Origin of the sequence: Microbulbifer halophilus, assembly GCF_026183675.1 — a bacterium.
In the GTDB taxonomy this organism is placed as follows: domain Bacteria; phylum Pseudomonadota; class Gammaproteobacteria; order Pseudomonadales; family Cellvibrionaceae; genus Microbulbifer; species Microbulbifer halophilus.
Window position 1 is genome coordinate 1 of sequence record NZ_JAPIVK010000024.1, and the last position, 56620, is coordinate 56620.

The following is a 56620-nucleotide window of genomic DNA, read 5'->3' on the forward strand; positions in this document are numbered from 1 at the left end:
CAGCGCCTGCGCCGCGGCGGAGCCCGGCGACAGCTGGTCCAGCGCGCGCTGCCAGTAATCCCGTGCGGCGCGGTGCTCGCCGCGCTCGAAGGCGGCGATGCCGGCCAGGCCCAGTGCCGTGCCGTTCTCCGGCTGCGCCTGCAGCACCCGATCCACCAGGCCGCTGATTTCGGCGTCCATCTTCGAACCGCGGGCGAAGAACATCGCCTGCGCCAGTTCCGCCCGGACGCCGGCGGCCTCGGGTTCGCGCTCCGCCACATAGCGGTAGGCATCCACGGCGCCCTGCATATCGCCGCTGACCATCAGGCGCTGGGCCAGCGCGTAGCGGCTGGTGAGATCGTCGGGATGATTTTCACTGTGCTTTTTCAGCGCGCGGGTAATCCGCGTTTCGGTAGCCGCATCGGTGACGCCCTGCCGGCTGGCGGCGATATCCCGGTAGAGCGCCAGGTCGTCGTAGTGGCCGGTGCCAAAATAGAGCCCCAGTGCCGCCAGCGGCAGCAGCAGCGCCACGGCCAGCAGCAGTCCGCGACCGCGCCGCGCCGGCGCGGCGGTTTCGCCCGAGGCCTCGGCGGCCAGCAGGTTGCGCGCCATTTCCGCCTCCAGTTCGGCGTACTGGCTATCGTCCAGTGCGCCGCTCTCCCGCGCGGCCTTCAGTTCTGACTGCTGTTCGCGGTAGAGATTCGCCAGCACATCGCGCTTGCTACCGGCGGTCGCGGCGCTGTCGGCGCCGGCACCGCGCAGCGTCGGCCACAGGAGTACGAATACCAGCGTCAGTATCAGCAGGGCCAGCCCCATCCAGAGTTCAGTCATGGTGTTATTTCTCTATATTCTTGTCACTGCCGCCGAGGCCATCCGCGTCACCGCCCAACAGGCGCTCGAGCCTTCGGCGCTCGTCGTCGGTCAATTCCGTGCTCACATCGCTCTGGCTGGCGCCGGTTCCGCTGCGCGATCGCATCACGATCACGATCAGCGCCAGCAGACCAATGGCAGCGAACACCCCGGGCGCCACCCAGAGTGCGAAGGTATTGCGCTGCAGCGGCGGGCGGTAGAGCACGAAATCCCCGTAGCGGGCCACCATATAGTCGGTGATTTCCACATCGGTGAAGCCCTCCTCCAGCAGCCGCCGGATCTCCCGGCGCAGGTCGCCGGCCACCGGTGAGTCGGAGCCGGCCAGGTTCTGGTTCTGGCACTTGGGGCAGCGCATCTCCTCAATCAACACCCGATAGCGCGCCTCCAGCTCCGGCGTGGACAACGCCTCCACCTCCACAGCCGCTCGCGCCGCCAGGGAGAAGCACAGGACACACAGTGCCGCCGCGGCCAGCGCCGGCCAGTGCGACTGTTTCACAGGGTCTCTCACGATCGTTCTTCCGCCGGAAATTTGCGCGATTATAGCAGCGCCAGGGTTCCCGGACACACCCGGGGTTGCGGACCGACGCACCCGATAACTTGTTGAAAGACAAAAAATTTTTCCCGAAGGCGTTGACGGGGCAAATTTTTTCATTAAGATACGCAGCTCCTGACACGGGGTGGTTAGCTCAGTTGGGAGAGCGACGGCCTTACAAGCCGTAGGTCACAGGTTCGACCCCTGTACCACCCACCACTTCTCCTCACCTGCCCAGCGGGTTGCAACAGGGAAGCGAGGAATGCGGACCGGTAGTTCAGCTGGTTAGAATGCCGGCCTGTCACGCCGGAGGTCGCGGGTTCGAGTCCCGTCCGGTCCGCCATATACGAAGAAGGCCCACACGAAAGTGTGGGCCTTTTTTTGTTCTGGACGGGGCCGAAAAATTGCCGGCAGCCTGCGCAAAATATTTTGCGCTCCCGCTATTACATGCCTGAAAAAACGGCCCGGCGCCAATCGCCCCGGGGCCGCCCGCGGTTTACACAGCATCGCTCATTCAAAGCGCATCGAGAAACGCCCGGTGTTCGCTGGAAAACTCGTAGTTATTGAACTCATCCCAGTTGATCGACCAGGTCATCAGGCCACCGAGCCCGGTCCAGCCGGTATCGGTGTGCGGCGTATAGGTAGTACAGCCCTGCAGCTTCACCAGGCAATTGAGCGCCGCGTGCACATCGCCGACAGGCGTAAAGCCACCACCGGCATTTACATTGGCCGGCAGGCCGATCAGCACCTGGTCCTGCCGCAGCGGCGGGAAGTGGTAGTCGGGGTTGCCGCCGACGTTAAAGCCGGTCAGTACCATATCCGCCATGGCGATATGGAAATCCGCCACGCCCATGGTGTGATACTGGTCGTCCAGCCCGATAATCGCGCCGGAGTTGTAGTGCTGCACCTGCAGCCAATCGAGCTCGTCGCGCATTGCATGGATGACGGGGAGATAGGCACCGGCGCGCCGGTCACAGCCGGAACAGGAGCCGCCGTAAAAACTGTAACCCAGCTGAACGAAGAAGGTCTCCGGGGCCATGGTCAGCATGAAGTCATCGCCGTAGTGTGATGTCAGCGCCTGCAGCGCCTCGATCAGGTGGACGATCACCGGCGTGGTCGGGTTGCGGTAATCCACATCGCCGGCGTCCAGTTCCAGCGAGTGCCCCTCGAAATCCACATCCAGGCCGTCGAAACCGTAGCGGTCGATAATTTCCATCATTGAGCTGACAAAATTATCGCGCGCCGCGGCGGACTCCAGCCGCACCTGTCCGTTGGCACCGCCGATACTGATGATCACCTTCTTGCCGGCGGCCTGCTTTGCCCGGATACCGTCGATAAACGCCTGTTCGTCGAACAGCGGATCGAGGGTAAAGCCGATTTCACCCGGTGCCGCACCGGTCGGCTCGGCGAAAGACACATTGATCGCATCGAAGGCATCCGAAACCTCGGCGATCGGGATAACGCCGGCACCGTTGTCGAAGTTGTGCCAGTAGCCGGAAATGATGCGCTCGCCGTTGCCGCCACTGGAACCGCCGCTCGAGGAACTGCCACTGCTGGAGGAACCGGAACTGCTCGACGAACTGGACGAACTTCCGCAACTGCCCGTGTGCGTCCAGGCCTCCTGCCAGTGATCGCCCTCCCCCGGCGCGTAGGCCCAGGCGGAAGTCGACGAGCACCAGCCGGCGATATCGCAGCGATATTCTTCGCCGAGATTCCGCACCAGGTCGCCGACACCGTAGGCCGTTCCCGCCACATACTGCGGGGCGCTGCAGGACCCGCCCCCGGAGGAACCCGAGGAAGAGCTGGACGAACTGCTGGAGGAGGAACTGCTGGAGGACGACGAATTGCTCGAAGACGAGCTGGACGAAGAGCCACTGTCGTCGCAGGCCCCGAGCTCGGCCCACTCCTGCCACTCCCCCGAGTGCGCTTCGGGGTTCGCGCCCCGGTTCCACCAGTTGGCCGAATAGGCGACTGCGCTGTACCGGACTTCTGCGCCGCCGGAGTAGGCTTCGGCACTGCTCCATTCGGGCAGGCCGGCGCAGTCATAGGCAGCGGCTCCACTGCCTCCCAGGGACAGGAATAGCGCGAACAGAATCCCGCTGTAATCGCGGGCTGTTGAGGCTGAGAACATGGTCGAGTCTCCATTATTGTTTTGGCGAACCTGCACCCGCATCAATTTCCGCTGGCACAGAGCCGATGGCACTCTGGTTGTGACCTGTAGGCAGATTGCGGACGCTCACCCGGAACGGCGAATACGGCTCTGTATCGACAACGCTGTCATCTTTGGCCTGCACTGACAGCGCTGTCAACCCGAAGGTGGATCGATGCGCCAATCGAAACGAACTTTGTCTTCCAGTTCACTTCGTCAAGTCAGTCTTCTCGCCAGCACCAGCAACGAGATCCCGCTTCCCAGGACGATCAGCACACCGGGCAAACCGGCGAGATTCGCCAGCATCTTGATGCCATCGGTCCCCAGGTAGGTGGCACTGCACCAGCCGATAACCCCGATGACGGCCGCCCAGAGCAGCTTGATCACAAACGGCGACCCCATCCGTTCGGCCGTTACCGCTTTCATACAGAGGCCACCGATAGCATCGGTATTCGAATCGGTGGCAGTGATAAAGGAAACAAGACAGGCAAACACAAAAAATACACTGAGTGTCGCGCTGCCGGGCAGGTAACTGAATAACTGGTAGGCCATGGCCGCCAGGCCCTCGCTCTGGTAGGCGGCGAACATACTGCCGTCGCCAACGCTGTCAAAATACAGCGTCGCACCGCCGAAGACCGAAAACCACAACACGCTGAACAATGAGGGCAACAACAGGTTGACCAGGATAAATTGCCGCACCGTATAGCCCCGCGCAATTTTGCCAAGGAAGAGGCACGACAAGGGCGCCCAGGCAAACCAGCTGGCATAGAATGCCGTCGTCCACCAGCCGGACCATCGGCTGCCTTCCGGCTCACTCCACAGCAACTGGCGGGGAAAGAAATCGATCAGGAAGTCGAACAGCGACAGGGCACCGATGCGTACAATAAATGCAGTGGGCCCGACAAGCAGCAGGTAGAACAGCAACAGTACGAACACCATCGTATTGATGCGGGCCAGTAACTGTATCCCCTGGCGCAGGCCACTGGCGGCCGACAGTAACGCCACGGCGACAATAAAGCCTGCAATCGCGGCGTAGATGCCGGGGGATTTCGGCAGCGCAAACAGGAATTGAACACCGTCGCCGATCAATAGCAGTCCCGCACTCAATACGGCGGACATTCCGACAACCACTGCAAAGAGCACCAGCCCATCGATCACCTGCGCCACCGGCTCAGCCAGCCCCCGGCCCAGCAGCGGTCGAAAAAGCGATCCCACGGAAAACTCGCAACCCAGGTTGTAGAACGCCAGCGCAAAAGTCAGGCCGGCGACGGTGTAAATGGCGTAAGGAGCCAGTGTCCAGTGTACGAATACCGTGGACATGGAGAATATCATCGCCGCATCGGTGCCCGGCTCCACACCGCTGAAGTCCGGCGGTTCGCGGAAATGCACCACCGGTTCGGCCACCGCCCAGAACAGGATGCCCATGGCGATCACCGTGGTCAGGGACACCGCAAACCAGCGAAACGGGGAATAGATCCTGGCCGCCTGCCCACCGCCGATACGCATCCTCCCCAGCGGCGAACAGTAGATATAGAGACACAGCCCCAGCAGCGCCACGGCCGAGTATAGAAACAGAGCGGAAAAATGATCGATGATGGCGGCGTTGACGGATGTGGTAATGGCGACAAATCGCTGCTCATCCGCCACCGTCAAGGCCAGCACCAGCAGGATTCCGGCCAGGGCCGGCCAGAAAGTGATATGTTTAAGGTTGGCTAATACGCTGCGAAAAGGAATCTGGGTTACTCTCTTTTCTTCGACTGTTCGGCGGCAACCCGCTCCAGTACCTCCAGCTCTCCCTCTTCAACTCTCGACTGCGCACTGGTCCGGCTGCAAATGCTTGTACTATAGAAGCCCTCATCGTCGGGGCCGTAGAGATACAACAGGTAGGTGTCCCCCTCGTCGAACGACCTGCCGCACATACAACAGGCCGTCGTTATCCTTGTGTAGAACTGCTTACCGTGGCTGCCCTTCCAGGAACGGATTTCACTGAAGTGTGTGATTTCACCCGGGTACCCCTCGGATTCCGGGCGCCCGAAGCGAGAGGGGAGCTGCGCCTCCGATATGGATTCCGCCCGGGCCAGGACCACCGCGGCGGCGCTTTCGACGGAGCTCCGTACCTTTTCCTCCAGTGTTCCCTCCGGAAAGGCACAGGAGCAGGCCAGTACTCCATTGGCAAGCGCCATCAACAGCACCGCCATTACCAGTCTCATCATTCCCCATTTCCCCGAATCAAGGTCCGACAGCACTCCTGTGCGCCGATAACCCCCAATACTACGGTGAAAACACCATCTGCCGCCACAACCGAAGGCATTCTTGCAACAACCCCGACGGGGAAGTTTCGCAGCCTCCTTTTGCAGGCCCGCCGAGCCGGGGCCCGGCGTTTCCGGATAGGGAGGTCAAGGGCTAATCGCCCTGCGCCCGGATTTCGAAACCCTCCGCCGACAACTGTTCTTTCAGCTCCGGCCACTGGTCCCGGGGCAGCTCCAGGCCGATGCTGACCCGGTCGCTGTAGTCGGCATTGCCGCAGGCGCCGCCATACCGACCTGCCAGATAGCGCAGGCGGGACTCCCCGGCGAAGTCGCAGCGGATCTCGACCCGCACCAGGGGTACAAAAGGATTCAGCTCGGCAGACTGCAACGCCGCACCCACGGCGCCGCGGTAGGCGCGCATCAGGCCACCGACACCCAGCTTGGTACCGCCGAAATAGCGGCTGACGACGGCGCCGACATTGCCGACTTCCTGTTTCAACAACAGCTCCAGCATCGGCCGGCCGGCACTGCCGCCGGGTTCGCCGTCGTCATCGGATTGCATGGTGTCGGGGTTGGCGGGATTGCCGATGACCAGCGCGGTGCAGTGGTGGCTGGCGTCCGGGTAGCGGGCGCGCATCGCCTCCAGCGCGCGCTGGAAAGTCGCCTTGTCCTGCACCGGCCCCAGCCAGCAGATAAAGCGGCTTTTCTTTTCCTCGATCTCACTGACAACGGGAAATGAGGGAATCCGATAGCTCACCGGCAAACTCGTCCCAGGGTTGTTGTTGCAGTTTCCGATAGAGTGGCTGCAGCTTGGTCTGCCAGATCCGATCGTCCACCACCCCCACATGCTTGCAGCGGATGGTGCCGTCGGCATCGACGAGGAAGGTTTCCGGCGCACCGAAAACCCCCAGGTCCAGTGCCAGCTTGCCCTCTCTATCGGCAATGCTGAACAGATAGGGGTTGTGGAATTTCTCCAGCCATTGCCGCGCCTCGGTGTCGTCGTCCTTCAGGTTGACGCCGACAATGGGCACGCCCGTTTCCGCCAGCTTGTTCAGGTAGGGATGCTCCACGCGGCAGGCGATGCACCAGGTGGCCCAGACATTCAGCAACAGCGGCTTGTCCGGCAGGTCCGCGCGGCTCAACACACCGCCGCCGTCGGCCACGTCCGGCAGGGAAAATTCCGGCACCGGCTTGTTCAGCAGCGCGGACGGCATCTCCTGCGGATCCAGTGACAGGCCCCGCCAGAAAAGCAGCGCCAGCGCAGCGAAGATGATCAGCGGCAAAAACAGTTTCAGTCTGGCCATTGCGAAAACTCCCTAGTGGTTCGTGCGGTAAATTCGGTGACTCTAGCTCACAGCCACAGGTTCCAGGGCAAGGCGAAAAAGCGCAGGACTAGCAGCGCTAATTCAAGCTTTTTCAACGCAGCACTGGGACCTGTGGCGAAGAGATAGTGTTACAGAATTTACCGCATGGACCACTAGTCTCAGACACCCGCCGGAACCGCGTCCGCCCCGGCGCCGCGCGCGGCCCGGGCCCTGCGGTAGCGCTTGTCCGCCACGGCGATACCGCCGCCGATGGCCATCAGCAGTGCACCCAGCCAGATCCAGACCACAAACGCCTTGTACTGCAGGCGCACGGCCCAGTCGCCGTCGGGATTCGACTCGTCCAGCGGCTCGCCCAGGGCCACGTAGATGTCCCTAAACAGGCCGGAGTCGATGGCCGCCTCGGTCATGGTATTGCCGCCGGAGAAATAATTCCGCTTCTGTGGGTACAGTTCGGCCACCGGGCTGCCGTCGCGGCTGACATGGAGCACGCCCTCGGAGGCGCGGAAATTCGGCCCACGGGCGATGCGCACACCGTCGAAGCGGAAATCGTAGCCGGCCACCGAATGGGTGCTGCCCGGAGACATGCGCACGTCTTCGTCCACGCTGTAGACAGTGGTCAGCGCCACACCCAGCACGGATACCGCCAGGCCGATATGGGCCAGGTGCATGCCGTAGTAACTGGCCCGCTGGCGCCCGAGACCGGCGGCGAAGGATTTGGCGTTGCGCGTCCTGGCGACGATATCGGCCACACTGGACGCCACGACCCAGAGCCCCGCGAACAGGCCCAGTGCGGCCCCCCAATGGAATCCGCCCAGCGCAAACGGCAGCGCCAGGGCGCCGATGACGGCAATGGCCAGCGGCAGGCGCCAGGCGCCGAGCAGTTTATCCCAGTGGCTGTCTTTCCAGTTGGCGTGAATACCCAGCCCCAGCAGCAGGGCCAGTGCCGTCATCAGCGGCACGAAGAACAGATTGAAAAACGGCGGGCCCACGCTGAGCTTGCCCCAGTTCAACGCGTCCGCCAGCAGTGGGTAGAGGGTGCCGGTCAGCACCACCGCCATCATCAATATCAACAGGACATTGTTGCCCAGCAGGAAGGTCTCGCGCGAGCGGAAGGAAAAGACACTGCCGGCACTGACCGACGGTGCGCGCAGCGCGAACAGCAACAGCGACAGGCCGATCACCACCGCCAGGAACGCCAGGATGAAACTCCCGCGCAGCGGATCCGTGGCGAAAGCGTGCACCGAAGTCAGTACCCCGGAACGGACCAGGAAGGTACCCAGCAGGCTGAGGCTGAAGGAGAAGATCGCCAGCAGGATGGTCCAGCTCTTGAACAGGCCCCGCTTTTCGGTGACCGCCAGCGAGTGCAACAGCGCCGTGCCCACCAGCCAGGGCATAAAGGAAGCGTTTTCCACCGGATCCCAGAACCACCAGCCACCCCAGCCCAGTTCGTAGTAGGCCCACCAACTGCCCAGCGCGATACCCAGCCCCAGGAAAGACCAGGCCACCGCAGTCCAGGGGCGCGCCCAACGGGCCCAGGCGCTGTCGAGCTGCCCACCCAGCAGCGCCGCAATCGCGAAGGCGAAAGCCACGGAAAATCCCACATACCCCATGTACAACAGCGGCGGGTGAATGATCATACCCGGATCCTGCAACAGCGGATTCAGGTCGTTGCCGTCCATGGGCGGGAACGGCAGGGTTCGGTCGAACGGATTGGAGGTGAGCAGGATAAACAGGAAAAAGCCCACCAGCACCATACCCAGCACCGACAGTACCCTGGCCATAAGCTCGTCCGGCAGTTGCCGGCTGAAAAGCGCCACCGCGGCCGCCCAGCCCGCCTGTATCAGCAGCCACAGCAAAATCGAGCCCTCGTGGCCACCCCAGACGGCGGTGAGCTTGTAGTGCAGCGGCAGGATGCTGTTGGAATTCTGCGCTACATAGTTGACGCTGAAGTCGCTCTGCGCGAAGGCTACTGCCAGGCAGGCGAAGGCGACAGCGGTAAACACCATCACCCCCAACGCCAGCGGCCGCCCGGCGGCCATCCACAGCGGTCGCGCCGTGTAACTGCCGACCATGGGGATCGACGCCAGCGCAATGGACAACAACAGGCCCACGATCAGGGCAAAGTGGCCGAATTCCGGTGTCATATCCCAGCTCCGTCCCCGCAGTTCGCATTGGCGCCCATTGACTCGGCGACTTCCGGCGGCGTGTAGTTTTCATCGTGCTTGGCCAGCACCTGGTCGGCGTGCAGGGTGCCGTCGCGCTGCAGGGTACCGGTGACCACCGCGGCCTCCCCTTCCGCAAACAGGTCCGGCAGTATCCTGTCGAACACCACCTTCACATCCGCCTCGCCGTCGGTGATTGCAAAGCGCACATCCAGGGTGTCGTCGGCGCGCACCACACTGTCCGGTACTACACAGCCGCCGGCGCGAATACGCTGCCCGAAGGGCACATCACCGGCGGCGAAAGCGCTGGGCGCATAGAAATAATTCATATTGTTGCGCATCGCATAGGTGACGAAACCCGCCGCCGCGCTGGACAGCGCGACCAGGACGATCACCAGGATCAGGCGTTGCTTGCGTACTGGGTGCATTGTTTTCGTTGTGCTCCGGATAATTCCATCGGTCACCTCTCCCGGTGGGAGAGGGGGTGTTGTTTTCAAGCTTACGCAGGTTCGGCCACCCGCTTCCTTTTTTCCGCGGACCGGCGGCGCTGCTGAATACGCTGCTGGCGTTTCAGCGCCGCCTGCAACCGGCGCCGGCGCAATACCGGCTGGATCACCAGGCCCGCCAGGGCCAGCAACGTCACGCCGTAGGCGATCCAGACATAGGGACCGTGGCCGTTCATGGCGAGAAAATCGGCGAGGCCGGCAAACTGGAATTCCATCGACTCGCCTCCTATCTGTCCGCCGCCGGCGTCCTATCCGCCAGCGCCTGCTGCGCCCAGTTTGTGCGCCACTCGCGCTGCAACACCAGGTTGCGCGTATGCAGCAGCAGCGCCCAGGCGTAGAAACAGTAAAAACCGATAATCATCGTCAGCAACGGATAAAACATACTCGGATCGATGCTGCTGGATTCGGTCAGTTTGATGGTGGCCGGCTGGTGCAGCGTGAACCACCAATCCACGGATTTGTAGATGATGGGGATATTCACCGTGCCCACCAGGGCCAGGATCGCACAGGCCTTGTCCGCCACCTGCTCGCGGGCAAAGGCGCGGGACAGCGCGATAACGCCAATATACAGGAACAGCAGAATCAGCATGGAAGTGATGCGCGCATCCCAGACCCAGTAGGTCCCCCAGGTGGGCTTGCCCCAGACGGCGCCGGTAAACAGGGAGATGAAGGTCAGCACCGCGCCGATGAGCGCCGCCGCGCGCATCACCAGGTAGGAGAGCTTCATTTTCCAGATCAGGCCGATGGCGCCGCTGATGGCCATGATGTAGTAGCCCGCCAGGGCGAGAAACGCGGCCGGCACGTGGATATAGATGATGCGGTAGCTGTCGCCCTGCTTGGCGTCCTGCGGTGCAAAGCCCAGCCCCCAGAGGGAACCCGCCGATAGCAACAGCCCGCTTGCAATCGCCAGCCACGGCAGCCAGGCGCCGGTTTTCCAGTAAAACCAGCGCGGCGAACCCAAGCGGTGAAACCATTGCCAGGCCAAGGGAAACCTCCGTCAAGAATCGGTGCTGATGCGGATTGCGCCCGCAGCAGCGAGCGGCGCCAGTGCCGCGGCGACCGCCAGCAGCGCGGCGAGCACCGCCAGTTGTACGTTGTAGGCGTAGCCGTCGAGGGCCGCCTGGACTGCGCCGGTGCCGAAGATTAACACGGGCACATACAGCGGCATAACGATCAGCGCCAGCAACAGGCCGGCGCGGCGCAGGGAAACCGTCAGAGCCGCGCCCACGGCGCCGATCAGGCTCAGGCAGGCGGTGCCCAGCAACAGGGAAACAAACAGGCAGAAATAGCCCGCGGCGGGCAGGTTCAGCATCAACCCCAGCAGCGGCGACAGCAGCGCCAACGGCAGGCCGGTCACCAGCCAGTGCACCGCCACCTTGGCCAGCACGGCAAAATACAGCGGCCGGGGCGACAGCGTCAGCTGCTCCAGGGAGCCGTCCTCGAAATCGCTGCGGAACAGGCTCTCCTGGGACAACATGCTCGCCAGCAGCGCCACCACCCAGATCATGCCCGGCGCCATGCGGGCCAGCAGCGCCGGCTCCGGTCCCACCCCCAGCGGCAACAGAGCCAGCACGGTGACAAAAAACAGCAGCGGATTGGCGATATCCGCGCCGCGGCGCAGGGCCAGCAACAGCTCCACCCGCAGCAGTGCGGAGAGCCCCGGGCCGGCGGCGAGACGATCAACTGAAGACACTGTCACCTCCCGCACCGATTTCCCCGGGGATCGCTGCGCAATCCGACAGGTTCAGCCGCTGCAGTTGTGCCAGCGCCAACGGCTGGTGGGAAGTAAAAAGGATACTGCCACCGCGATCGATGTGATCGGCCATGCGCGCTTCCAGGCCGGCGACGCCGGCCACATCCAGCGCCGCCAGCGGCTCGTCGAGAATCCACAGCGGCGCCGCATCCGGCAGGTAGAGACGCGCCAACGCCACGCGGCGGTTCTGGCCCGCGGACAACTGCTGGCAGAGACTGTCTTCAAAGCCGAACAGGTCCACCTGCTCCAGAGCCCACAGGGCATCGTCTTCCGCCGCGCCGTACCAGGACAGGTTCTCCAGCGGCGTCAGGCCGCGGCGCACACCCGCCTGGTGGCCGATATAGAGCAGCGATTCGCGCAGCGCCGGCAGCGCCCGGGGCAGCGGCCTGCCATTCCACAGGATCTCGCCGCCGAAGTCGCCGGCGCTGCCGATCAGGGTCCGCAGCAGCGTCGTCTTGCCGGCGCCGTTGGCGCCGGCGAGCTGCAGGGCGCCGCCGGCGGCCAGCTCGAAAGACAGGCCCGCAAACAGGCGCCGCCCGTCCCGCTCGCAGGACAGGTCGCGCACGGACAGCCGGTGTCGGGATGTCGGGAATTCGGGCATGGCGCGCCGCTGCTGATGAAAAACTGACCGGCATTATACCGGGACTGGCGGGAATTGCATTGGATTCGGCGTGGCGCCGGCGACCGTTCGTCCTCACCGGAAGCGGACCCGCCGCCTTGGCCACCCCACCCGCCTCTGCTATCTTGCCCCCCCCATCGATGCGCGGGGCGCCGGTATTGCCCCGCTCCCGGCGATTCGCCGCATCGATGGGCTTTTCCCGATTTTCCCCGGATACGAAGACAAGGGTCACGCAACAATGACAACCGCCACTGCCGATGCCTCCAGCTGGCTGCAAACCGACTCACCGGCCTATCGCGACGCGCTGGTCCGCTCGGAACCGTTTTCTTTCATGGTCGCCAGGGACATGCTGCCCCGGGACATCATGCCGGCACTGCTGGATGACTTCCCCCGGCTCAGGGGCGCCGGCTACCTGCCCTACGAAGCGGACCAGTGCGGCAACAGTGTCAACGCCCTGATCGATCGACTGGTGGCCCCTGATTTTGCCAATGCCCTGGGGGAAAACCTCGGTATCGACAACATGGGCCAGTACCCCACCTACGTCTCCATTTCCCGCTCGCTGAAAAAGCGCCACGGCAATATCCACACCGACGGCAAATCCAAGATCGCCACCGCGCTGCTCTATCTGAACGGCGACTGGGCCGAGACCGGCAGCGGCTGCCTGCGGTTCCTGAACCGCATCGACGATTACGAAGATACCGTGATACCGGAAATCCCGCCGGTGTACGGCACCCTGGTGGCTTTCAGGCGCGCGGACAACTCCTTTCACGGCCACCTGCCGTTCCAGGGCGAACGCCGGGTGATCCAGGTGGCCTGGCTGGTCAGCGCCGAGGACAAGGCGCGCAAATCCAGGCGCGGCCGCCTGTCCTACAAGCTCAAGAAACTGCAGAACTGGCTGAAGGGCAAAACCGGCGATCGGCCCGGCAGTGCCGCAACGGGCCAGTGATCCCCACCTGAAGCCGGCTCAAATCGCCAGCTTGCGCAATCGGCGCGAGCGACTGGCCACCTGCCCCCAGTCGAGCACCGCGCGCACGCGGCTGCTGCCGGGCTTCACCTGCAGCCTGCGGCAGATGGCCCGCAACAACCGCAGGCCGCGGCCGGAGTAGCTATTGCCGCGTCCCGCATTCCCCTCCGGCAGGCCTGGGCCACTGTCCTCGACGATCACTTCCAGCAGGCCCCTGCCACTGCGATCGCGGCAGCGCAGGGCGATGCGGATCCAGCCCCCGCTCAGGCGTCGCCGGCCACTGTCGAGCTGCCGGTAGTATTCGGCAAAGCCGCGATCCGTCCGCTTGAGAGCGCTGTCCAGACGCAACAGTCCGTGCTCCAGCGCGTTGCGGAACAGCTCCCCGAGCACAATGGCGAGCGAATCCTGGAAGTTGGCGGCGCCCGGCACCTGGGCCAGCACACTGTGCAGCAGCGGCAGCGGATCGGCGTCGCGCAGCTCTTCCGGGCCCAGGGTGAAATTGATCGACCAGTTGCCCAGCCGGCCGATCTCCAGATCCGGCTCGGAGCCCATCTCGGATCCCGTTGTCGACCGCGGCACCACGTCCGCCAGGGCCACCTCCACCAGCGACAGGTCGTCGTGCTGCTCCGCACCGAAATGGTTGACCGCCGCCAGGATATGCTCAAAGCGCCGCCCTTCCACCATGGGTGCAGACACCGCATCCAGCAGGCGCTGCTCACCGAACATCTCGCCCTTCAGGTTGCGCGCTTCGTGAATGCCATCGCTCCACAGGTACAGGTAGTCGCCGGTCTCCAGGGGAAAGTGGATCACCGCCTCGTCCACCTCTGTCTCCGCCAGCACCCCCAGGGGCAGATGCCGGGATTCCAGCATGCGCAGATTGCCGGATCCGCAGCGCAGGCAAGCGCTGGGCATACCGCCGTTGAACAGGCGCCCGTACTGCTTGTGCGGATCCAGTTCCAGCATCACCGCGCAGCAGAACATATTGCCCGGCAGCACCCGGTGCAGCTTGGCGTTGAGTTCGCGCAGGATATGGCAGAGGGAAAAGCCCTTGGGCACCATGGAATAGAAAATGGAAGTCAGCGGCACCGCCCCCACCGCCGCCGCCAGGCCGTGCCCGGTAAAGTCGCCCAGCAGCATCATCAGCTTGCCGCCCGGCGCGTAGGCCGCCGCCAGCACGTCGCCGTTCAGCACCGCGCGCGGCGACAGGTGGTAGCGGATGGCCCGGGTCTGGTCGAGGCAGCTCTCCCGTCCCATATTGCTGAAAATCTGCCGCGCGCTGGCCTGTTCCTGGAGGAGATCCGCATGGTGCTGGCGCATGCGATTGCGCTGCGCCAGCAGCGAGCGGTTGAAATCGCAGAACCGCTGTAGCGCGGCGAGCTTCAACTGCACCAGGTTGGGGTTGTAGGGCCGCACCAGGATATCGTCGCAGCCGGTCTGCAGGCAGGCGGAACCGAGGGTTTCCCGCTCGGATTTCACAAACAGGATCGGGACCGGCTCGGGGCCGGCCCGGGTGCGCAGCAACTGCAGGTCTTCCGGCGTGGCCCGCGGCGCTGCGGCGGGGCCGTAGATCACCAGATCGGGCCGGAATTGCGGGCAGTTGTCCAGGGCACTGTGGCTGTCGGCGAGCACACTGGTTTCGATCGCGCCAATGCCCCGGGCGCAGCCGTCCAGCAATTCCCGCAACCGCACCGCCTCGTCGCGGTCCGCTTCAATGACCAGTATCCGGAAGGCATCTGCGACCATCAGCGCAGCGTGAAGATCTTGTCAAAGTTGGAGACCAGCAGAATCTTCTCCACATGGTCGTTGGCGTTCAGCAATTCCACCCTGCACTGCCCCTCGTCTTCTTCGCCGCCGAGGCAGTGATCGCGCAGCAGCAACAGCATGCCCAGCGCGGCGCTGTCGAGGTGCTGGGTTTCGGAGAGATCGATTCGGTATCGCTTGGGAGCCGGGGAGAGATTCTGGTAGGCGCGCTGGAATTCGCGGTGCATGTTGAAATCAAAATTTCCACACACGCGAATAGTCAGCGCTTCACCTCCTTTCGATAGCTCGGAGCTGACCCTGGCTCCCGACCGTGCTGAGACCACCATTGCGAAATTCCTTTTCCTTTCCCGGGTATCTCCGGCCCGGATATTACACCGGGCTTCAGGCAAACCATAAAAGGTTTGCCCCACCGGGTAAAGGCCGGCCATCCGGGACCACCCAGAACGCAGAAAGGCGCCGCTTGCGGCGCCTTTCCAGCTACAGGTCGAAGTCGTAATCCATCAGCTCGCGGCGCAGCCGCATTTCCTCCAGCTTGTCCTCCACCATCCGGCGGGCATCGCGGGGCGGTTGCGACGTGGCTTGTTTGAGCACCTCTGTGGCTACCTGGGGGATGTCTTCATTTTCGAAATCATTGATGTTGACGTTGCCGCTCATACGAAACTCCAGAATCTCGATCTGCGAGCGCAGAAACACCTTGTTTTTGTTTTGCAATCGCAGATTAGCCAGCTCGACAGATCCCGGTCAAGCGGAAATTTTCCGCCGGAAACAAGATTTTTTTGCGCCGTTGCCCGGGCCGCTGCAGGCGGGAAAAACTTGCTCCCGATACCGGGAAAGTGGCGCCAAAATAACGACAGTTCGTGACGAAATTGCGACAGATTCTCGACAGTCAGATGAAGGGGAGAACGCGTAGCGGAGGGTAACGATCGGGGCCATTCTGTTACCCCCAGTGACATCGGGCCGGAGCAGCCGGGGAGAGGGCCGAGGGGAGCGAGATTTCACTGCCCCATGACAGCGGCGCAGACAGCCGTTAGAATAGCCGCCTTCGCGACCGGCACCCCGCGCCGGTGCGGCTTCCGTCCCCGTCGGTTAACAGGATAAACCACGGACCTCCTAAGTCCGGACTGCAGGTTCGAGTCCTGCCGGGGGCGCCAATTCCCGGAGGCAGTATTGAGCCCGAGTGACCACCGCCCGGTCCGCTGCCGCCCCATAGACGCAGGACTATTCCGGCCCATCAGCAAGCTGATGGGCGCCGGTGCGACCGCAAAGCTCCGCTTTGCAAGCGGTCGCCCCGGCCCTGCCGGGGGCGCCAATTCCTGGAGGCAGCATTGAGCCCGAGTGACCACCGCCCGGTCCGCTGTCGCCCCATAAACGCAGGACTGTTCCGGCCCATCAGCAAGCTGATGGGCGCCGGTGCGACCGCAAAGCTCCGCTTTGCAAATGGCCGCCCCGGCCCTGCCGGGGGGGCCAATTCCTGGAGGCAGCATTGAGCCCGAGTGACCCCCGCCCGGACCGCTGTCGCCCCATAGACGCAGGACTATTCCGACTGCGGCAAGCTGATGGGCACCGGTTTGTCGCCGAACAGATTCAGGCTGCCCATAAAATGCTCGATCGAACTCTGCGCCGCCAGCGCTACGGCCACGCCGCCGACACCGAAGCCGACAATCAGGCTGAACAGCGGCGCCCCCAGGCGGCTGCTGAGCAGGAAGACGATGGTGATGATGCCCACCACGCCGACGGTGCGGGCGACGAAGCGCAGCAAGTGCGCATTCAGGCTCTCACTTTGCACCCGGGACGAGTGGATGTAGCTCTCGGCCAGCGCCTGTGGCACCAGCCATACCAACTAGTGTGGTGTAAGGGTCAGGCCCTGGACCACCCGGCCGGTGATGGTCAGTTGCTGATCGATAAAGTTCGCCAGCGGCGAGGCGAACAGCAGCAACACCGGGACCGCGAAACGCGCCAGCTGGCTTGGAATGCCACCGCGCACCCGCCTGGCCCGCCGATGGACGGCCACCACCAACGCGGCAGTTGCCAGCAGCGTGGCGATCATCATCAGCCACTTCCACACCGCCTGTTTCAGCAGCTGTCGCTTCAGCCAGCCCGGCAGCGACTGCACCAGGTCCGACGACACCAGCCAACCGCCCTTGCTCAGGTACCGTCGCATCTCAGCGTAGTGCTTCAACGGTACATCGTGCCGATACGGCAAATGCTGCACCCGCTGGTAGAACTCCCCCGCGCGCGCCACGGTGTCGGCGGAAAAGATGAACTGTCCCGCCTGCGGGCCTTCCGCCACGCGCTCCAGGGTGATTTCGGTATGGGGAATGGTCCAACTGATCGAGCGGACCGGCTCCGGTTTCTCGGGCACCGGCACCTGCGGCAGAACTTTCGGGCGCTTCCGGTCTGTCTTCCCGTCTGGAACCGCCACTCCCACCGTCAACTGGTCGACAGCCTCAGCGCCGGGAATCTCCTCCTCCGGCGGCAACTCTATGCGCGCGAGCACCTCGTACAGATGGACCAGCGCGTCTGTGCCGGAATCGGCGCGGGATGCGGGGGAACCTCACTGAGGTCGAGCATCCGCAGCAGCACTGCCTCCCGCTGCCGAATCTGCTCGGCCAGCTCCTGCTGGAATCGTGCCAGTACTCGCCACCGAGCATGGCGGCGATACCGTCCGCCCTCTGCATAAACGATTGCAGTGTCGCGCGCGGGCTGGAGAGATCCGCCGGACTGAGCGGATGCTTTTCCTCTGGCGACACATCGGCCACTACCGGCGCCACCAGCAGGCACAGGCAGAACATCCATTTTCCCGGCGTCGAGCTCCACATATCGACCTCTGACACAGACTTCCCGTAGCCAATAAAATAGCTGAAGCTGTATACAGAGGGGCTGTGCTACGGCGGGGAGGATCGCCGGAGAGGAGCTTGGAGCGGGTAATTAAGCCAGTGCGATGTACATCAACAGCACTGCCATCAACCCCACCAGCAGTACACCACCCCAGAAATACCGCACTTCACGTTCTATCTGGCGCTGATTCTTTCTCTTTTTCTTTGCCATAACTTTCGATACCGACTTTCCGACAACGGGTCAATCAGTACAGAAATTAGCACAGGCGGCGCCGGGCGCAAACCGCGCCCGGCCGCGGCTCCTACTCTTCCTTGAAAATGGCGATTTCCGCCGGCTGCACACTGCTGCGGCTGGCCCGGTACATGCCCCTGGTATTGAACGGCATGGCGATATTGCCGGCGGGGTCCAGGGCAATCACGCCGCCGGTGCCACCCGCCGGCAACAGCACCTGGTTAATCACTTCTCCGGCCGCCTCGGCCAGCGTCTCCCCCCTGTACCGCACCCGCGCACAGATATCCGCGGCCACGGTGTAACGGATAAAGTACTCGCCGTGTCCGGTCGCGGAAACGGCGCAGGAATTATTGTCGGCAAAAGTGCCGGAACCGATCACCGGCGAATCGCCGATACGGCCATAGCGCTTGGCTGTCATGCCACCGGTAGAGGTACCGGCGGCAATATTGCCCCGCTTATCGAGCGCTACGGCACCGACGGTACCCATCCTGTACGGTGTCGGCAGCGCCTCTACGGCCGCTTGATGATTCCCTCCCTCGCGGCTCTCCCGCTCCAGCTTCTCCTTAGCCTTCTGCAGCTGTTTCAGGCGGTGCTCCGTATCGAACAGGGCGTTGTCCACCAGCGGCATACCCTGCGATCGGGCAAAGGTTTCGGCGCCCTCCCCCGACAGCATCACGAAGGGGGACTTCTCCATCACCATCCGCGCCAGCGCGATGGGGCTCTCTATCCGGCGCACCCCGGCCACGGCACCGGCCTGGCGGGTCTCGCCGTCCATAATCGAGGCGTCCAGTTCGTGGCGGCCCTCGTAGGTGTAGACGGCCCCCCTGCCGGCATTGAACAGCGGCGAGCTCTCGAGCACCCGGATCGCCGCGATCACCGCATCGGTGCTGGCACCGCCCTTTTCCAGCACCGCATAGCCGGTGTCCAGTGCCTCGCCGAGCTTGCCGCGATAGGCCTTTTCCCGCTCCGGGGTCATTTTGCTCTTCTCGATGGTGCCGGCACCGCCGTGTATGGCGATGGCAATGGGCGCTTCATCGGCCCGCAGCGAGGGGCTGGCGACAACGGCCAGCAGTGCGATCAGGGGTAGCATTTTTTTCATCGGTATTGACTGCCGCTTTGTTGCTTTCTCGATTCGGGATTGAAACACGCTGCCCCTGTTGGGGAAAGGGTCCGGACAAGGGACATCCGTATCACGCAGAGGTGGATCGGTCCGGATATTTCCCATCGCCTACGCCGGCGAAATACGGCTCAACGACGGCAACCTCAAGAGTTTTTCTCCCCCCCCTGCATCCAAACTACGATCCCACCCGGTCATAAACAGCGTTGGCACAACACGGTCCGCCGACGGCGTCTCTTCGGGCCCGGATGCCGACTTCAGGAATCGCAACCCTGCAGGCCCCGCCGCTGGCGGATTTCGCAACCCAGGCAAGATGAGATCGATGAATAACAAATATTTGAAAACTGCCGCGCCGCTGGCGGTGCTGGCAGTGGCTTTCGGGGCGGTACAGATCATGTCCGCCGCCAAACCGGCGCCCGAGAAAAAGGAGGAGGAGCAGCGCCCGGTGTCACTGGTCTACTCCGAGGCCCGGGAAGAGGCGGTCCACCTCGCCGTGCGCACCCAGGGGGAAGTCCGCCCCCATACCGAAATCGACCTCACCCCGGAAGTGTCCGGGCGCATCGTCTCCATCTCGGAAAACTTCGCGGAAGGCGCCGGGTTCGGGCCCGGCGAGGTACTGATCCAGTTGGATGACGCCGACTACAGGCTCGCCCTGGCCCGCGCCGAAGCCGGTGTGGCGCAGGCGGAAGTCCTGCTACTGCAGGCAGAGGCCGCCGCTTCCATCAAGCGCGAACAATGGCTCGCACTCAGCCCGAACAAAGAACCCACGCCGCTGCAGGTCAACCGGCCCCAGGTCGCGGAAGCCGAAGCCAACCTGCGCTCCGCCCGCGCGGAACTGGCCGACGCCAGACAGGATCTGGCGCGCACGCAAATCGAACTGCCGTTCCGCGGCCGCGTCGCCAGCCGCGATGTGGGTGTGGGCCAGTATGTCACCGCCAGCACAACGCTGGGTCGCGTATTTGCCACCGACCGCGTGGAGGTGCGGCTGCCGCTCACGGACGCGCAACTGCAGCAACTCGACCTGCCCATGGGCTTCGTCGCCACCGACAAAAAACCCGGCCCACCGGTAACCCTCTCCACCCGCATCGGCGCACAGCGGCACCGGTGGCAAGGGCAAATTGTGCGCACCCAGGCCGCAGTGGATCGGCAGACCCGGCTGATCTACGCCGTGGCGGAAGTGAACGATCCCTACGGCATCGGCGCCAGCGGCGGCGCGCCACTGGCCGTGGGACTCTTCGTCACCGCCGAGGCGGAAAGCACACGGGAACGCCGCGCGGTAGTGCTGCCGCGGGAAGCGCTGCGCAGCGCCGACAGAGTCTATGTGGTGGATGGAGACAACCGCCTGGACATCCGCACCGTGGACACTCTATCCAGCTCCGAAGACCGGGTCGTGGTCGCCTCCGGAATCGCGGGCGGCGAGCGGGTGGTGACTTCCACCGTGGCCAACGCGGTGGACGGCATGCCGGTGCAACCCATCACCCACCTGGCCAGCAAATAACGGAGCGCTCAGATGAACCAGTTGATTGCATGGTGGGCCCGCAACAGCGTCGCCGCCAACCTCGCCATGGTGGGTATTTTCGTCGCCGGCCTGATCGGTTTTTCCAGCATGGAGCGGGAAATGGATCCGCAGGTGCGCTTCCCGGGGCTGGAGATCCGCGTCGCCTGGCCGGGCGCCGCGCCGCAGGAAGTGGAAGAGCAGATCGTCGCCCGTATCGAGGAGGCGGTCAGCGACCTGGACAATATCGACTGGGTGCGCTCCACCTCGTCCGAGGGGGTGGGGGGAGTCTATATCCTGGCGGAGACCACGGTGGAATTCTCCCGCTTTATGAACGACGTCAAGATCCGCGTCGACGGCATCTCCTCGTTTCCGCGGGACATAGAACCGCCGCAGGTACACCAGTGGGTGAACCGCGAAGAGTTTATCCGCGTGGCCGTGCACGGCGACCTGGGCGAGCGCGAACTGAAGCGGTTGGCGGAACAGTTGCGGCGAGAGGCCGCCACCCTGCCGGCCATCTCTATCGTGGAACTGTTCGGCACCCGCCGGGAGGAGGTTTCCATCGAGGTCAGCGAGCGCGCGCTGCGCCGCTACGGCACGACATTCCAGGACGTGGCCGATGCGATCCGCAACAGCTCCATCAACCAGTCCGCGGGCACCGTGCGCACCGAGGTGGGCGCCTACCAGTTGAAAGTGCGCAACCAGGCGGACAGTGAGCAGGAATTTGCCGATATCACAGTGCGCCAGACCGCAGACGGCGGCACCATCCGCGTGGGCGATGTGGCCACGGTGGTGGACGGCTTCGAGGACAACGAGATCCTCGCCACCCTGAACGGCGAGCCGGCGGTGCTGCTACAGGTGATGACCACCGAGACCATGGATATCGTCACTGCCTCACAATCGATCCGCCAGTGGATCGACGAGCGCCGCGAAACCCTGCCCGCCGGCGCCAAACTCACCCTCTGGACCGACAACGCCGAAACCTTCGAGAGCCGGCTGGATACCATCGGCAGCTCCGCTTTCCAGGGGCTGATCCTGGTGCTGCTGGTACTGGTATTCAGCCTGCGCCCGAAAGTGGCTTTCTGGGTGGCCATCGGTATCGCCACCGCCTACGCCGGCGCCTTTGTGCTGCTGCCGAGCGTCGGTGTGTCCCTGAATATGCTGTCCACCTTCGCCTTCCTGCTGGTGCTGGGGATCGTCGTGGACGATGCGATTGTGGTGGGTGAAAGCATTCACACGCAATCCCACAATGTCGATCAACAACAGGCGGGCGACGGCCTCAAGGCCGCGGTACTGGGCACACAGCTGGTGGCCAAACCGGTGGTCTTCGCGGTGGTCACTACCATCCTCGCCTTTCTGCCGTGGATTTTTATCAGTGGTTCCACCAGCGAGTTCACCCGCCATATCACCTGGGTGGTGATACTGGCGCTGGTGTTCTCCCTGATCGAGTCCCTTTTTATCCTGCCGGCGCACCTCAGTAATCTGAAACCGCGCACCCGGCTCGGCCGCTTCGGACGCCTCCAGAAAGGTATCGCCGACCGCATCGTCCATTTTGCACAGAACCACTACCGCCGTATCGGCCAGTGGGCGGTGGATCGCCGCTACCTGACCGTGAGTATTTTTGTCGCGGTGCTGATGATCGGTTTCGGCCTGTTCGGCAGCGGTTGGGTGAAGAAAAGCTTTAGGCCGGAGATCGAGTCCGACCAGATCGCCGTCAATGTGACCATGCCCGAGGGCGCCCCCTACAGCCGCGCGCTGGAAGTGTTGACCCAGCTACAGGACGCCGAAAAACGTCTGGTGGAGGAGGTCAACCAGCGCACCGATGGCGAGGGTGCATTGATCGAAAACTGGTATACCCGCGCCCGGCGCGACAGTGTCATCGCCATCGTGCAACTGGCGCCGCCGGAAGTCCGCGACATGTCCGCCAAGGAAGCGGCGCTGCGCCTGCGGGAACTGATCGGCGAGGTGCCGGATGCCAAGGAAGTCTCGGTGGAATACTCCTTCAACAACAACGGCCCCGGGTTCGAGTTATCCATCCGCCACCCGGATCTGGACGTACTGCGCGAGGCCACCGCGGAACTGGAGGCCCAACTGCGCAGCTACGAAAGCCTCTACGACGTGCGCAACAACCTGGAGGGCGCCTCCGAGGAAATACGCATCCACCTCAAACCCGGCGCCACCCGGCTCGGCCTGACCCTGGCAGACGTCAACCGCCAGGTGCGCCAGGCCTATTTCGGTGAGGAAGTACAACGCCTGCCCCGCGCCGGCCAGGACGTGAAAGTCATGGTGCGCTACCCACTGGAATCGCGCCGCTCCATCGAGAGCCTGAAAGACTTCCGCGTGCGTACCGCCGACGGCCGCGAAGTGCCCCTGCTGGCGGTGGCCGAGCTGGAGTACGCACCGGGCATCAAGCGCATCCAGCGCTGGAACGGCAACCGCGCCGCGCGGGTGATGGCGGACCTGAAAGACGACGTGCGCGGCGAAATCATGGAGGACCTGAACAAAAACTTCTTCCCCGACTGGGAAAAACGCCACCCCGGTATTGTCCGCGGCGCCGTGGGCCAGGCCGAGGGCGAGAAGCGCTTTGTCCAGGAGGTCCTCGGCCTCTACACCATGGCCTTCTTCGCCATGTACAGCCTGCTGGCGGTGGCCTTCCGCAGCTACTTCCAGCCGATCCTGATCCTGGTTGCCATTCCCTTCGCCTTCGTCGGCGCCATCCTCGGCCACGGGATCATGGGCATGACCATGGCCATCTTCAGCTACTTCGGCATCGCCGCGGCAGCGGGGGTGGTGGTCAACGACAACCTGGTGCTGATGGATCACTGCAACCGGCTGCGGGACAGGGGAATGGAACCTCTGAAAGCAGTCGTGGAAGCCGGCGTGGCCCGCTTCCGCCCCATCCTGCTGACCACAGTGACCACCATTGTCGGGCTGACACCGATGATGATGGAGCGGAGTATCCAGGCGGCGTTTTTGCAGCCGATTGTGGTGGCGCTGGCGTTCGGGGTGTTTGTGGCTTTCTTTGTCACGCTGCTACTGGTGCCGGCGCTCTACGGGATTGGGTTGGATATCGGCGCAGCCGCTGCGCGAGTGAAGCAGCGTCTCAGCGGGCTTTTTGCCGGAAGGCGCAGCACAGCAACCGCGGATTGACCGATAGGGTGCGCCGTGCGCACCGGCCCGGCCCGACATTGCCGCGGTTTCGTCATATTCGGTGCGCACGGCACACCCTACGACAGCAACCTGTGGAAACACCCTGAAAAAATTTGAACCTCCATGCCAGTGTCCGCGACCCAGGGGTGAAGTCATCAATAGAGAGGAATACTCATGACCACCCCTGTGTACAAAAAATCACTCACCGCCCTGATTGCCGTGGGTGCCGCCCTGTCCCTTTCCGCTGTTGCCGGACCGCTTCCCATTCAAGAACTACCAGCGGAGCTGGACAGATGTGGCGGATTTGAGCCCGTGAATGACGAACCCTATTTCTGGGTACAAATGGATGTGGACGTCAGCCAGATATTTTCCTACCACGCAACGGCGGCAGGCTATATGACGGAAGGCAACGCCTTCTGGAGCCATACCTATTTTCCCGCCAGTTTTGTGTCACAAAAGCAGACCCAGTATTGCGACAGTTTTATTGATCCCGCCGGATTCCCCCATCATATCTCTCAAGCGCGCAGCTGCTCCCTGAACCTGTCGACCATGCCTACGGGTGGCGGCGGTCAGAAGGTGGTGGCAACACTCGAGTACTCCGGTTGCTATCTGAAGAGCAGTGTTCGCAAACCCAATAAACTGATAGCAATAGAACACACCACTAAAGAGTAGGACTGCAGTGGCGGACACTGATCGGGTGCAGATACCGCCGCCCCTCCCGGCCCCACTGATTCGGGGGCACTTTCGGTTCTCACGATGGGTTCCAAGCGACGCCGGGAGCGATTAGCTCGCTTCGCTCGCTGGTCTCCGGCGCTGCGCGCCTACGGCTCGACCGGGGGTTCTTATCCTGATCCCCCTCACCGCCACACACAAAAAAGGCCCCATGCTCGCTGACACTTGAGACTGAATAAACTTCGGGGGCACCGCCCGGGAGGGATTAGCTCGCTTCGCTCGCTGGTCTCCGGCGCTGCGCGCCTACGGCTCGAACGGGGGTTCTTATCCTGATCCCCCTCACCGCCACACACAAAAAAGGCCCCATGCTCGCTGACACTTGAGACTGAATAAACTTCGGGGGCACCGCCCGGGAGGGATTAGCTCGCTTCGCTCGCTGGTCTCCGGCGCTGCGCGCCTACGGCTCGAACGGGGGTTCTTATCCTGATCCCCCTCACCGCCACACACAAAAAAGGCCCCATGCTCGCTGACACTTGAGACTGAATAAACTTCGGGGGCACCGCCCGGGAGGGATTAGCTCGCTTCGCTCGCTGGTCTCCGGCGCTGCGCGCCTACGGCTCGAACGGGGGTTCTTATCCTGATCCCCCTCACCGCCACACACAAAAAAGGCCCCATGCTCGCTGACACTTGAGACTGAATAAACTTCGGGGGCACCGCCCGGGAGGGATTAGCTCGCTTCGCTCGCTGGTCTCCGGCGCTGCGCGCCTACGGCTCGAACGGGGGTTCTTATCCTGATCCCCCTCACCGCCACACACAAAAAAGGCCCCATGCTCGCGCATGGGGCCTTTTTTGTGTGTGGCGGTGAGGGAGGGATTCGAACCCTCGATACCTTGCGGTATACGCGCTTTCCAGGCGCGCTCCTTCAGCCACTCGGACACCTCACCGAAATTGTCTGCTAAATCAGGAACATAGCCCCGTTCAGCGAGCGCGCACTTTACAAAAACGGGGGCGCCAGTGCAACCCTAATCTACTCCCAGTGGGTAAAAAACTCCCCGGGGGCCAGTTCCGGGGCCCGGCGGGGTTCCTTTTGCGGGGTGCCCAGGTAGAGGAAGCCGTCGATACGCTCGTTTTCCGCCAGGCCCAGTTCCTTTGCAACCAGCGGGTTGCCGGCCAGGGGGCCGGTGCGCCAGTAGGCGCCAACGCCCTCTGCGAAGGCCGCGGTCAACATGGCCTGGACGGCGGCGGCGGTGGACTGGCGCTGTTCCAGGTGCGGCACCTTGGGGTGGTCCCGCAGGCGGGTGATGGCCACCAGCAGCAGCGGCGCGCGCAGGGGCATCTTGAGGGTCTTGTCCCGCTGGGCGGCGCTCAGGGGTTCGCCGGCGGCCTGTTCGCTGGCGCGCAGGTAGATTTCACCCAGGCGGTCGCGGGCCTCGCCTTCTACCAGCAGGAAGCGCCAGGGGCGCAGGCAGCCGTGATCGGCGGCACGCAGGGCGGCGCGAAAGATGTTCTGCCGCTGCTGTTCGTCGGGCGACGGCTCGGTCAGCAATCCGCTCGATACTCGATTGTGCAGGGCGGTCAGGGCATCCATCGCTTTCTCCTGTAAATCAATGACCTGGCGGATTCTACCCCACGATGCCCGCAGTGACAGCAGGGGCCAAAGAACTTCGCAATATTCCTCCCGGCAGAGTACACTTCTCGTCTGCCGCGTGCGCCAGCTCTCAAAATTGATAAACGCTGCCGCACCACGCCAGTTTGGTTATTTTCTGCTCAACAAAAGACAATTTCCAATGCAGGACCAGCCTGTTGAAACTACCCGGCGGAACACCGATTCCCGCTATCCGTATTACTTCCGTACCCTGATCTGTTTCGCGGCGGCGGGTACGCTGCTCAACGCAATCAACTGGTCCGCCCCCTGGGACCTGGACAAGGTCCTCCCCCTCGGCATGGCCGGCCTGCTGCTGGTCTACACTGCGCTCGCCTACAGCATCAGCAACCGCTGTGCCCCCGAAAGCGCCGCCAATGTGCGCCGCTGCCTGTCGTTTACCGACGCCAGCATGATCGGCGTGGCCATCGCCCTGGCCGACTTCAGCATGCTGCCCTCCCTGTTGTTCGTCACCATGGTGCAGTTCAATGCACTGACCGAAGGCGGCGGGCGGCGCTGGTTCGAACACAATACCGGCCTGCTGCTCGGCGTCAGTGTGGGCTACCTGATTCACAAGCCGACGCTGGTGGTGAATGCGGACCTGACCATCAGCGCCGCCAGCCTGATCGGGGTTTTCACTTACTTCTGCGCCTACGCCTTTTATACCCACAAGCAGATTGTCCACCTCAGGAACGCCAACCGCACGCTCACCGCGGAACAGCATGTGAGCAAGATGCGCACTTACAAACTGTCCAAGTATCTGCCCCAGCGCCTGTGGCGCGCGGTGACCAACGGGCGCGAGGGCGAACTGGCAACCGAACGCAAACTGCTGACGGTGTTTTTCTCCGACATCAAGGATTTCAGCCAATTGACCGAGGAACTGGAGGCCGAGACTTTCACCCAGTTGCTCAACAACTATCTCTCGGAAATGGCCCGCATCGCCGGTCAGTACGGCGGCACCATCGACAAGTTTATCGGCGACGCCGTGATGGTGGTTTTCGGCGATGACGAGAGCAAGGGACCCAAGTCCGACGCCCTGCGCTGTGTGGCCATGGCCCTGGCGATGCGCAAGCGGGTGCGAGAAATGAAACAGGAGTGGTACAACAAGGGAATTGCCCGTCCCCTGCAGGTGCGCATGGGCATCAATACCGGCTACTGCACCGTAGGGATTTTCGGCACTGCCAACCACCAGTCCTACACGGTAATGGGCACCCACGTGAACCTGGCCGCGCGCCTCGAGGGCGCCGCGCAGCCGGGTGAAATCCTGATCAGCCACGAGAGCTGGGCGCTGATAAAGCACTCGGTCATGTGTCGCGACAAGGGGCATGTGACGGTGAAGGGTTTCAGCACCCCGGTGAAGGTCTACCAGGTGACCGACCTGCGCAAGAACCTCGGCGGCCAGCAGAGCTACCTGGAAGACCACGCACCCGGCTTCTCCATGCACATGGACCTGGACAAGATACGCAACTACGACAAGGACAAGGTGCTGAAGTCGCTGGAGAAAGCGAAGGCGACACTGAAAAGCAAGGTGATTATCTAACTCAGGTTCCGGAGTTGAAGGCAACTGCCGATGCCACAAGCCGAAATTGACCCCGAAACTTGCGTATTTGGGAATGGTACACTGCGCAGCGCATTCCCCAGTCAGTACAGATGCCCCAACTTCTCCGGGTTTCGCACCACATAGATCGCCGCAATCTTCCCACCCTCGACTTCCAGCGCAGTCACCTGAATTTCGCCATCGGCCTCCCGCGTGATGAAACCCGGCAGCCCGTTTACGAACCCGGCACGAACCAGCTTCGAGCCACTCTCCCTGAACAGGTTCGCCAGGTTTTCGTGTAACTTCATTACGGCATGAAAACCGGCGACAGGCTCCGCCGCAGCCGGACGCTTGCCCCCGCCATCGGCGTGGAGGCTGATGTCGGCCGCCAGCATCGAGCCCAGCGCTTTCATGTCGCCACTGCGGGAAGCCGCGAAGAAGGCCTCTGCCAATTCGAGCCCGCGCCGCCTGTCCACCTTATAGCGGGGCCTCGCGTCACGGACACGCCTGCGGGCGCGGGCGGCAAGTTGCCGGCTGGCAGCCGGAGTGCGCCGGATGGTGCCGGCCACCTCCCCGAAATCGAGACCGAACACATCGTGCAGCAGGAAAGCCGCCCGCTCCAGGGGAGAGAGACGCTCCAGGGCAAGCATCAGCGGCAGGGTGACATCCTCGCCCTCCTCCTCTTCCTCGAAAACGGGCTCGGGAAGCCAGGGGCCGATATAGGTTTCGCGCCGATGTCGCGCCGATTTGAGCTGATCGAGACAGAGCCGTGTGACAGTGCGGCGCAGGAAGGCTTCCGGCTCGCGCACCCGCTCGCGATCGGCCCCCATCCAGCGGATAAAGGCCTCCTGGACAATATCCTCGGCATCGGCAACGGAGCCCAACATGCGATAGGCGACGCGCACAAGCGCAGGGCGCAGCGGGTCGAAACTCCCCGCTGCATCTGCGAGCCCGTCGCCCGCCATCAGGCCACCGTCTCCGCGGCCTTCACCCTGGCTTCCGCCGGTTCAATCCACAGGCCGAAGCCCACCGCGAGCCGGTTCCAGCCGTTGATGACATTGATCATCAGGGTGAGATTCACCTGTTCTTCCGCGGAGAAATGCGCTTCCAGGGCTTCACGGGCACTTTCTTCCGTATGCCCTTCGGGGAGGCGGGTAAGGGCATCGGTCCAGCCGAGGGCGGCGCGCTCGCGATCCGTATAGCAGGGGGCCTCGCGCCAGGCGGACAGCAGGTAGATGCGCTGTTCCGTCTCCCCTTGCGCACGCGCTTCCGCCGTATGCATATTCAGGCAATTGGCACAGGCGTTGATCTGGGAGGCACGGATCTTCACCAGTTCGATAAGGCTGGGCTCGAGGCTGTCGGCAACGGCGAGCGACGTGCCGGCCCAGCTTTTCATCAGGGACGGGGCAACGGCAAAGGGATCGAGTCTGGCAGTCATGATGGAACTCCTCTGTTGGTTTCTAGTGTGGTGCAAGGGGCTAAATGCTGATATCAGCATTTAACCCCTTGCACCACACTAGACGAGACGGGATCCACCAATGTGACATTCGCACCAGATTTTTTTACTGCCTGGCAAACCGCCCCGGCAGTTGCACCTCCGGGCGCGAACTGCGCAGCGGATTGATATCCAGCCCACCGCGGCGCGTGTAGCGGGCGCAAACCGTCAGCTGCTCGAAATCCGTCAGTTTCTGCAGGTCGCAGAAGATCCGCTCCACGCAGTGCTCGTGGAAGTCCTGGTGTTCGCGGAAAGAGACGATATAGGCGAGCAGCGCCTCGCGCCGGATCGCCGGCCCCCGGTATTCCACGCAGACAGTCGCCCAGTCCGGCTGGCCGGTTACCGGGCAGTTGCTGCGCAGCAGGTTGCTGTAGAGGGTTTCTTCTACCCACTCTCCACTTTCGTCCAGTTTCAGCAGTGCGGCATCCGGCTGGTAGTGGCGAATTTCGATATCCAGTTGGTCCAGGCAGCTTCCCCGCGGTTTCTCCACGGCCAGTGCGGGATCCTCCACGTCGTAAAGCGTTACCGAGACATCGCCGCCGGTCGCGGCGCCCAGGTCGCGGACCAGGATGTCGCGCACCACTTCGCGGGAATCGAAGCGGGACTGGTTGAAGGAATTCAGGTACAGCTTGAAGGATTTGGATTCCACCATCTGCGGCGTAGTAGCCGGGAAGTGGAATCTGGCCACCTCCACCCGGGGCAGGCCTTTGGCATTCAGCCAGGAGAGTTCGAAGCCCCACCACTCGTCCACGCCGAAAAACGGCAGGGCATCGTTTTCGATCTGTAGATGCGCGCGGGAGACGGCACGCTCTATCGGGTGCAGCAGTTGCGGGTTGTAGCTGGACTCGTAGGTGGTTTCCCTGCCCAGGGGGAGGTTTTGCCAGTCTTCGCGATTCATCGGGTCTCCGGAGTTGACGATTCGGGCAACAAATCGACCACTGAGCAGGCCGCAGTATGCCCTCTCCCCCGGCCCCTCTCCCGGCGGGAGAGGGGAGCTCAATCGGAAATATAAAGGGCGAATCCGCCCAAGAGGTCTTCTTAAGCCCCGTAACAGTCCCCTCTCCCTCCGGGAGAGGGTTAGGGAGAGGGCTGCTTGACGGGGCCTTACACCATACTAGTGCCGCAAACGCTTGCCATGACTCATCAGGTGCAGGCCCCAGCCGGACAGCAGTGCGATAAAGACCAGCACGCCGACAAAAGCCCAGACCACATTGATATCGGAGACACCCAGTACACCGTAGCGGAAGGCGTTGACCATATACAGGATCGGGTTCAGCTTCGACAGCCCCTGGAAGAGGGGCGACAGCAGGTCGATCGAGTAAAAGACACCGCCCAGGTAGGTCAGCGGCGTCAGCACGAAGGTCGGGATAATCGAGATGTCATCGAAGCTGTTGGCGAAGATGGCGTTGATGAAACCGGCCAGGGAAAAGAGTACCGCAGTCAGGAACACGATCGCCACAGTCAGGCCGATATGCTGCACCGTGAGCGAGGTAAAGGAGAGTGCGATCAGTGTCACCACAAAACCGACGATCAGCCCGCGCGCCACACTGCCCAGTACGTAACCGGCCATGATGATCCAGTTGGGTGTCGGCGATACCAGCAGTTCCTCCACACTGCGCTGGAACTTGGCGCTGTAGAAAGAAGACACCACATTCGAATAGGAATTGGTGATCACCGCCATCATGATCAGGCCGGGCACCACGAATTCCATATAGGAATAGCCGCCCATCTCGCCGATGCGGCTGCCGATCAGCGAGCCGAAGATCACGAAGTAGAGCGACATGGTGATCACCGGCGGAACCAGTGTCTGCGGCCAGATGCGGGTAAAGCGGCGCACTTCGCGGCGCAGGATGGTGGAGAAGGATGTCCAGATGACGTTGCTGTTCACTGCTCCCCCTCCTCTGCTTCAGACTTGTCCGCCAGCAGGGAGACGAACAGCTCTTCCAGGCGATTGGCGCGGTTGCGCATGCTGGTAACGGTTATGCCCTGTCCGCCCAGGCCGGTAAACAGCTCGGTCAGCGACTGCCCTTTCTCGACGGTCACCTCCAGGCTGTGTTCATCCAGCAGCCGCCCCTGAAAATCGCCCAGATCCGGGCAGGTCTCCAGGGTTTCGGCGGTATCGAGAATAAAGACCTCGCGACTCAGGGTTTTCAGCAGCGACTTGATCGAGGTGTTCTCGACGATATCGCCCTTGTCGATAATGGCGATATTGCGGCACAGGCTCTCCGCCTCTTCCAGGTAGTGCGTGGTCAGGATGATGGTGGTGCCCTGCCGGTTGATCTTCTCGAGGAAAGTCCACATGGAGCGGCGCAGCTCGATATCCACGCCCGCGGTAGGCTCGTCCAGGATCAGCAGTTGTGGCTCGTGAATCAACGCCCGGGCGATCATCAGGCGGCGCTTCATGCCGCCGGACAGCATACGCGCCTGCACGTTGCGCTTGTCCCACAGGCCCAGTTGTTTCAGGTATTTTGTCGTGCGCTCCTCCGCCAGTTTGCGGGGCATGCCATAAAAGCCGCCCTGGGTGCAGACGATATCGTAGACTTTTTCAAACTGGCTGAAATTGAACTCCTGTGGCACCACACCCAGCAGCTGCTTGGCACCGGGAAAATTTTTGTCGATATCGATACCGAAGATGGAAACCCGGCCAGCGGACTTGCGCACCAGCGAGCAGATGATGCCGATGGTGGTGGACTTGCCGGCGCCGTTGGGGCCCAGCAGGGCGAAAAAATCCCCCGGCTGCACATCGAAGCTGATGCCTTTCAGGGCCTGGAAACCATTGTCGTAGGTTTTTTCGAGGTCCTGGATGGAGAGCGCTGCGGTCATGGATGCCTCCTGATACTGAGGGCGCTATTCAACGCGCTCGGGCGGGAGATTTCAACCGGACAAAGAATGGGGGAAGTGTGTCGACGACCCTACGGGAAGTTCGAACCATACACTCCCCTCTCCCACTGGGAGAGGGGCCGGGGGAGAGGGGAGCCGGAGCAGCAACTCAGCTTACGTGCCCCTCCAAGCCGCCCTCTCCCCTAGCCCCTCTCCCGGAGGGAGAGGGGGACTGTGTCGGCGGCCATGTGAGAGGTTCAAACAATAAAAAAGCCGCTCAAATGAGCGGCTTTCTTATTTGGAGCGGGAAACCGGGCTCGAACCGGCGACCTCAACCTTGGCAAGGTTGCGCTCTACCAACTGAGCTATTCCCGCCTGATCTTTCTCGGTGCCAACTTCCAGCTGGTACCGATATTCTGCTTCTTGAGCGCACTCTTTATTTGCGCTCTTCCGGCCGCCAATCGAAGATTGGCGCCGTTCGGCGGCGTGCTTCGCTGCGCGAAGCAAACACTTGCCTCACCCAACTGAGCTATTCCCGCCTGATCTTTCTCGGTGCCAACTTCCAGCTGGTACCGATATTCTGCTTCTTGAGCGCACTCTTTATTTGCGCTCTTCCGGCCGCCAATCGAAGATTGGCGCCGTTCGGCGGCGTGCTTCGCTGCGCGAAGCAAACACTTGCCTCACCCAACTGAGCTATTCCCGCCTTTTCTGTATCGCCCGGCAGCTCGAAAGCTGCCGGGCCATGTTGGCATCCCCAAGGGGAGTCGAACCCCTGTTACCGCCGTGAAAGGGCGGTGTCCTAGGCCTCTAGACGATGGGGACCGAAAACTTGCCTGGCCCCTCGGTTTGAAAGCCGGGGAACCAATGCTGCCACACTGTCGGTGGCATCGCCACCGGCAATTCCGGCGGCACTCTTTACAGCCTGCTCCGGCCTGGCCGGATCACTCTGTAAAGAGCATGAAAACTGGAGCGGGAAACCGGGTTCGAACCGGCGACCTCAACCTTGGCAAGGTTGCGCTCTACCAACTGAGCTATTCCCGCAGTGGCGTCCCCAAGGGGAGTCGAACCCCTGTTACCGCCGTGAAAGGGCGGTGTCCTAGGCCTCTAGACGATGGGGACCCGGACTGACTTCCAATCGCTGCGGCGCTTTGTTTTGCGCTCTGCGTCAGAAGTGGGGCGCATTCTATGTAGCCCCCGGGGGGCTGTCAACACTTCACTGAAAACTTTTTGTGGTTCTTTTTCTTTCTAAGTCAGGCACTTACGAAATCCGGGGCCCGCCGGTGAGCGGTCGCTACTCCGCCGCCCGGGCCTCCAGCTCGCGGAGGAATTCGCGGATACGCCCGGCGTTGGCTCCCAGGTCGCCCCGCCCCACCCTGGAACTGGAACGGACATCCACCCTGGCGCCATCGCCCTCGGACCGCACCCGCACCACCACATCGTCGCGCAGCCGCAACAGTGGCGTCCGGTCCACCGCCTCCAGATGGCCGGCCCCGGGATCCAGGGCCACAATCCGCCAGCTCAGCCCCCGCGCCACTTCCGCCGCCAGTCCGGTGGCGCGCTCCACCGGCATCGCCAGCAGCAGAGGGCGGATGTCGTTGTACATACGGGTGCCGCGCTGCTGTCGGGCCACCGCTTCACCGGCATACTCGGCACTGTTATCGCCCTTTTCCCGCAGGGACAGTGCCGCCCGGTACGGCGGCGGATTATCGAGGTCGGTACTGATATCGCTGATCGGCGGCGCGTCCAGGTTGGCCTGGCCCACGGTCAGCAGCGGCACCGCCACCGGCACCAGGCCCAGTACCGCGGCCCAAAGCGCGGCGCTGCGGGCGCCGGCGTGGCGTTTCACCAGCCCCCAGATAAACACCGCCATGCCCAACAGGGCCATACCGAGCATCGCCAGCCCCGCGACCCGAAACACCTGGAACACCGCCCCGAAAGCTACCAGTTCCAGGCGCAGCGCCAGCGCCGCACAGAAGATAAGCGCCAGCAGCAACCACTGCGCCCGCACCAGCCAGCGGCTCCAGTGCCCGGCCCCGCCTCGCATCATTGTCCTCCCCGATCGCCCTCTTCCGGGTCCAGCTTTACGGAAAGTGAATTAACACAGTAGCGCAATCCCGTTTCCGTGGGGCCGTCGGGGAAAACGTGCCCCAGGTGGCTGCCGCAGTTGGCACAGAGGATCTCGGTACGCCGCATCCCCAGGCTGTCGTCCGGCCGTTCCTCCACCGCGCCCTCGCGCGCCACGGTGTCGAAACTGGGCCAGCCGCAGCCGGCATCGAATTTGGAATCGGACTGGAACAACACTTCCCCGCAGCAGCGGCAGCGGTAACTGCCGTCCTCGAACACATCCCAGTACTCGCCGCTGAACGGACGCTCAGTGCCTGCCTCCCGGCATACGTGGAATTCCTCGGGAGTCAGCCTGTCGCGCCAGTAGTTATCGTCTTGCTCTTTTGACATACTCTTCCTCTTTGATTGAAACGCCACCCCACGCCCGCGGGGGCTGGCCCTGCAGGTTGTGCCCCGGGATTTACACCATGAAGGACATTCTCAAATCGGACAAACTCCACGGCGTCTGCTACGAAATCCGCGGCCCGGTCATGGAACAGGCTGCGCGCATGGAAGAGGAAGGCCACCGGATTCTCAAGCTGAATATCGGCAACCCCGCCCCCTTCGGTTTCGATGCCCCCGACGAAATCATCCAGGATGTCATTCACAACCTGGCCCACGCCCAGGGTTATGTAGAATCCAAGGGCCTGTTCGCCGCGCGCAAGGCCATTATGCAAGAGTGCCAGACACTGGGCATTCCCGAGGTGGATATCGACGATATCTACCTCGGCAACGGCGTCTCCGAGCTGATCGCCATGGCCACCCAGGCGCTGCTGAACACCGGCGACGAAGTGCTGCTGCCGATGCCCAACTACCCCCTGTGGACCGCGGCCACCAACCTCACCGGCGGCAACCCGGTGATGTACCGCTGCGACGAGGGCGCCGGCTGGCTGCCGGATATCGACGATATCAAGGCCAAAATCACCCCGCGAACCCGCGGTATCGTGGTGATCAACCCCAACAACCCCACCGGCGCCGTCTACCCGCGCGCGCTGCTGGAAGAGATTGTGGAAGTGGCGCGCCAGCACGACCTGGTGATCTTCGCCGACGAAATCTACAGCAAGATCCTCTATGACGACGCCGAGTTCACCCCCCTGGCAAAGCTCGCCGAAGACGTGCTCTGCCTGAGCTTCAACGGCCTGTCGAAATCCTACCGGCTGGCCGGCTTCCGCTCCGGCTGGATGACCGTCACCGGCGCCAAGCAACGTGCGAAAGGCTTTATCGAGGGGATGGAAATCCTCTCGTCGATGCGCCTGTGCGGCAATGTACCGGGTATGTTCGCGGTGCAGACGGCGCTGGGCGGCTACCAGAGCATCAACGACCTGGTGCTCCCCGGCGGGCGCCTGCGCCAGCAGCGCGACCTGGCCTACGAAATGCTGAACGATATTCCCGGTGTCAGCTGTGTCAAACCCCAGGGTGCCATCTACCTGTTCCCGAAACTGAACCTCGACCGCCACAGGATCGAGAGCGACGAACGGCTGGTGCTCGACTTTCTGCGCCGGGAAAAAATCCTGCTGGTGCACGGCCGCGGCTTCCACTGGGACTCGCCCGACCACCTCCGCATCGTCTTCCTGCCGCGGGAAGATGACCTCTCCCACGCGATCGGCCGCCTGGGACACTTCCTGGAACGCTACACACAATAAAAAGCAGTACCCATGCTCGACGACCTGCATATTCACGACTTCTACCGCGACGCCGGCAGGACCCTGCTGGCCTTATTCAACCAGTTCCCGGCGCCGGCGACCGTCTACGTCGAGGATATCGCCGGCCCGGACACCCCGGACGAATTCGGCCTGCACTCCCCCCGCCACCTCGCCTGCCTGGGCGCGATGACCTGGCTGAAGCAGTGTGGTTATATCCACTTCACCCAACAGGTACGCCAGGAAGCCGTGGAAGAAGCGGCACTCAGCCACCGCAGTTTTCTGCTGCTGATCACAAGGGACAAATCCGGCGAGAGCAATGCCGAACTGCTGGACGACGCCGTACGCGGCGGCTCGTCACCGCAGTTGCAGGGATTGATGGAGCGGTTGATGCGGGAATTTGCGGCGCTGTAGCGCCTCTCTCCCATCGGGACAAATCCGTCGGGAACGGATTTGGGCAGCTTTAGCTGGCCGAAGGCCGTGCGCCAGGGACGGCGCACGCCAGTGGGGCCGGGGGAGAGGGCAGCCGGAGCGGCCACTTCAACCAAACCGCCCCTACCCCTACCGCGAATACCGCAACGCCACCTGCAACCGCCGCCAGTCATCCCGATCCATACAGTCCCGCGCCAACACCAGCCGCAGCCGCAGCCCGTCCAGATCCCGCCCGTTGATCACCAGCAGCCAGCGCCACAACACCAGTTCTCCGCAAAACTCGAACTCCCGCTCCACCCCGTCATCGCCGCGCCAGAACCAGCGCCGCTCGCGGGTACCGAGCAGCCCGCGCATCGAGCGCAGGCGCCGCCACTCCCACCAGCCGTAGAGCAAAACCAGCCCCACCACCGGCCACAACAACAGCGGCTGCAGCCGACACCACCACAGCAATGCCAGCGCCTGCAGGACAATCAGACAGAGAAGAACGGACAGAAGGCGGGACGGCGCCACGGCACAACCGAGCCGGGCGCTGCGCTCGAGGTATCGGGGATAGCTACTTCTGGAGGCCGGTATTGTCACGAATAATCTGCACGATCCGCTTCAGCTCCGGGTCTTCCGGGTCGGTGCGGCGCAGAAACCAGGCGAACAGATCCTGATCCTGCTCCTCCAGTAGTTTCTGGTAGCGCCGCTGATCCTCCGGCTCCAGTGTCTCGTAGACATTCTCCAGAAACGGTAACAGCACCAGATCCAGCTCCAGCATACCGCGGCGGCTGCCCCAAAAAAGGCGATTGCGATCCATACTCCAAATCCCGGTTGACCGGCGCCGACCGGGATTGCGCCGGCGCCTTCAAATTGCGCGCAGTATAACCGCCGGCCCGGTGCGGTGCACAGCTTGAAAAACTGCCGACAACCCCCAAATCATGCCATTCACGCAACCGGAATCTGGAAGGACCATGGATCAACAGCAGTGGCAGCATTTTCTCACCGCCGAAGGGGCCATCTGGGAAGACAACCGGGCGCACTTCCCCCCCGTTGAATCGGCCACCGACGACGACCTGCAACTGATCGACCTGAGCCCGCTGGGTGCCGTCTCCGCGGCCGGCCCGGACAGCCAGAAGTTCCTGCAGGGCCAGCTCACCTGCGACCTGGTCACCCTGCCCGACGGCAGCGCCACCCCCGGTGCCCACTGCAACCCCAAGGGCCGCGCCATCAGCGCCTTCAGCGCACTCAAACTCTCTACCGAGCAGATATTCCTGCGCCTGCCCCGCGACCTCGTCCCCATCGCCCGGGACGCACTGGCCAAATACGCCGTCTTCTTCAAATCCGAACTGGAAGATATCGGCGACCGGTACCGCTGGCTCGGCCTGCAGGGCAAGGCCGCGACGGAGCGGGCCGCAGAATTACTCGAGCTGGACGGCCTCACCACCGGCCAGGTACAGCAATTCGACTGCAACGGCGAAGCCGCCTTCGCCGAGACGCTGAGCGAACAACAGCTAGCGCTGCTGGTACCGGCGCAATCCGCCGCCGACCTGTGGCAGCGCCTCGCACAGCAGGCCACGCCCGCCGGCTACGACCACTGGCAGCAACGGCAGATCGAAGCCGGCATCCCGCAACTCCACGGCGCCGCCAGCGAACTCTTCATCCCGCAGATGCTCAACCTGCACCTGCTCGGCGGCGTCAGCTTCAAGAAAGGCTGCTACACCGGCCAGGAAGTGGTCGCCCGCATGCAATACCGCGGGGCCGCCAAGCGCCGGCTGTACCGGGCCCGCTGCGCATCCGGCGAACTGCCGGAAACGGGCTCGGATATCGCTGGGGAAAACGGCAAAAGCATCGGCAACTTGGTGAACGCCTGCCGCAGCGAGCACGGCATCGAGCTACTGGCCGTGCTGACCATTACCAAGGTGGCCGCCGGTGAAACCCTGACGCTGGCGGACGGGCGCAAACTGGAGCTACAGGAACTGCCCTACGATGTGGAGGCGGATCCGCTGGCGGATTGACAGACACCGCCAGCTTTTTGAAGATGGGAAGCTCCTTACCCCATAACAATACGTCGGGACACTTGAAATGCGCACAAAAGGACTTGCAGCTCTCTTGACTTGCGTGGCGCTCGCATGCGCCGCCTGCCAAGGCAACAAACCGGACACCAGCGAACCTTCTGTCGAAGCCAGCAGCCCTTCCCGACTGATCCTCCAGGGCAAGGTATCCCTCCCCTTACCCCCTGCCTACGACGAAATCCGGCCGAGCAATACGGTAATCATCGTTACCAATGGAGACTCGAGTATCGGCTACCGGACTATCGACAAAGAAGAGCTGAAGTTTATTGGCTCTGACAAAGAGCCATACGATTTTTTCAGCAGCGCCTTTGACAACCCCAAAAGCCAGGAAGAAACGGCTTTTATCGAAGGACTGGGGGAAGTAGAAAGCATTAAATACAAGGTGAGCAACAAGCTAGACTTCCACCTCCTCCGTCTGCAGGAAAGCGAAAAGGCCTACATAACCTCGCCCGCCCTGGACTTTGCGGTGGAAGTTACCGCAAAGCCGGGACACAAAAACTATCTGGCCGAGATCACAGAAGAAACCCACATAGAATAAAAGGAGTTATTCATGGACCCCATCACGGAAGCGGAAAAGTCAGAGTTCCGAGAGTTACTGGCAGTGATTTTCGGCGACCAGGCACTCCAATGGAACATCAATATCAAGGTCCTGGAGCTTTTCGGGCAGTTGATGCAATCCAGTGAGAGCTGCAGCCGGTATATGGATCTGGTTCCACGGCCCTTCGTAGCCGGCAGCGTCATCCAGTGGGCCAAGAAACAGGCCCGGAGTGCCATTATCCGCCACCTCAAGAATGGCGGAGAACACTATTTGATTTGCCTTCGCGCCGCGGGCCTCGGGCGCAAGACAGAGTTTCATATGGCATCGCAGGGGTTATAAACAGCATCTGTTAGATAGTGACTATTGGTTTAAGGAACCCTCGATAGCTATACGCATGGTACAACTATCGAGGAAAACTTAAACTTGACGTCAGGACTCACTCTTACAACTGCCCCAAAACCTCGCGAAAGCTATTAAGCCCCGCTTCCAGGTTCTCAATAATCTCCTCGGCCAGATCATTCGGTTCCGGCAAGCTGTCGAGGTCCGTCAGGCTCTTGTCCTTCAACCAGAAAACATCCAGGCTCGCCTTGTCGCGGGCGATCAACTCCTCGTAGGTGAAGCTGCGCCAGCGCCCATCGGGCTTTTTCTCTGGGTGCCAGGTGGCTCTGCGCCGGTTGCGGTTCTCGGGCTTGTAGCATTTGATGAAATCCTGCAAGTGCTCAAAGCGCAGCGGCTTTTTCTTCAGAGTGTGGTGAACATTGGTGCGGTAGTCGTAAAACCATACCTTCTTCGTCCACGGTTTGGGGCTGGCTTCGCGGTTATCGAAAAACAGCACATTGGCCTTGACCCCATGGGCATAGAAGATACCCGTGGGCAGGCGCAGGATGGTGTGCAGGTCGGTGGTTTCCAGCAACTTACGGCGAACGGTCTCACCGGCGCCGCCCTCGAACAGCACATTGTCCGGCACCACCACCGCGGCCCTGCCGGTGGTTTTCAGCATCGAGCGGATATGCTGCACGAAGTTGAGCTGCTTGTTTGAAGTGGTCGCCCAGAAGTCCTGACGGTTGTAGGTGAGATCGTCGGTTTCCTGCTCGCCTTCCTCATTGGTAAAGCTCATGGAACTCTTCTTGCCGAACGGCGGGTTGGCCAGCACATAGTCCACCGTATTGGATGGCGGCGCCACCAGGGCATCGTTGGGCGACACCGCGCCTTCGCCGTCGATCTCGCCGATGTTGTGCAGGAACATATTCATCAGGCAAAGGCGGCGAGTATTGGCGACAATCTCGTTGCCGGCAAAAGTGTCGTGCTTGAGAAAGGCTTTCTGCTTCTTGTCCAGCTTGTGGTTTTCCACCAGGAAATCATAGGCCGCCAGGAAGAAACCGCCGGTGCCGCAGGCCGGGTCGACAATGGTCTTGCCCGGCTCCGGGCGCACGCATTCCACCATGGCCCGGATCAGGGCGCGGGGCGTAAAGTACTGCCCGGCACCGGATTTGGTATCCTCGGCATTGCGCTCCAACAACCCCTCGTAGATATCGCCTTTGACATCGGCCCCCATCACCAGCCACTGGGTGCTGTCGATCATCTCGATCAGCCTTGAGAGCTTGGCCGGATCCTGTATCTTGTTCTGGGCCTTGGTGAACACCTGCCCCAGCAGCCCTTTCTTTTTGCCCAGCGCCATCAGCAACTCGACGTAATGCACCTCCAGCTCGGCGCCTTTCTTGTTCTTCAGGGTTGTCCAGGCGTACTTCTTGGGGATACCCACCTGCCGCTTGTAGGGCGGTTTGGCGTACTCATCCGCCATCTTCAGGAAGATCAGGTAGCTGAGCCGCTCCAGATAGTCTCCATAGCCCACACCATCGTCACGCAGGGTGGTACAGAAACTCCAGACTTTGGAAATGATCGGGGCACTTGCGGGGCTCATTGTCTCTCCGGGTTATTCGGCAAAATTCAGTAGGGTTTTCAAGCGTTCCAATGACGTGGTGCGTTTCTCCACACTCATTCTTTGTATGTTTCTCAGCTTCCATTTCACGGCGGGCAGCATCTCCACGCCGGGAAGAGCCAACAGTGACCAGTCGGGCGCGCATTCATAAACACTGCACAGAAAAGCTTTTTCTTCCCTGCGCATTCCATCAAGAATTTTCGAAAGCGCACTCACCGCCGCCTCATGCAACTCATGCAGAGTGACGTTACGGCGGGTCATACCGACGAACTCAGAGTCAAACAGGCTTTTCTGAAGACGCCAATTCGGCGCCAGAAGTTCTTCCATAGGGCGTCCATGGCTGATCAGGTAAATCAGAAATACCTTGCGCAGCGCATCATCAATGCCCTTGCTTTCCAGCAATAACATGACATCAAACCAGTCGCGTGGATGCTGACGATCCAACGCCGCGCAGAGTTTGCCCGCATACAAGTCCTCCATTGCCACCATGTTGATTTCGGCAAAACCAAATTCTTCTTCAACGGCTGGCGTGACAGGAACCACGGCTGGCTCCAATACCGTGCCACGTAGCACTGGCGACAGCTCCACTTTGACAGTAGCGTCACGGCTTGATGCCACAATCCTCAAAGCATCACTTTTTGCTTCGTAGTTGCGCAATACACGGATATCCGGCAATGCACCCTCCAGCGCGTCGGCCACCCGCCCCAGTGCCGCCCCGGTCTCCGCCAAAGCAGTTTCTCGGTCGTCTGCAGGCAGATAAACCAGATCAATATCCACTGACAGTCGAGGAAGATCACGCACAAACAAATTGATCGCAGTCCCGCCTTTCAAGGCAAAACAGTTTTCTCTGGAAACGAAAGGTAGGATTTGCAGCAGCAAGCGCACCTGCTTTCGCCACTCATTATGCCGATCCATGCAACGACTCCGGCACAGTGATCAGATACGTTTTATCCAGCTTGCCGCCTGCTTCCACACTGCGCTTTCCCGCACCCAGGTCGTAGTCCGCCGCATTCAAATGCTTGCGCCACGGATAGTCGTAACGGTCCGCAAAAAAGAAAAACAGCCGCTTCGCCAACACATGGCGGCAGACCCGCAGCAGGGCATCCAGCCGTCGGGGCGACAAGACACTCAATCCCTGCATCAAATTGTCCGCATGCTCAAAACTGATACCATTTGGCACTTGAGCCAGCACCTCCAGCCAGGCCTGTTCAGGCGTTGCTAGCGCTTTGAGCCCATCCCACGGAAAATCAAATGTGCGGAAATGGTTTTCATTCTGCAGCCAGGCGTTGTCCCACAAACGCGCGGTACCATGCCAGACATAATTCTGCGATATCGCCATCCGGGCAAACCAAGCCGGCATTCGTAGTGGTGAATAAAGCTGTTCTCGCTTGTTGAAACTGGCATAGTGCGCGAGACCAGCTCGGGACAAAGCCGCTAATCCACCCACATAAACCGGCTCAGGCAGCTCCCGGTTTAGGGAAGCAACAACATCCCCCAAGTCCCACGGCTCATTTGCCAAGCGAGGATGTGATACCACACCACGAGCCAAGCTCACCAACTTGCCCGACTTCAGCGCATTGTCCAGTGTATGTACCGGCATCCCCTGATCCAGCAACCACTGGCGAGTGGCAAAGCCGACGGGCAAGTAGTCGTGTAGATCTTGGTGGTAGGAAAACATGGATATAGTTTACTAAAGTTTAGCTTTACGGCTAAATGTGCCGTAAAACCAATAATACCTAAACCAAGGAGGGGGCACAAGTTTACTTTCCGTCAAGTTCACGGCGCCTAATGCCGTAAAAATGACCTTAATTAAACCTCGCGTTTGATGACGCCTCCTCCGAGAGCCAGATGAGTTAGCGGCAGCTTTTGGAATTCCTTACTGCTTGCAGGTAAGCCACTGCCTGCCCTTATCGGTTAATCGGTATTTTTGGGTTGGGCTGCGCGGGGAATCGGGCTGGGTCATTTCCAAAAGACCAGATTCAAGCGCCGGTTCCAGATAGGCTCTGCTGAAATTCACCCGGTCTTTCAGGCCTAGGGATTCCATCAATTGAGATCAGCTCATTTCTCCCGAACTGGCCGAAATCAAGGCTTCTACTTGCTGGGTTACTTGTTCGGTGACTTCCCCGGCAAACCCCTCATGTACCGGCAGGCGAATCAGAAACGAGCTGCGCTCATCATCGCTTTCAAAGACCGGCGCGGGAGAGCCATTGGCCCGCATGACGCGCAGAACCTTGAGGATGCCGGTGGAGCGGCCCTCGGTGAGATCCAGCTCCTTCAGAAACTCGCCAATGCGGCGATTGCGGTAGCGGCGGCTGACGGCGCGGCCCGCCTGCAGATCGTCCATGCGGATGGAGCGATCCGGGCCAGGGAAGCTCAGTACCATCAGCTCTTCCGGGGTGATACGCACCTCGATCGGCTCGCGGATTTCATAGGAGCGGTGATATACCGCATTTACCACCGCCTCTTCAATGGCTGCCAGCGGATAGTTCCAGAAACGCTCAGCCTGGGGCCGATCCGGGTGCTTGATGACGGTTTCCTTCAGGTAATTGCGGGCGATGTAATCCACCGCATCGCGGGCAATGCGCCCCAGCGGGCCGCGAAACTCCTTCTCCTCGAAGCGGTCACCGCCCGGGCCATCGGGGAAGTACACTACATCAATCTGAGTGGCCGGGAAGAACTGTTCCGGGTGCTCGTTGAAGAACAGCAGCCCCACGTTCTTGGGGAAGGCCATCTCTGACGGGCCGCCGACCACATTCATGCGCCACCCCAGCGCCTCGGCATCGAGGGTCGCGGCCTCGGCGGTCAGCTCACTGCCGATCTCCTGCAGGAATTCGCGCATCAGGTGAGGCGACAGATCAGTGAGGCTGGCGCCCTGCCGGTAACGGTCATCAAAGGGCACCGTCGCCGCCAGCGACAACAGCTCCCGCTCATCCGCCCCCCCTGGCGCGCACCGTACTGGTGTGCTTGCGCAGGTAAAACGCCCAATCCGCCTTCTTGTAGCCCAAGCGGGTTCTGGCCTTGTAGGACCGAGTTTCACCACCCGGCACCCACAGCACCAGAATTAGTTTGCCCTGTATTTCATAAGCGGCGGTCAGTGGATGATAATACGCGCAATTTAATTTACAGCCTCTTACAACCTCTCGGGGGCCGTCAATTCTCGCTCATACCTTGTCCTCCCGACGGCGACTGACCACCATCCAAAACCACTACACTCTCACCCCCCATCAAGGCGGCGCAAAAGCTCCATCAGTCGCTGGAAGCGCGGATCAGCCTGCAGAGCTGGCTCAGACTCCCGGACAGCTTCAAGACATGAGTTTAAGTCGCTGGGAAGCCATTGCATTTGGTCCTCTACTACCAAGCTAAGAAATCCCAACGCTTCTTGTGGGAATTTATGGCAGAGATCGGCTTCATGAAGCTTATGAATTAGGAAGTCCGGATGGGCAACTGGCTGCAGCCAAGCGTGGAGCTTTCCTAAGGCTTGATCGAATGAGTCCCTTGCCGCGATGCACAGATTCCCTAATCTTTCGGCGATGGCGGGAGAGGCGTTGTCGCGGGTATTGGGCCAGATGGAGTCCAAGTATGGGACAACACGGTTCTCCCAATAGTCGGTACGCTGATCACCTGCGCTTTCCAATGCTCCAGCTAGTGCTTGTGCAGCAACAAGCAATCCATCCTTTGGTAATGCACGAGTGGCGCCCGCTAGATCGGCTATGGTGAAGGTATCGCCACGATTGAGAGCGGCGAACGTCAGTAGTGACGCATATTGCCCGTCGTGTTTACCCAACTTTGTAAAGTGGTGTGCAGTATCAAGGAAGGCAGGCTTTATCGCCTCAAATAAGGGGTGATACAAACGGGGGGACCACAAGAACCCTTCCCATGCCGCACGCGCTTCGATTTCGGAGTTTTCCCAGTTGAAAAGTGGCAACAGGTATTGCTCTGCCCAACCACGATCAACACGGAATAACGCGATGACATGTGTTGCCAGTAAGACACGCCCATGGCGGTATTTGTCAAACTGGGTATCGCAAAGCTCGGTGAATATAGGCTTGATCTGTTCGGAAAGGCCTTGCCCGTCTTCTAGCGCACTCCGATACCACCAGTCCAGCAGCGCCTCGGTCACATGGCCGACAGGATGATTGATAGCACGAGAAACAGGGTCGTCAGAATCTCCTTTCTGATAGTCTAGGGCCAAAATGCGGCGCACGAGAGTAAAAAAGTACCTTTCATGGCCCTCAAAGGTCTTGGCGATGGTCTGCAGCCACCGACTCACGCTGTGGCTAATGGCCTGCATCAGGCTATCGGGCGCATCAACTAGGACTGGGGCTATGTACTGCCACGAGCGACTATGCAGCTCTTCATCTGACCAAGCTTGCAAAGCGTCTCGCCAACGTTCTTGGGGCCAAACATTCTGCTTGGCTAGATAGCACAAAGCGTAGGCAGTAGCCTGGAAGCTTTCGTCACATCTTTTTCGCCAGTCGTCGTGCTTCGACTCGTCTAAAACTGGGTTCTCAATCAAATAGTTCAGCAAGCCGCGTCTGGTGCGAGGTATTGGTACGAAGTCCTGCCAAGGGGCTCTATCGCCTACCCAGGCACTGCCCACCCAGTAGGGAAATTCATCGCGTTGATCTTCGGTCAGCTCCCATTCGGAATACTGGGCAGAGAGCGCATCCAGATTTTTCTTGCCAACCTTAGTCAATGCTGCACCGCCCTTATCCAGCTTTGCGAGGCGGAGCCAAACTTCACGGTCGTTGATTCTGGACAGCTTCAGGGGATCGGCATCTTCCTTGAACATTTCACGCGGAGGCCCTACGAGGATGGCTTGTTCGACTTCCCCAAGCTCCAGATCATCGAGTTTTGGGGCCAGAGCGACCAGTAAGCGCAGAGCTTCCCGTTCGGTTTCCACTGACCACAACCACCAATTTCCATCTTCCAATAGCCAGTCCAGTGCGAGACGAGTCGGGATGACATCGTCTTGGGTCGCAGCAAAGAGTATAAGTCGTCGGAATAGTGGATAGGATATTTGCCGCCAATTTTCGACCGCTATCTGTGCCTGCCGGGGTGATTGGGCCGCTGTAGCCAGCCAGGCATCTCTGGTAAGATTTATTAACACTGTCCAATCGTGGAAGTCCTTATTCTGCGAGTGTTCACTGATTGATGGCTGGTGCATGTAGGATAGGTCGCTTCGATTATCCGCACCACCGAGTTCGTGCATCAGGTCGAGCGCATCCCGCAGTAAAGAAGTAAAGTCTGGCAGCAGCTCTGGCAGTATCTTTATCCAGTTATCATCTTCACGAAGGTCCTGTACCCGGGAGTGGGTATGATCCGTTGGCAGTACTATCTCCCATTCAACCAGGTCTCTAAGGTTCTCAGGCTCGCGGGTTTCATCGTCTTCCTCTGGCCAGCGGAAGGGTTTACGCAAGGAAACTCGTGGTGTAAGCATCTCACGTAGCTGGAGGCGCAAGGTTGGGGTAAACCCTTCATGTTTGAAGCGATGCCGCCAGCGGTAAAGGTCGGAGTTGTATACGCGACTTGATTTTACGTGTCCGGTGACCAGAAGTCGCCACAGTTTTCGCATCATTGGACTAGGGATCGCATTCGGTGCACTTTCGCGAATTCGAGTCAGTTCATCCGTATCGCCTTCGCGCTCGAGTTTTTCCAACTTGTCCAAGCGATTTTCGATTATTGACAACAGTCTGATGCTGAGTTGGACGCCTCGATTGACGAGCCAATGAAGGAGTCGTGGGTCGTTGAGGTGTCGACTTAGCCAGAGAGCCAGACAAGACATCACATTGTCCCATTCGCTCTCTACACGCCCGTCACCAACTAGCGCCATCCAGGGAGAGCGTGTATAAGGCGACGGCCTGTGGATCAAGCTGAAGGCGAGCTTGCCATCCTTGTTGGTTTGGGGAGGCACACCAAATCGACTTAGATCAGTATGGCAATATCGCGCCTCACTCAGGCTTTTTAGCCAATCCAGCGGTGGGACTGGGTCCAAGTCGGCAAAGCGCTTGGCAGGAAGTCCGCTCGGATCACTGAGTGCCCACAGCATACGGCCGACATAGTTGTCCTGCTGCGTGCTTTCCATCGGACGTGCCATCCCGAATTCTACGACGATACGTTCCTTACCCTGGACGCCATCGCGATAGGTCTCCGCCCATGCTCGTAGAGTTTTGTGTAGGTACGAGTGACGGTTGTGGTTACGATAAAGAATTGGCGTGACGTTCTTGGCGCCCCATTCGTTAGCGCACTTCTCCTCCTGTCCCTTGGGATGGTTGCCGAAGGCAAACATTTCAGGTGGTGATTCACCGAGCAGGCGATCGGCCGCGAGAGCATCTGTCATGTACCTCAGTACTGGATCGTTGATGCTATAGCCGACGAAACATACTATGTAATTACGAAAAAGTTCACTGACGAAGCGCGCGGCCCAGCGTTCGGAAAGGTAAGCGAGGCCGAAGTCTCCGCTGGAAATGATCAAGCGATCCAGCTCACTAGGCGTCGGTTCGGTGGAGAGAAGACCATGCAGATACACCAATCCGTCCCAACGATTCTTAGGTACTGGTAGCAGCGGCGCCTGAAAACTATCGACCTGCAGCGACTTGCGACTGATCGCTTCTTCAAATAAGCGGTCGAAGTTAGTGGTTATTAATCGCGTACGACCGTCACGACACTTGCCCAGTGTCAGTAACGCCTCATGAGTCGCTGTTGAATTTGGAGCACCGAGATCAGGTGTTAGGATGTTCGCAAGTTCTAGACGTACTCTCTCACGCCCACCGACGATCTCTGATTCCAGAAGGCCTACTGCAGTGTCGAGCTGCCCAGCCTTGATTGCTGCTTCCTGCACTGCGCTGGGTGTGGGCGCCAAGGACGCATAAAGCTTAGTCACCAGATCATAAAAGCCTGGAAGACGAGCAGGGTAGGAAATGCCAGCGCCGCAGAAGAACACCACGCGCCCTTCTTCGTGCGCCTCTAGCAGTCGCTCGGGAATGTCGGGGCCACCACGGACGAATTGCATTCAACCCACCCTGGGGGCTTCGGTATTGGCCCGGATTTCACCGGCCCACTCCGCTTTCAGCACTTCGTCCAGGTCTTCATGGACGATGGTCTGTTCCTTTTCGCGGCGGATGGTGTCGATCAGTTCGATCAGTTCGCCGTTGAAGACTTTGGCGGCCTGCCCTACCAGTTGGTCGCGGGCCTTGTCCCGGGCGTCGTCGCCGGGGTTGCTGTCCGCCGGCACCCGGGCGATTTCGCAGGCTTTCTGTTCCACTACGTCCGGGTTGATGGCGTTGAGCAGTTCGCCAACGATGAGGGTTAGCGGTGTGCCGCCGGCTCTCTCGCTGATGCGGGCGCGGTCTTTGTCGTCCAGTTGTTTGTCGAGGCGGGCCAGGCGGCCCGCCAGGGAGGAGACACTGTCTTCGTCGCGGGCGGCGCCCATCATCACGCCCATGGCCAGTTCTTTCAGGGAGATGCCGGGTTTGGTGATCAGCGGCTGGCTGGCGGTTTTCACGGATTGGGTGACGCCGATGGCATCGACGATCACATAGTGGGTCTTGGCGCTGTTGGCGGAGGGGGTGACTTTTTTCAGGCCGTCCTTGTCCAGGGTGCGGGTGCCGCGGCCCTTCATCTGCTCGAAGTAGTTCTTGCTTTTTACATCGCGCATGAACAGCAGGCATTCCAGCGGGCGCACGTCGGTGCCGGTGGCGATCATGTCCACAGTGACGGCGATGCGCGGGTCGTAGTCGTTGCGGAACTGGTTGAGCATGGATTTTGGGTCGTCCGCCTTGTCGGTGATCTTTTTGCAGAAGGCGTTGCTCTCACCGAACTCCTCGCGCACCGTGTGGATGATGTCGTCGGCGTGGCTGTCGGTTTTGGCGAAGATCAGGGTTTTGGGCACTTCCTGCCGGCCGGGGAAGATATCCGGCAGTTGATCCCTGAAGGTGCGGATGACGGTGCGAATCTGATCCGGGTTGACGATGTCCCGATCCAGTTGTTTAGCGCTGTAGGCTTCGTCTTCGTCCTGGGTTTCCCAGCGGTGCTTGCGGGTGAGGCGTTCGCGCTTCTGTACCTGTTGGCTGGCTTCGATGACACCGCCGCTTTTGGTCTTCTTGGTTTCGATCAGGTAGACCTCGTTACCCACGTTGACACCATCGGCCACGGCCTTTTCATGGTCGTATTCACTGACCACGTTCTTTTTGAAGAAGCCGTAAGTGCGGTTGTCCGGGGTGGCGGTGAGGCCGATCAGATAGGCGTCGAAGTATTCGATCACCTGTCGCCACAGGTTGTAGATGGAGCGGTGGCATTCGTCGATGATGATGAAATCGAAGAATTCCGGGGGGATCTTTTCGTTGTAGATTACCGGCAGAGGTTCTTTCTTGAGGCCTTTCTTTTCCGCCGGGTTGTCTTCTTCGGTGGCTTCATCCAGTTCTTCGCCCTTGAGCAGCGAGTACATGCGCTGGATGGTGCTGATACACACCTGGCTGTCGCTGGCGACGTAGGACGACTTGAGCCGCTGCACTGTGTACAGCTCCGTGAATTTGCGGTTGTCGTCGTTGGGCACATAGGCCATGAATTCCTGCTCGGCCTGTTCGCCCAGGTTTTTGGTGTCCACCAGGAAGAGGATGCGCGTGGCCTTGGCGTGCTTGAGCAGGCGGTAGGCGGCGGTGATGGCGGTATAGGTTTTGCCGGAGCCGGTGGCCATTTGTACCAGGGCGCGGGGTTTGTCCTCCTTGAAGGAGGCTTCCAGGTTGTTGATGGCCTTGATCTGGCAGTCGCGCAGGCCGTCGGTATTGAGGGATGGCAGGCTTTTCAACCCTTCTCGCAGGGTGCCCTGGTTGTCGTCCAGGCGCTCCTGCCAGCGGGCCAGTTCCTCTGGGCGGGGGAAGTGGAAGATTTCCCGCGAGCGCGGGGCCGGGTCGCGGCCGTTGGTGAAACGGGTGATGGCACCGGTGCTCTGGTAGATGAACGGCAGGGGTTCCTTGTTGTTGATCCACTTGAGCCTGGCGCTGGCGTAGTCTTCGGCCTGCTGTTCCGCGCCGGTGATCTTGTGGCCCCAGTCTTCCGGCTTGGCCTCGATCACCCCCACGGCCTTGCCCTCGACGAACAGCACATAGTCCGCCGGGCCCACGTCGGTCTGGTATTCGCGCACGGCGACACCGGGGCCGGCATGGGGGTTGAGGTTGCCCTTGCTCTGCACCAGCCAACCGGCCTGCCCCAACTGGCGATCTATGTGGTCGCGGGCGCGCTGTTCCGGATTCTGGTTGGGGCTTTCCGTGGCCATGAAACACTATTCTTGTGACGTTTTTCTCAAACAGCCGCTTAGCCTAAGGCAGGGACGCTGGTGGCGCAACAAGGCACTGCGCTACCTGGCAGATTGCGGCAAGAGCCCTTCACACCTCCACCGCCACATGATCCACCGCCGCCGGCAGCGCCCATTCGATGGGCGCTTCGCCGCGCTGCTGCAGCCACTGGTTCACCTGCGAAAACGGCCGGGTCCCGAAGAAGCCGCGGTGGGCCGACAGCGGCGAGGGGTGCGGGGCGCGCAGCACCAGGTGTCTGTTGCGATCGATAAAGGCGCCCTTTTTCTGCGCGTAGCTGCCCCAGAGGATGAAGACCAGCCCCTCGCGCTGTTCCGCCAGTTTGTGAATCGCCGCGTCGGTGAACTGCTCCCAGCCACGGCCCTGGTGGGCGCCGGCCTTGCTGTCTTCCACGGTGAGGGTGGCGTTCAGCAGCAGTACTCCCTGCTCCGCCCAGGACTGCAGGCAGCCGTGTTGGGCGGGCGGGATGCCCAGGTCGGAGTGGAGCTCCTTGTAGATATTCTGTAATGAAGGCGGGATGCGCACGCCGGGCATGACCGAGAAGCAAAGGCCGTGGGCCTGGCCGGCACCGTGGTAGGGGTCCTGGCCGAGGATGACCACTTTCACCTTGTCGAAGGGAGTGGAGTTGAAGGCGTTGAAGATCTGGCCACCGGGGGGATAGATTTTTTTGCCCGCGCTTTTTTCCGAGCGCAGGAACTGGCGCAGTTCGGCCATGTAGGGTTTTTGGAATTCCTCTTCCAGGGCCCGATACCAGGTGGGGTGGATTTTTATGTTGTTTGGGGGTTGCATGAAGGTTCCTTGGTTTATTCGGATGTTTCTCTCCTCGGGGGAAAATCAGAGTGTGGGGCTTCTGCGGTTGCCCTCTCCCCCAGCCCCTCTCCCAGAGAGAGAGGGGCGCTACTTCAGTGCTTTTTTTACTTGTCGGCGCAGTTCCGGTACCACCTGCTCTTCGAACCACGGGCGCTGGCGCAGCCATAGCGTATTGCGCGGGCTCGGGTGCGGCAGCGGGAAGTAGCCGGCCGGCAGTGCGTCGCGGTGGTGGCGTACGTTTTCCGTCAGGCTGCCGTATCGATGCGGCAGGTAATGGCGCTGGGCGTATTGTCCCACCAGCAGGGTCAGTTGCAAATCCGGCAGCTGGTCGAGCAGTCGGCGATGCCAGGTGGCGGCGCATTCGGGGCGCGGCGGCAGGTCGCCGCCCTTGCCTCTTCCCGGATAGCAGAAGCCCATGGGGATGATGGCGATGCGGGACTGGTCGTAGAAGGTGTCTTTGTCCATCCGCAGCCAGTCTCGCAATCGGTCGCCGGAGGGGTCGTTCCAGGGGATGCCGGTTTCGTGCACTCTGGTGCCCGGGGCCTGGCCGACGATCAGCAGGCGCGCGGTTCGGGCGGCGCGGACTACCGGGTTGGGGCCCAGGGGCAGGTACTCCTCGCAGAGGCGGCAGTGGCGGATTTCTTCCAGGAGGGTTGGGAGATAGTCGGTGGTCAAGGTTTACCTCTGCGGCAGCTTATTCTGGCGGGCCTGCGGCCCGCGATGCCGAGCTGGAGCTCGGCGCGCCCAGGTGCAGTAGCAGTGCGCGCCTGTCTTCGGGATCGGCGGCGCGGGCGACGTTGTTGTTGTCGAACACCAGGTAGATACCGCTGTCGTCCACCGCCAGGCCCTCGCCCTTGCCGTATTCGGTTTCCGCGTAGACATACTCGGGCGCCTCTTCGATGGCGCCGTAGTGGACACACCATTCGGCCCGCAGATCTTCCGGCGAGCGGCGGCATACGACGTGGGCGTTGCGCTCCAGGGTAAACAGTGCGCCGTCGTGGAAAGCGAGCCCGGCGATATCCTCGGAGCGGCCGCGGAAATCCAGGCCGTCGACCGGGGGAATCTCGAACAGCGTCGGACCGGTGTCCGCTTTCAGATGCAGCAAACCGCGGGGCTCCCGCTCCAGCGCTATCCAGAAATTCCCGTCCACCTCGACCAACCCTTCGGCCGCGGCGTTGAATTTCTGCAGATAGCCATGTTCGCGCGCGGCCTGCGCCCAGCGTTGCGGTAGCCACTCGGCCGCACCCCGGCGGTCGAGGCGCGCGATACGATGGTGGCGCTCGCTGACCAGGTACACGGATTCGCGATCACAGGTGACACCCTCGAAATCCATGTCCGTATCCGGGCGGGTCATGTCGATCAGGTTCGCGAGCGGGCCACCCGACTCGCCTTGCGGGGCGTCCAGCCCGGCCAGGGCCCGGTGGGAAACCAGCGACGCGCGCCGACCGTCGACTGCAATTTCATAGAGGTTGCCGGCATCCTTGTCGGAGACGGCCAGCAGCCTGCCGTCACAGAAGCTCAGCCCGGACACATCCAGGCCGGCGCTGTTGTCGAGCCTGTGGGCGGAAAGCAGTTTCGCTTCGCTGACGGGATTTGCCGCCAGGGGCGAAGACAGAGCCAGCAGGCCGGCGATCAGGAGGCTGCGGAGCAAGGAAATCCCCTTTTGTGAGTCGTGGTCGGTGCGCGCGGCGCACCCTGCGTCTATCGTGTTCAGTCTCGGAAGTTCTCGAACTGCAGGGGCTGGTCCAGCTCCCGGTTGCGCAGCATGGCGATCACCTTCTGCAGGTCGTCGCGCTTCTTGCCGGTCACCCGTACCTGGTCGCCCTGGATCGACGCCTGCACCTTGAGTTTTTCTTCCTTGACGATCTTAACGATCTTTTTTGACAGTTCCTTTTCGAGCCCGTTTTTCAGGGTGATCTGTACTTTTACCTGCTTGCCGGACTGCTCCTCCTCACCCACGTCCATTGCCAGCGGGTCGATATCGCACTTGATCAGCGCCGAGCGCAGCATATCCACCATCTGGGTGACCTGGATATCCGCCTCGGCGCGCACGGTAAGGTCGAAGCCGCTCATCTCCACTTCCGCATCCACCCCCTTGAAGTCGAAGCGGTTGGCCACGGTGCGGTTGACCTGGTCCACGGCGTTGGTCAGTTGGTGCTTGTCCACTTCGGACACAATGTCGAAAGAAGGCATCGATTTCTCCGTTTTGAATGATATTCGGTGGGCCATGCGCGGATTTGCCCATCCGGTGAAACTACTTCCAGACCTCCGGGACGACCTCCACACTCCGCTCGGCGCTGCCGATCCAGAGATGGCCGTCCTGGACGGTGATATTCAGGTTCATATTGCGCTCGGCCAGCGCCGCGAGCTGCTCGCAGGTCTCGCCCGGCAGGTGGTAGACGCGCAGCTTGTCGAACCGTTCCAGCGCAGCGCCGTGCTTTCGCCACCAGACCGGCGCCGCGCGGCGCCCGTAACTGTACACCAATACCTGATCGGCACGATTGCAGGCCTTGCGCAATCGGTCCTCCGCCGGCAGGCCCACTTCGATCCAGAGGTCGATTTCGCCCGCCGGGTTCCGCAGCCAGAGGTCCGCCTCATCGTCGGTGGACAGGCCGCGGGTAAACTCGAGGTCTTCGGCCGCGTTGTGGGCGAAGGCCAGCAGCCGCACCATCAGGCGCTCGTCGGTCTCCGACGGATGCCGCGCCAGCGTCAGGCGGTAGTCCCCGTAGTGCTGACGGTCCATATCGGCCAGCCGCAGCCGGGCCTTGAAGATTGTTGCTTTAAGCGCCATTTGTGCTCCGCAGTTGCCCGGCCCCGCGCTTTCCGGGAACAGGAGGCTATTCTTGGGTGGTTTAGTAGAGAACGCTTTCTGCACATTCTCTCGGCAAAGGGGTCACCCGGTATGAACTCTGCCCTCGCCCGCGCCTGGCAAAGCGCCGTCTTGTGCCTGCTGGCAGTTGGCCTCAGCGGCTGCGGTATCAACAATATTCCCACCTACGACGAGCGGGTTAAAGCCGCCTGGGCACAGGTGGAGAACCAGTACCAGCGCCGCGCCGACCTGATCCCCAACCTGGTGAAGACGGTCAAGGCCTACGCCGCCCACGAGCGGGAGACGCTGCAGGCGGTCACCGAGGCCCGCGCCAGGGTCAGTTCCATGCAGGTGGACGAGAACCTGCTCAACGACCCGGCCAAGCTGCAGCAGTTCGAGGCCGCCCAGGCCCAGCTCTCCAGCGCCCTGGCGCGCCTGATGGTGGTGGTGGAGCGCTACCCGGACCTGAAGGCGGACCAGAACTTCCTCACCCTGCAATCGCAGCTGGAGGGCACCGAGAACCGCATCGGCGTGGCCCGGCGCGATTATATCCAGGCGGTGGAGCGCTACAACCGCGAGATCCGCACCTTCCCCGGGCGCATCTGGCATATGGTGCTCTACAGCGATATGCCCATCCGCGAGACCTTCCAGGCCACCAGCGAGGATGCGGAGAAGGCGCCGGAAGTCGACTTCCAGTAAACGGTGCTCCACATGCCGATCCGTCTCCGCGCCCCCGGGCCCACCGCCGCCTGCCTCTTCGCCCTCGCCGCACTCCTTTACGCGGCGGGGGCGCTCGCGGATATACAGTTCCCCACCCTGTCCGGCCGGGTGGTGGACAATGCCAAGCTGTTGAGCCCCGACACGGAATACCAACTGACGGAACTCATGCAGCAACACGAAGAGCAGACCGGCAACCAGTTGGTGGTGGTCACCCTGCCGGACCTGCAGGGGCTGACCGTCGAGGAGTACGGCTACCAGCTTGGTCGCCACTGGAAAATCGGACAGGAGGACAGGGACAACGGCGCACTGCTGATCGTCGCGCCCGATGAGCGGCAGGTGCGCATCGAGGTGGGCTACGGCCTCGAGGGCGCACTCACCGATGCCCTTTCCGCCAATATCATTCACACCAAGATTCTGCCCCGTTTCAAGAACGGCGACTTCGACGGCGGTGTGACCGCCGGTGTCGAGTCCATGATCGCGGCGATCGGGGACGAGTATGTGGCCGAACCCACGGAATCCGGCGGCGATCGCCGCCTGGCGCTGCTGGTGGGGCTGTTTCTGCTGCTGGTGATGCTGCAGCTGTTCGGCAGCTCGGTACTGGCGACGCCGGCCAGCGGCCGCTACCGCCGCGGGCGCTATGGCGGCTATTATGGTGGTGGCGGTTTCGGGGGCGGCTTTGGCGGCGGGGGCCCGGGTGGCGGCTTCGGCGGCGGGGGTGGCGGATTTGGTGGAGGCGGCGCCTCCGGGGGATGGTGAATGTTAACCAGTGAATACCGGCGCAAGGTCGTCGAAACCATCAGGGAGGTGGAATCCCGCACCGACGCGGAAGTGGTCACGGTACTGGCGCGGGAGGCGGACAACTACCTGTATATTTCCACCCTCTGGGCGGCCTTCCTGGCCCTGCTGCTGGCGCCGCTGATGCAGTTCCTGCCCTGGTGGCTCGAGTACCAGCAGGCCTTTACCCTGCAGTGGATCCTGTTTATCGCCCTGTCGGTGCTGTTCCGCTGGCGGCCACTGACCATGCGGCTGGTGCCGAGGAAAGTGAAGTACTGGCGCGCCGCCAACCTGGCGCGGCGGGCATTTCTCGAGCAGGAGCTGCACAGCACCCGCGGGCGCCTGGGACTGTTGATTTTTGTGTCCCGGGCGGAACACTATGTGGAGATTCTCGCCGATCGCGGCCTGGCGGCGCAGGTCACCGACGAGAACTGGCAGGAAATCGTCGAGCATTTCATCCGCGAAATCAAACGCGGCAAAACCGGCGAAGCCTTCGTACACTGTATTGAACAGTGCGGCGAGCTGCTCGAGGAGGCGGCGCCCGTCAGCGAAATCAAAAACGAACTGCCCAATCACCTGATCATCCTGGAATAAAGAAGCAGGCGAACCACATGAAATCCGGAAAACCCGCCCTGATCACCGCGGTGACACTGCTGCTGATCGCGGTCACCTATATCGCCTACGGCGCGCTGAATCGCAGCGCAACCGCAGATGGAGAACAGCCCGGCGCCGCCAGTCTCTTTGGCGGTAACGAAACCAGCCTGGAAAAACGCGTGCAGTCGCTGGAGAAATCCCTGCGCGACGCCAACCGCATGCAGTCACAATTGCTGGAGCTGGTGGAGGATCTCGGCAAAAAGCTGGAACAGGTGGCGCCGGCGGACGCATCGGTGGAAGATCGCACCGCGGCAATCCGGCAAAGCCAGCACCGGGAGACGCACTCGGGCGATGAGCAGCTGTCCCGCGGGGAGCGCTACCGGAAATACCGCCGTATGCAACTACAGCGACTGATAGACGCGGGCCTCAATCCGGACCGGGCGGAATACATCCTGGAGAGACAGGAACGTTTCCAGTACGAGCATATGCAGATCACCCACGAATACCGCCACCTGAAAGACAAATCCTCCCCGGAGGCGCAGAAACTCAAGGAAAAACTCAGTAACTACAGCCACCCGCGCAAGATGTTCGAACACGAACTGAACGAGCAGGAATTCGAACGCTATCTGGAGGTCAACGGCGGCCAGCCGGAGATGCAGATAGACCGGGTACTCGACAACACGCCGGCCCGGAATGCCGGCCTGCAGCCCGGCGATAAAATCATTTCCTACAACGGCGAACGTATCTTCCACTCGGGGGATCTGCGCTCGCAAATCTACAAGGTGGCGCCGGGCGAAACCGTCGAGGTGGAAGTGCAACGTGCCGGGAGTTCGGCGAAGGAAGTGATTTATGTACCCAGTGGACCGCTGGGTATTCAGGGCTGACAAGGGAGCCGGCCCCGCTCATTAGCGCCTGCACAACAGGCTCCTGCGGCGATGGCAGCGGACAGCCGCCAGTTCGCAGTACCCAGGCGCTCAACACCGCCATTGCTGCTCTGTGCCGCCGCCTTCTGCTCTCCCGGAAACTCAGT

55 protein-coding genes and 8 tRNA genes are annotated in these 56620 nt (G+C 61.6%); 17 read left to right on the forward strand and 46 right to left on the reverse strand.

The window, feature by feature from the left end; all coding sequences use genetic code 11:
• Window positions 1-810 (reverse strand): c-type cytochrome biogenesis protein CcmI (gene ccmI / locus OQE62_RS13065; protein ID WP_265722488.1); only part of this gene is annotated, 810 nt, incomplete at its 3' end.
• Between the two features lie 4 nt (window positions 811-814).
• The gene (locus OQE62_RS13070; RefSeq protein WP_265722489.1) at window positions 815-1345 is read right to left on the reverse strand and encodes a cytochrome c-type biogenesis protein; all 531 of its coding nucleotides are present in this window, start codon (window positions 1343-1345) and stop codon (window positions 815-817) included.
• 179 nt (window positions 1346-1524) lie between these two features.
• Here OQE62_RS13070 and OQE62_RS13075 point away from each other — a divergent pair.
• A tRNA-Val gene (locus tag OQE62_RS13075) sits at window positions 1525-1600 on the forward strand.
• A gap of 47 nt (window positions 1601-1647) precedes the next feature.
• Window positions 1648-1724: transfer RNA gene (locus OQE62_RS13080), tRNA-Asp, on the forward strand.
• A gap of 171 nt (window positions 1725-1895) precedes the next feature.
• Here the strand turns inward: OQE62_RS13080 and OQE62_RS13085 are convergent.
• The 11 genes from OQE62_RS13085 to ccmA all read right to left on the reverse strand — a co-directional run bounded on the left by OQE62_RS13085 (window position 1896) and on the right by ccmA (window position 12126).
• The gene (locus OQE62_RS13085) at window positions 1896-3512 is read right to left on the reverse strand and encodes a glycosyl hydrolase family 18 protein (RefSeq protein WP_265722490.1); all 1617 of its coding nucleotides are present in this window, start codon (window positions 3510-3512) and stop codon (window positions 1896-1898) included.
• A 234-nt stretch (window positions 3513-3746) separates the two neighbouring features.
• Window positions 3747-5264 (reverse strand): BCCT family transporter, encoded by a 1518-nt coding sequence (locus OQE62_RS13090; RefSeq protein WP_322746578.1) that lies wholly within the window; start codon window positions 5262-5264, stop codon window positions 3747-3749.
• Between the two features lie 5 nt (window positions 5265-5269).
• Window positions 5270-5743: a hypothetical protein gene (locus OQE62_RS13095; protein WP_265722491.1), complete on the reverse strand. Its 474-nt coding sequence runs from the start codon at window positions 5741-5743 to the stop codon at window positions 5270-5272.
• Between the two features lie 190 nt (window positions 5744-5933).
• Window positions 5934-6536: an IMPACT family protein gene (locus OQE62_RS13100; protein WP_265722492.1), complete on the reverse strand. Its 603-nt coding sequence runs from the start codon at window positions 6534-6536 to the stop codon at window positions 5934-5936.
• Window positions 6499-7083 carry a DsbE family thiol:disulfide interchange protein gene (locus OQE62_RS13105; RefSeq protein WP_265722493.1) on the reverse strand — a complete coding sequence of 195 codons (585 nt, stop codon included), beginning with the start codon at window positions 7081-7083 and terminating at the stop codon, window positions 6499-6501. The genes OQE62_RS13100 and OQE62_RS13105 overlap by 38 nt, the downstream gene beginning before the upstream one ends.
• A gap of 179 nt (window positions 7084-7262) precedes the next feature.
• Window positions 7263-9248, reverse strand: a complete 1986-nt coding sequence (locus OQE62_RS13110; protein ID WP_265722494.1) for a heme lyase CcmF/NrfE family subunit — start codon at window positions 9246-9248, stop codon at window positions 7263-7265.
• Window positions 9245-9694, reverse strand: a complete 450-nt coding sequence (gene ccmE, locus OQE62_RS13115) for a cytochrome c maturation protein CcmE (protein WP_265722495.1) — start codon at window positions 9692-9694, stop codon at window positions 9245-9247. Before ccmE ends, OQE62_RS13110 begins: the two co-directional genes overlap by 4 nt.
• Before the next feature lie 71 nt (window positions 9695-9765).
• On the reverse strand, window positions 9766-9987 hold the full coding sequence (ccmD, locus tag OQE62_RS13120; RefSeq protein ID WP_265722496.1) for a heme exporter protein CcmD: 222 nt from the start codon (window positions 9985-9987) through the stop codon (window positions 9766-9768).
• Between the two features lie 11 nt (window positions 9988-9998).
• Entirely contained in the window at window positions 9999-10757 is a 759-nt protein-coding gene (locus tag OQE62_RS13125; RefSeq protein WP_265722497.1) for a heme ABC transporter permease, read from the reverse strand.
• A gap of 12 nt (window positions 10758-10769) precedes the next feature.
• Window positions 10770-11465 (reverse strand): heme exporter protein CcmB, encoded by a 696-nt coding sequence (gene ccmB, locus OQE62_RS13130; protein WP_265722498.1) that lies wholly within the window; start codon window positions 11463-11465, stop codon window positions 10770-10772.
• The gene (ccmA, locus tag OQE62_RS13135) at window positions 11452-12126 is read right to left on the reverse strand and encodes a cytochrome c biogenesis heme-transporting ATPase CcmA (protein WP_265722499.1); all 675 of its coding nucleotides are present in this window, start codon (window positions 12124-12126) and stop codon (window positions 11452-11454) included. Before ccmA ends, ccmB begins: the two co-directional genes overlap by 14 nt.
• 256 nt (window positions 12127-12382) lie before the next feature.
• Between ccmA and OQE62_RS13140 the strand changes: the two genes are divergently transcribed.
• Window positions 12383-13090: a 2OG-Fe(II) oxygenase family protein gene (locus OQE62_RS13140; protein ID WP_265722500.1), complete on the forward strand. Its 708-nt coding sequence runs from the start codon at window positions 12383-12385 to the stop codon at window positions 13088-13090.
• Window positions 13091-13108: 18 nt separating this feature from the next.
• On the opposite strand, the gene OQE62_RS13145 is transcribed toward OQE62_RS13140, so the two are convergent.
• From OQE62_RS13145 to OQE62_RS13155, 3 genes are read right to left on the reverse strand one after another with little or no spacing between them, the layout of a single operon-like run.
• Window positions 13109-14851 carry an ATP-binding SpoIIE family protein phosphatase gene (locus OQE62_RS13145; protein WP_265722501.1) on the reverse strand — a complete coding sequence of 581 codons (1743 nt, stop codon included), beginning with the start codon at window positions 14849-14851 and terminating at the stop codon, window positions 13109-13111.
• On the reverse strand, window positions 14851-15297 hold the full coding sequence (locus OQE62_RS13150) for an STAS domain-containing protein (protein ID WP_322746575.1): 447 nt from the start codon (window positions 15295-15297) through the stop codon (window positions 14851-14853). The genes OQE62_RS13145 and OQE62_RS13150 overlap by 1 nt, the downstream gene beginning before the upstream one ends.
• 49 nt (window positions 15298-15346) lie before the next feature.
• Window positions 15347-15580 (reverse strand): PA3496 family putative envelope integrity protein, encoded by a 234-nt coding sequence (locus OQE62_RS13155; protein WP_265722503.1) that lies wholly within the window; start codon window positions 15578-15580, stop codon window positions 15347-15349.
• A gap of 364 nt (window positions 15581-15944) precedes the next feature.
• Between OQE62_RS13155 and OQE62_RS13160 the strand changes: the two genes are divergently transcribed.
• Window positions 15945-16020: transfer RNA gene (locus OQE62_RS13160), tRNA-Arg, on the forward strand.
• Window positions 16021-16403: 383 nt separating this feature from the next.
• Here OQE62_RS13160 and OQE62_RS13165 read toward each other — a convergent pair.
• The 3 genes from OQE62_RS13165 to OQE62_RS13175 all read right to left on the reverse strand — a co-directional run bounded on the left by OQE62_RS13165 (window position 16404) and on the right by OQE62_RS13175 (window position 19037).
• Window positions 16404-16697, reverse strand: coding sequence for a mechanosensitive ion channel domain-containing protein (locus OQE62_RS13165; RefSeq protein WP_265722504.1), 294 nt, complete (start codon window positions 16695-16697; stop codon window positions 16404-16406).
• A 12-nt stretch (window positions 16698-16709) separates the two neighbouring features.
• The gene (locus tag OQE62_RS13170; RefSeq protein WP_265722505.1) at window positions 16710-17366 is read right to left on the reverse strand and encodes a hypothetical protein; all 657 of its coding nucleotides are present in this window, start codon (window positions 17364-17366) and stop codon (window positions 16710-16712) included.
• 642 nt (window positions 17367-18008) lie between these two features.
• Window positions 18009-19037, reverse strand: coding sequence for an isoaspartyl peptidase/L-asparaginase family protein (locus OQE62_RS13175; protein WP_265722506.1), 1029 nt, complete (start codon window positions 19035-19037; stop codon window positions 18009-18011).
• Window positions 19038-19377: 340 nt separating this feature from the next.
• Here OQE62_RS13175 and OQE62_RS13180 point away from each other — a divergent pair, with 340 nt between their 5' ends.
• The 3 genes from OQE62_RS13180 (at window position 19378) to OQE62_RS13190 (ending at window position 24372) form a co-directional block, all read left to right on the forward strand.
• Window positions 19378-20553: an efflux RND transporter periplasmic adaptor subunit gene (locus OQE62_RS13180; protein ID WP_265722507.1), complete on the forward strand. Its 1176-nt coding sequence runs from the start codon at window positions 19378-19380 to the stop codon at window positions 20551-20553.
• A 12-nt stretch (window positions 20554-20565) separates the two neighbouring features.
• Window positions 20566-23700: an efflux RND transporter permease subunit gene (locus OQE62_RS13185; protein ID WP_265722508.1), complete on the forward strand. Its 3135-nt coding sequence runs from the start codon at window positions 20566-20568 to the stop codon at window positions 23698-23700.
• Window positions 23701-23874: 174 nt separating this feature from the next.
• On the forward strand, window positions 23875-24372 hold the full coding sequence (locus OQE62_RS13190; protein ID WP_265722509.1) for a hypothetical protein: 498 nt from the start codon (window positions 23875-23877) through the stop codon (window positions 24370-24372).
• 856 nt (window positions 24373-25228) lie between these two features.
• Here the strand turns inward: OQE62_RS13190 and OQE62_RS13195 are convergent.
• A tRNA-Ser gene (locus tag OQE62_RS13195) sits at window positions 25229-25316 on the reverse strand.
• 83 nt (window positions 25317-25399) lie between these two features.
• Window positions 25400-25960 (reverse strand): nitroreductase family protein, encoded by a 561-nt coding sequence (locus OQE62_RS13200; protein WP_265722510.1) that lies wholly within the window; start codon window positions 25958-25960, stop codon window positions 25400-25402.
• Window positions 25961-26159: 199 nt separating this feature from the next.
• On the opposite strand from OQE62_RS13200, the gene OQE62_RS13205 reads away from it, so the two are divergent.
• The gene (locus OQE62_RS13205; protein ID WP_265722511.1) at window positions 26160-27554 is read left to right on the forward strand and encodes an adenylate/guanylate cyclase domain-containing protein; all 1395 of its coding nucleotides are present in this window, start codon (window positions 26160-26162) and stop codon (window positions 27552-27554) included.
• Between the two features lie 101 nt (window positions 27555-27655).
• On the opposite strand, the gene OQE62_RS13210 is transcribed toward OQE62_RS13205, so the two are convergent.
• From OQE62_RS13210 to msrB, 11 genes are all read right to left on the reverse strand, one after another.
• Complete coding sequence (locus OQE62_RS13210) at window positions 27656-28516, reverse strand: sigma-70 family RNA polymerase sigma factor (protein ID WP_265722512.1); 861 nt, start codon at window positions 28514-28516, stop codon at window positions 27656-27658.
• Window positions 28516-28989, reverse strand: coding sequence for a carboxymuconolactone decarboxylase family protein (locus OQE62_RS13215; RefSeq protein ID WP_265722513.1), 474 nt, complete (start codon window positions 28987-28989; stop codon window positions 28516-28518). The genes OQE62_RS13210 and OQE62_RS13215 overlap by 1 nt, the downstream gene beginning before the upstream one ends.
• A gap of 124 nt (window positions 28990-29113) precedes the next feature.
• Window positions 29114-29944 (reverse strand): NADPH-dependent 7-cyano-7-deazaguanine reductase QueF, encoded by an 831-nt coding sequence (gene queF, locus OQE62_RS13220; protein ID WP_265722514.1) that lies wholly within the window; start codon window positions 29942-29944, stop codon window positions 29114-29116.
• A 216-nt stretch (window positions 29945-30160) separates the two neighbouring features.
• Window positions 30161-30934 (reverse strand): ABC transporter permease, encoded by a 774-nt coding sequence (locus tag OQE62_RS13225; protein ID WP_265722515.1) that lies wholly within the window; start codon window positions 30932-30934, stop codon window positions 30161-30163.
• Window positions 30931-31869, reverse strand: a complete 939-nt coding sequence (locus OQE62_RS13230; protein WP_265722516.1) for an ABC transporter ATP-binding protein — start codon at window positions 31867-31869, stop codon at window positions 30931-30933. Before OQE62_RS13230 ends, OQE62_RS13225 begins: the two co-directional genes overlap by 4 nt.
• A 296-nt stretch (window positions 31870-32165) precedes the next feature.
• Window positions 32166-32241: transfer RNA gene (locus tag OQE62_RS13235), tRNA-Gly, on the reverse strand.
• Between the two features lie 371 nt (window positions 32242-32612).
• Window positions 32613-32688: transfer RNA gene (locus OQE62_RS13240), tRNA-Glu, on the reverse strand.
• Window positions 32689-32831: 143 nt separating this feature from the next.
• A tRNA-Gly gene (locus OQE62_RS13245) sits at window positions 32832-32907 on the reverse strand.
• A gap of 2 nt (window positions 32908-32909) precedes the next feature.
• A tRNA-Glu gene (locus tag OQE62_RS13250) sits at window positions 32910-32985 on the reverse strand.
• A gap of 172 nt (window positions 32986-33157) precedes the next feature.
• Window positions 33158-33913, reverse strand: a complete 756-nt coding sequence (locus tag OQE62_RS13255) for a DUF1499 domain-containing protein (protein ID WP_265722517.1) — start codon at window positions 33911-33913, stop codon at window positions 33158-33160.
• Window positions 33910-34320 carry a peptide-methionine (R)-S-oxide reductase MsrB gene (msrB, locus tag OQE62_RS13260; protein WP_265722518.1) on the reverse strand — a complete coding sequence of 137 codons (411 nt, stop codon included), beginning with the start codon at window positions 34318-34320 and terminating at the stop codon, window positions 33910-33912. The genes OQE62_RS13255 and msrB overlap by 4 nt, the downstream gene beginning before the upstream one ends.
• A 77-nt stretch (window positions 34321-34397) precedes the next feature.
• On the opposite strand from msrB, the gene OQE62_RS13265 reads away from it, so the two are divergent.
• Window positions 34398-35612 carry a pyridoxal phosphate-dependent aminotransferase gene (locus OQE62_RS13265; RefSeq protein WP_265722519.1) on the forward strand — a complete coding sequence of 405 codons (1215 nt, stop codon included), beginning with the start codon at window positions 34398-34400 and terminating at the stop codon, window positions 35610-35612.
• A 12-nt stretch (window positions 35613-35624) separates the two neighbouring features.
• Window positions 35625-36023 carry a hypothetical protein gene (locus OQE62_RS13270; RefSeq protein ID WP_265722520.1) on the forward strand — a complete coding sequence of 133 codons (399 nt, stop codon included), beginning with the start codon at window positions 35625-35627 and terminating at the stop codon, window positions 36021-36023.
• Between the two features lie 147 nt (window positions 36024-36170).
• Here the strand turns inward: OQE62_RS13270 and OQE62_RS13275 are convergent, their stop codons facing one another.
• On the reverse strand, window positions 36171-36620 hold the full coding sequence (locus OQE62_RS13275) for a protein YgfX (RefSeq protein WP_265722521.1): 450 nt from the start codon (window positions 36618-36620) through the stop codon (window positions 36171-36173).
• A complete protein-coding gene (locus OQE62_RS13280) occupies window positions 36595-36840 on the reverse strand; it encodes an FAD assembly factor SdhE (RefSeq protein ID WP_265722522.1) in 246 nt (81 codons plus the stop codon). Before OQE62_RS13280 ends, OQE62_RS13275 begins: the two co-directional genes overlap by 26 nt.
• Window positions 36841-36994: 154 nt before the next feature.
• Between OQE62_RS13280 and ygfZ the strand changes: the two genes are divergently transcribed.
• The 3 genes from ygfZ to OQE62_RS13295 all read left to right on the forward strand — a co-directional run bounded on the left by ygfZ (window position 36995) and on the right by OQE62_RS13295 (window position 38972).
• Window positions 36995-38038, forward strand: coding sequence for a CAF17-like 4Fe-4S cluster assembly/insertion protein YgfZ (gene ygfZ / locus OQE62_RS13285; RefSeq protein ID WP_265722523.1), 1044 nt, complete (start codon window positions 36995-36997; stop codon window positions 38036-38038).
• 67 nt (window positions 38039-38105) lie between these two features.
• Window positions 38106-38633, forward strand: a complete 528-nt coding sequence (locus OQE62_RS13290; protein WP_265722524.1) for a hypothetical protein — start codon at window positions 38106-38108, stop codon at window positions 38631-38633.
• Between the two features lie 12 nt (window positions 38634-38645).
• A complete protein-coding gene (locus OQE62_RS13295) occupies window positions 38646-38972 on the forward strand; it encodes a hypothetical protein (RefSeq protein ID WP_265722525.1) in 327 nt (108 codons plus the stop codon).
• A gap of 103 nt (window positions 38973-39075) precedes the next feature.
• Here the strand turns inward: OQE62_RS13295 and OQE62_RS13300 are convergent, their stop codons facing one another.
• The 12 genes from OQE62_RS13300 to OQE62_RS13350 form a co-directional block, all read right to left on the reverse strand.
• Window positions 39076-40554 carry a class I SAM-dependent DNA methyltransferase gene (locus OQE62_RS13300; RefSeq protein ID WP_265722526.1) on the reverse strand — a complete coding sequence of 493 codons (1479 nt, stop codon included), beginning with the start codon at window positions 40552-40554 and terminating at the stop codon, window positions 39076-39078.
• A 12-nt stretch (window positions 40555-40566) separates the two neighbouring features.
• On the reverse strand, window positions 40567-41487 hold the full coding sequence (locus tag OQE62_RS13305) for a nucleotidyl transferase AbiEii/AbiGii toxin family protein (RefSeq protein ID WP_265722527.1): 921 nt from the start codon (window positions 41485-41487) through the stop codon (window positions 40567-40569).
• Window positions 41474-42250: a type IV toxin-antitoxin system AbiEi family antitoxin domain-containing protein gene (locus OQE62_RS13310; protein WP_265722528.1), complete on the reverse strand. Its 777-nt coding sequence runs from the start codon at window positions 42248-42250 to the stop codon at window positions 41474-41476. Before OQE62_RS13310 ends, OQE62_RS13305 begins: the two co-directional genes overlap by 14 nt.
• A 198-nt stretch (window positions 42251-42448) precedes the next feature.
• Window positions 42449-42616, reverse strand: a complete 168-nt coding sequence (locus tag OQE62_RS19505; RefSeq protein ID WP_377535922.1) for a Fic family protein — start codon at window positions 42614-42616, stop codon at window positions 42449-42451.
• A 9-nt stretch (window positions 42617-42625) separates the two neighbouring features.
• Entirely contained in the window at window positions 42626-43489 is an 864-nt protein-coding gene (locus tag OQE62_RS13315) for an ATP-binding protein (RefSeq protein ID WP_265722529.1), read from the reverse strand.
• Window positions 43490-43786: 297 nt separating this feature from the next.
• The gene (gene dsr1 / locus OQE62_RS13320; RefSeq protein ID WP_265722530.1) at window positions 43787-47584 is read right to left on the reverse strand and encodes an anti-phage defense-associated sirtuin Dsr1; all 3798 of its coding nucleotides are present in this window, start codon (window positions 47582-47584) and stop codon (window positions 43787-43789) included.
• On the reverse strand, window positions 47585-49846 hold the full coding sequence (locus OQE62_RS13325) for a type I restriction endonuclease subunit R (RefSeq protein WP_265722531.1): 2262 nt from the start codon (window positions 49844-49846) through the stop codon (window positions 47585-47587).
• Between the two features lie 109 nt (window positions 49847-49955).
• Complete coding sequence (gene ung / locus OQE62_RS13330) at window positions 49956-50672, reverse strand: uracil-DNA glycosylase (RefSeq protein WP_265722532.1); 717 nt, start codon at window positions 50670-50672, stop codon at window positions 49956-49958.
• Between the two features lie 108 nt (window positions 50673-50780).
• On the reverse strand, window positions 50781-51368 hold the full coding sequence (locus OQE62_RS13335) for a uracil-DNA glycosylase family protein (RefSeq protein ID WP_265722533.1): 588 nt from the start codon (window positions 51366-51368) through the stop codon (window positions 50781-50783).
• Between the two features lie 19 nt (window positions 51369-51387).
• The gene (locus OQE62_RS13340) at window positions 51388-52344 is read right to left on the reverse strand and encodes an esterase-like activity of phytase family protein (RefSeq protein WP_265722534.1); all 957 of its coding nucleotides are present in this window, start codon (window positions 52342-52344) and stop codon (window positions 51388-51390) included.
• A 59-nt stretch (window positions 52345-52403) separates the two neighbouring features.
• Window positions 52404-52886, reverse strand: a complete 483-nt coding sequence (locus OQE62_RS13345) for a YajQ family cyclic di-GMP-binding protein (protein ID WP_265722535.1) — start codon at window positions 52884-52886, stop codon at window positions 52404-52406.
• A 61-nt stretch (window positions 52887-52947) separates the two neighbouring features.
• Entirely contained in the window at window positions 52948-53484 is a 537-nt protein-coding gene (locus OQE62_RS13350; protein WP_265722536.1) for a YaeQ family protein, read from the reverse strand.
• Window positions 53485-53595: 111 nt separating this feature from the next.
• Between OQE62_RS13350 and OQE62_RS13355 the strand changes: the two genes are divergently transcribed.
• Genes OQE62_RS13355 through OQE62_RS13370 form a run of 4 tightly spaced genes read left to right on the forward strand, consistent with a single transcriptional unit; the run spans window position 53596 to window position 56474 of the window.
• Window positions 53596-54201 (forward strand): LemA family protein, encoded by a 606-nt coding sequence (locus OQE62_RS13355; RefSeq protein WP_265722537.1) that lies wholly within the window; start codon window positions 53596-53598, stop codon window positions 54199-54201.
• A gap of 12 nt (window positions 54202-54213) precedes the next feature.
• Window positions 54214-54978, forward strand: a complete 765-nt coding sequence (locus OQE62_RS13360) for a TPM domain-containing protein (RefSeq protein WP_265722538.1) — start codon at window positions 54214-54216, stop codon at window positions 54976-54978.
• The gene (locus tag OQE62_RS13365) at window positions 54979-55590 is read left to right on the forward strand and encodes a TPM domain-containing protein (RefSeq protein WP_265722539.1); all 612 of its coding nucleotides are present in this window, start codon (window positions 54979-54981) and stop codon (window positions 55588-55590) included.
• A 17-nt stretch (window positions 55591-55607) separates the two neighbouring features.
• The gene (locus OQE62_RS13370; protein WP_265722540.1) at window positions 55608-56474 is read left to right on the forward strand and encodes a PDZ domain-containing protein; all 867 of its coding nucleotides are present in this window, start codon (window positions 55608-55610) and stop codon (window positions 56472-56474) included.
• The last annotated feature ends 146 nt before the right edge of the window (window positions 56475-56620 follow it).

Coding starts and splice junctions, on each gene's coding strand:
- OQE62_RS13085 (WP_265722490.1), bottom strand. CDS start 3,512: ATGTTCTCAGCCTCAACAGCCCGCGATTACAGCGGGATTCTGTTCGCG.
- OQE62_RS13095 (WP_265722491.1), bottom strand. CDS start 5,743: ATGATGAGACTGGTAATGGCGGTGCTGTTGATGGCGCTTGCCAATGGA.
- OQE62_RS13105 (WP_265722493.1), bottom strand. CDS start 7,083: ATGGCCAGACTGAAACTGTTTTTGCCGCTGATCATCTTCGCTGCGCTG.
- OQE62_RS13110 (WP_265722494.1), bottom strand. CDS start 9,248: ATGACACCGGAATTCGGCCACTTTGCCCTGATCGTGGGCCTGTTGTTG.
- ccmE (WP_265722495.1), bottom strand. CDS start 9,694: ATGCACCCAGTACGCAAGCAACGCCTGATCCTGGTGATCGTCCTGGTC.
- ccmD (WP_265722496.1), bottom strand. CDS start 9,987: ATGGAATTCCAGTTTGCCGGCCTCGCCGATTTTCTCGCCATGAACGGC.
- ccmA (WP_265722499.1), bottom strand. CDS start 12,126: ATGCCCGAATTCCCGACATCCCGACACCGGCTGTCCGTGCGCGACCTG.
- OQE62_RS13140 (WP_265722500.1), top strand. CDS start 12,383: ATGACAACCGCCACTGCCGATGCCTCCAGCTGGCTGCAAACCGACTCA.
- OQE62_RS13145 (WP_265722501.1), bottom strand. CDS start 14,851: ATGGTCGCAGATGCCTTCCGGATACTGGTCATTGAAGCGGACCGCGAC.
- OQE62_RS13150 (WP_322746575.1), bottom strand. CDS start 15,297: ATGGCCGGCCTTTACCCGGTGGGGCAAACCTTTTATGGTTTGCCTGAA.
- OQE62_RS13175 (WP_265722506.1), bottom strand. CDS start 19,037: ATGAAAAAAATGCTACCCCTGATCGCACTGCTGGCCGTTGTCGCCAGC.
- OQE62_RS13180 (WP_265722507.1), top strand. CDS start 19,378: ATGAATAACAAATATTTGAAAACTGCCGCGCCGCTGGCGGTGCTGGCA.
- OQE62_RS13185 (WP_265722508.1), top strand. CDS start 20,566: ATGAACCAGTTGATTGCATGGTGGGCCCGCAACAGCGTCGCCGCCAAC.
- OQE62_RS13190 (WP_265722509.1), top strand. CDS start 23,875: ATGACCACCCCTGTGTACAAAAAATCACTCACCGCCCTGATTGCCGTG.
- OQE62_RS13200 (WP_265722510.1), bottom strand. CDS start 25,960: ATGGATGCCCTGACCGCCCTGCACAATCGAGTATCGAGCGGATTGCTG.
- OQE62_RS13205 (WP_265722511.1), top strand. CDS start 26,160: ATGCAGGACCAGCCTGTTGAAACTACCCGGCGGAACACCGATTCCCGC.
- OQE62_RS13210 (WP_265722512.1), bottom strand. CDS start 28,516: ATGGCGGGCGACGGGCTCGCAGATGCAGCGGGGAGTTTCGACCCGCTG.
- OQE62_RS13215 (WP_265722513.1), bottom strand. CDS start 28,989: ATGACTGCCAGACTCGATCCCTTTGCCGTTGCCCCGTCCCTGATGAAA.
- queF (WP_265722514.1), bottom strand. CDS start 29,944: ATGAATCGCGAAGACTGGCAAAACCTCCCCCTGGGCAGGGAAACCACC.
- OQE62_RS13230 (WP_265722516.1), bottom strand. CDS start 31,869: ATGACCGCAGCGCTCTCCATCCAGGACCTCGAAAAAACCTACGACAAT.
- OQE62_RS13255 (WP_265722517.1), bottom strand. CDS start 33,913: ATGATGCGAGGCGGGGCCGGGCACTGGAGCCGCTGGCTGGTGCGGGCG.
- msrB (WP_265722518.1), bottom strand. CDS start 34,320: ATGTCAAAAGAGCAAGACGATAACTACTGGCGCGACAGGCTGACTCCC.
- OQE62_RS13265 (WP_265722519.1), top strand. CDS start 34,398: ATGAAGGACATTCTCAAATCGGACAAACTCCACGGCGTCTGCTACGAA.
- OQE62_RS13270 (WP_265722520.1), top strand. CDS start 35,625: ATGCTCGACGACCTGCATATTCACGACTTCTACCGCGACGCCGGCAGG.
- OQE62_RS13280 (WP_265722522.1), bottom strand. CDS start 36,840: ATGGATCGCAATCGCCTTTTTTGGGGCAGCCGCCGCGGTATGCTGGAG.
- ygfZ (WP_265722523.1), top strand. CDS start 36,995: ATGGATCAACAGCAGTGGCAGCATTTTCTCACCGCCGAAGGGGCCATC.
- OQE62_RS13290 (WP_265722524.1), top strand. CDS start 38,106: ATGCGCACAAAAGGACTTGCAGCTCTCTTGACTTGCGTGGCGCTCGCA.
- OQE62_RS13295 (WP_265722525.1), top strand. CDS start 38,646: ATGGACCCCATCACGGAAGCGGAAAAGTCAGAGTTCCGAGAGTTACTG.
- OQE62_RS13300 (WP_265722526.1), bottom strand. CDS start 40,554: ATGAGCCCCGCAAGTGCCCCGATCATTTCCAAAGTCTGGAGTTTCTGT.
- OQE62_RS13305 (WP_265722527.1), bottom strand. CDS start 41,487: ATGGATCGGCATAATGAGTGGCGAAAGCAGGTGCGCTTGCTGCTGCAA.
- OQE62_RS13310 (WP_265722528.1), bottom strand. CDS start 42,250: ATGTTTTCCTACCACCAAGATCTACACGACTACTTGCCCGTCGGCTTT.
- OQE62_RS19505 (WP_377535922.1), bottom strand. CDS start 42,616: ATGGAATCCCTAGGCCTGAAAGACCGGGTGAATTTCAGCAGAGCCTAT.
- dsr1 (WP_265722530.1), bottom strand. CDS start 47,584: ATGCAATTCGTCCGTGGTGGCCCCGACATTCCCGAGCGACTGCTAGAG.
- OQE62_RS13325 (WP_265722531.1), bottom strand. CDS start 49,846: ATGGCCACGGAAAGCCCCAACCAGAATCCGGAACAGCGCGCCCGCGAC.
- ung (WP_265722532.1), bottom strand. CDS start 50,672: ATGCAACCCCCAAACAACATAAAAATCCACCCCACCTGGTATCGGGCC.
- OQE62_RS13345 (WP_265722535.1), bottom strand. CDS start 52,886: ATGCCTTCTTTCGACATTGTGTCCGAAGTGGACAAGCACCAACTGACC.
- OQE62_RS13350 (WP_265722536.1), bottom strand. CDS start 53,484: ATGGCGCTTAAAGCAACAATCTTCAAGGCCCGGCTGCGGCTGGCCGAT.
- OQE62_RS13355 (WP_265722537.1), top strand. CDS start 53,596: ATGAACTCTGCCCTCGCCCGCGCCTGGCAAAGCGCCGTCTTGTGCCTG.
- OQE62_RS13360 (WP_265722538.1), top strand. CDS start 54,214: ATGCCGATCCGTCTCCGCGCCCCCGGGCCCACCGCCGCCTGCCTCTTC.
- OQE62_RS13365 (WP_265722539.1), top strand. CDS start 54,979: ATGTTAACCAGTGAATACCGGCGCAAGGTCGTCGAAACCATCAGGGAG.
- OQE62_RS13370 (WP_265722540.1), top strand. CDS start 55,608: ATGAAATCCGGAAAACCCGCCCTGATCACCGCGGTGACACTGCTGCTG.